At 68.7% G+C, this 57,671-nt stretch carries 46 protein-coding genes and 2 tRNA genes (1 of these 48 cut by a window edge); 28 read left to right on the forward strand and 20 right to left on the reverse strand.

Annotated features, from left to right (window positions below; all coding sequences use genetic code 11):
* Window positions 1-75 precede the first annotated feature (75 nt).
* Window positions 76-315, forward strand: a complete 240-nt coding sequence (locus tag BSZ37_RS11010; RefSeq protein WP_095510602.1) for a hypothetical protein — start codon at window positions 76-78, stop codon at window positions 313-315.
* Window positions 316-318: 3 nt separating this feature from the next.
* Here BSZ37_RS11010 and BSZ37_RS11015 read toward each other — a convergent pair whose 3' ends face one another.
* On the reverse strand, window positions 319-639 hold the full coding sequence (locus BSZ37_RS11015) for a hypothetical protein (RefSeq protein ID WP_095510603.1): 321 nt from the start codon (window positions 637-639) through the stop codon (window positions 319-321).
* 78 nt (window positions 640-717) lie between these two features.
* Window positions 718-2,043 (reverse strand): cytochrome P450, encoded by a 1,326-nt coding sequence (locus tag BSZ37_RS11020; protein WP_095510604.1) that lies wholly within the window; start codon window positions 2,041-2,043, stop codon window positions 718-720.
* Window positions 2,044-2,366: 323 nt separating this feature from the next.
* Between BSZ37_RS11020 and BSZ37_RS11025 the strand changes: the two genes are divergently transcribed.
* The 4 genes from BSZ37_RS11025 (at window position 2,367) to BSZ37_RS11040 (ending at window position 6,084) form a co-directional block, all read left to right on the forward strand.
* Window positions 2,367-4,013, forward strand: coding sequence for a tail fiber domain-containing protein (locus BSZ37_RS11025; RefSeq protein WP_095510605.1), 1,647 nt, complete (start codon window positions 2,367-2,369; stop codon window positions 4,011-4,013).
* A 34-nt stretch (window positions 4,014-4,047) separates the two neighbouring features.
* Window positions 4,048-4,839 (forward strand): T9SS type A sorting domain-containing protein, encoded by a 792-nt coding sequence (locus tag BSZ37_RS11030; protein WP_179299579.1) that lies wholly within the window; start codon window positions 4,048-4,050, stop codon window positions 4,837-4,839.
* 289 nt (window positions 4,840-5,128) lie between these two features.
* Entirely contained in the window at window positions 5,129-5,656 is a 528-nt protein-coding gene (locus BSZ37_RS11035) for a ComEA family DNA-binding protein (RefSeq protein WP_179299580.1), read from the forward strand.
* Window positions 5,656-6,084 carry a hypothetical protein gene (locus BSZ37_RS11040; RefSeq protein WP_095510608.1) on the forward strand — a complete coding sequence of 143 codons (429 nt, stop codon included), beginning with the start codon at window positions 5,656-5,658 and terminating at the stop codon, window positions 6,082-6,084. Before BSZ37_RS11035 ends, BSZ37_RS11040 begins: the two co-directional genes overlap by 1 nt.
* A gap of 95 nt (window positions 6,085-6,179) precedes the next feature.
* On the opposite strand, the gene lon is transcribed toward BSZ37_RS11040, so the two are convergent.
* Entirely contained in the window at window positions 6,180-8,741 is a 2,562-nt protein-coding gene (gene lon / locus BSZ37_RS11045; protein WP_095512366.1) for an endopeptidase La, read from the reverse strand.
* 127 nt (window positions 8,742-8,868) lie between these two features.
* Here lon and BSZ37_RS11050 point away from each other — a divergent pair, with 127 nt between their 5' ends.
* The gene (locus BSZ37_RS11050; protein ID WP_179299581.1) at window positions 8,869-9,780 is read left to right on the forward strand and encodes a M90 family metallopeptidase; all 912 of its coding nucleotides are present in this window, start codon (window positions 8,869-8,871) and stop codon (window positions 9,778-9,780) included.
* A gap of 40 nt (window positions 9,781-9,820) precedes the next feature.
* Here the strand turns inward: BSZ37_RS11050 and BSZ37_RS11055 are convergent, their stop codons facing one another.
* The 3 genes from BSZ37_RS11055 to BSZ37_RS11065 form a co-directional block, all read right to left on the reverse strand.
* Entirely contained in the window at window positions 9,821-11,287 is a 1,467-nt protein-coding gene (locus BSZ37_RS11055) for a hybrid sensor histidine kinase/response regulator (protein WP_095510609.1), read from the reverse strand.
* A gap of 131 nt (window positions 11,288-11,418) precedes the next feature.
* Window positions 11,419-12,285: an esterase/lipase family protein gene (locus tag BSZ37_RS11060; protein WP_095510610.1), complete on the reverse strand. Its 867-nt coding sequence runs from the start codon at window positions 12,283-12,285 to the stop codon at window positions 11,419-11,421.
* A gap of 31 nt (window positions 12,286-12,316) precedes the next feature.
* Window positions 12,317-12,946 (reverse strand): diacylglycerol/polyprenol kinase family protein, encoded by a 630-nt coding sequence (locus BSZ37_RS11065; protein ID WP_095510611.1) that lies wholly within the window; start codon window positions 12,944-12,946, stop codon window positions 12,317-12,319.
* Window positions 12,947-13,003: 57 nt separating this feature from the next.
* Between BSZ37_RS11065 and BSZ37_RS11070 the strand changes: the two genes are divergently transcribed.
* Window positions 13,004-13,867 carry a dienelactone hydrolase family protein gene (locus BSZ37_RS11070; protein WP_095510612.1) on the forward strand — a complete coding sequence of 288 codons (864 nt, stop codon included), beginning with the start codon at window positions 13,004-13,006 and terminating at the stop codon, window positions 13,865-13,867.
* 10 nt (window positions 13,868-13,877) lie between these two features.
* On the opposite strand, the gene thiE is transcribed toward BSZ37_RS11070, so the two are convergent.
* Entirely contained in the window at window positions 13,878-14,534 is a 657-nt protein-coding gene (gene thiE / locus BSZ37_RS11075; RefSeq protein WP_095510613.1) for a thiamine phosphate synthase, read from the reverse strand.
* 101 nt (window positions 14,535-14,635) lie between these two features.
* On the opposite strand from thiE, the gene BSZ37_RS11080 reads away from it, so the two are divergent.
* The 6 genes from BSZ37_RS11080 (at window position 14,636) to BSZ37_RS11105 (ending at window position 24,914) form a co-directional block, all read left to right on the forward strand.
* Window positions 14,636-15,028, forward strand: a complete 393-nt coding sequence (locus tag BSZ37_RS11080; RefSeq protein WP_095510614.1) for a response regulator transcription factor — start codon at window positions 14,636-14,638, stop codon at window positions 15,026-15,028.
* 95 nt (window positions 15,029-15,123) lie between these two features.
* Window positions 15,124-20,043 (forward strand): PAS domain-containing protein, encoded by a 4,920-nt coding sequence (locus tag BSZ37_RS11085; RefSeq protein ID WP_095510615.1) that lies wholly within the window; start codon window positions 15,124-15,126, stop codon window positions 20,041-20,043.
* Window positions 20,044-20,165: 122 nt separating this feature from the next.
* Complete coding sequence (locus tag BSZ37_RS11090) at window positions 20,166-20,846, forward strand: response regulator transcription factor (protein ID WP_095510616.1); 681 nt, start codon at window positions 20,166-20,168, stop codon at window positions 20,844-20,846.
* A gap of 188 nt (window positions 20,847-21,034) precedes the next feature.
* Window positions 21,035-21,814 (forward strand): L,D-transpeptidase family protein, encoded by a 780-nt coding sequence (locus BSZ37_RS11095; protein ID WP_095510617.1) that lies wholly within the window; start codon window positions 21,035-21,037, stop codon window positions 21,812-21,814.
* 340 nt (window positions 21,815-22,154) lie between these two features.
* Window positions 22,155-23,297 (forward strand): tyrosine-type recombinase/integrase, encoded by a 1,143-nt coding sequence (locus BSZ37_RS11100; protein WP_095510618.1) that lies wholly within the window; start codon window positions 22,155-22,157, stop codon window positions 23,295-23,297.
* A 126-nt stretch (window positions 23,298-23,423) separates the two neighbouring features.
* A complete protein-coding gene (locus BSZ37_RS11105; RefSeq protein ID WP_179299582.1) occupies window positions 23,424-24,914 on the forward strand; it encodes an ATP-dependent nuclease in 1,491 nt (496 codons plus the stop codon).
* Between the two features lie 294 nt (window positions 24,915-25,208).
* Here the strand turns inward: BSZ37_RS11105 and BSZ37_RS21525 are convergent, their stop codons facing one another.
* Together BSZ37_RS21525 and BSZ37_RS11110 are read right to left on the reverse strand one after the other, a co-directional pair.
* Window positions 25,209-25,547 carry a hypothetical protein gene (locus tag BSZ37_RS21525; RefSeq protein ID WP_143537627.1) on the reverse strand — a complete coding sequence of 113 codons (339 nt, stop codon included), beginning with the start codon at window positions 25,545-25,547 and terminating at the stop codon, window positions 25,209-25,211.
* A 302-nt stretch (window positions 25,548-25,849) separates the two neighbouring features.
* The gene (locus tag BSZ37_RS11110; protein ID WP_095510620.1) at window positions 25,850-26,470 is read right to left on the reverse strand and encodes a hypothetical protein; all 621 of its coding nucleotides are present in this window, start codon (window positions 26,468-26,470) and stop codon (window positions 25,850-25,852) included.
* A gap of 239 nt (window positions 26,471-26,709) precedes the next feature.
* Here BSZ37_RS11110 and BSZ37_RS11115 point away from each other — a divergent pair, with 239 nt between their 5' ends.
* Together BSZ37_RS11115 and BSZ37_RS11120 are read left to right on the forward strand one after the other, a co-directional pair.
* Window positions 26,710-27,090, forward strand: coding sequence for a hypothetical protein (locus BSZ37_RS11115; RefSeq protein WP_143537628.1), 381 nt, complete (start codon window positions 26,710-26,712; stop codon window positions 27,088-27,090).
* 119 nt (window positions 27,091-27,209) lie between these two features.
* Window positions 27,210-28,910 (forward strand): hypothetical protein, encoded by a 1,701-nt coding sequence (locus BSZ37_RS11120; RefSeq protein WP_095510622.1) that lies wholly within the window; start codon window positions 27,210-27,212, stop codon window positions 28,908-28,910.
* 287 nt (window positions 28,911-29,197) lie between these two features.
* Here BSZ37_RS11120 and BSZ37_RS11125 read toward each other — a convergent pair whose 3' ends face one another.
* On the reverse strand, window positions 29,198-30,991 hold the full coding sequence (locus tag BSZ37_RS11125; RefSeq protein WP_095512368.1) for an NACHT domain-containing protein: 1,794 nt from the start codon (window positions 30,989-30,991) through the stop codon (window positions 29,198-29,200).
* 956 nt (window positions 30,992-31,947) lie between these two features.
* Here BSZ37_RS11125 and BSZ37_RS11130 point away from each other — a divergent pair.
* The 5 genes from BSZ37_RS11130 to BSZ37_RS11145 all read left to right on the forward strand — a co-directional run bounded on the left by BSZ37_RS11130 (window position 31,948) and on the right by BSZ37_RS11145 (window position 35,704).
* Complete coding sequence (locus BSZ37_RS11130; RefSeq protein WP_095510623.1) at window positions 31,948-33,120, forward strand: type I restriction endonuclease; 1,173 nt, start codon at window positions 31,948-31,950, stop codon at window positions 33,118-33,120.
* Between the two features lie 7 nt (window positions 33,121-33,127).
* Window positions 33,128-33,628: a type I restriction-modification system subunit M N-terminal domain-containing protein gene (locus BSZ37_RS11135; RefSeq protein WP_095510624.1), complete on the forward strand. Its 501-nt coding sequence runs from the start codon at window positions 33,128-33,130 to the stop codon at window positions 33,626-33,628.
* A 186-nt stretch (window positions 33,629-33,814) separates the two neighbouring features.
* Window positions 33,815-35,173, forward strand: coding sequence for an SIR2 family protein (locus tag BSZ37_RS21530; RefSeq protein ID WP_143537629.1), 1,359 nt, complete (start codon window positions 33,815-33,817; stop codon window positions 35,171-35,173).
* 282 nt (window positions 35,174-35,455) lie between these two features.
* Window positions 35,456-35,528 (forward strand) — tRNA-Phe (locus BSZ37_RS11140).
* 102 nt (window positions 35,529-35,630) lie between these two features.
* Window positions 35,631-35,704, forward strand: a tRNA-Asp gene (locus tag BSZ37_RS11145).
* A gap of 119 nt (window positions 35,705-35,823) precedes the next feature.
* Here BSZ37_RS11145 and BSZ37_RS11150 read toward each other — a convergent pair.
* A complete protein-coding gene (locus BSZ37_RS11150; protein ID WP_095512369.1) occupies window positions 35,824-36,690 on the reverse strand; it encodes an NAD(+)/NADH kinase in 867 nt (288 codons plus the stop codon).
* Between the two features lie 91 nt (window positions 36,691-36,781).
* Between BSZ37_RS11150 and BSZ37_RS11155 the strand changes: the two genes are divergently transcribed.
* The 5 genes from BSZ37_RS11155 to BSZ37_RS11175 all read left to right on the forward strand — a co-directional run bounded on the left by BSZ37_RS11155 (window position 36,782) and on the right by BSZ37_RS11175 (window position 42,232).
* Window positions 36,782-37,996 carry an NAD(P)/FAD-dependent oxidoreductase gene (locus tag BSZ37_RS11155; RefSeq protein ID WP_179299584.1) on the forward strand — a complete coding sequence of 405 codons (1,215 nt, stop codon included), beginning with the start codon at window positions 36,782-36,784 and terminating at the stop codon, window positions 37,994-37,996.
* Window positions 37,997-38,006: 10 nt separating this feature from the next.
* Window positions 38,007-39,404: a 4Fe-4S binding protein gene (locus BSZ37_RS11160; RefSeq protein WP_218830474.1), complete on the forward strand. Its 1,398-nt coding sequence runs from the start codon at window positions 38,007-38,009 to the stop codon at window positions 39,402-39,404.
* A gap of 96 nt (window positions 39,405-39,500) precedes the next feature.
* A complete protein-coding gene (locus tag BSZ37_RS11165) occupies window positions 39,501-39,977 on the forward strand; it encodes a c-type cytochrome (RefSeq protein ID WP_095510626.1) in 477 nt (158 codons plus the stop codon).
* Between the two features lie 172 nt (window positions 39,978-40,149).
* Complete coding sequence (locus BSZ37_RS11170) at window positions 40,150-41,844, forward strand: hypothetical protein (RefSeq protein ID WP_179299585.1); 1,695 nt, start codon at window positions 40,150-40,152, stop codon at window positions 41,842-41,844.
* 160 nt (window positions 41,845-42,004) lie between these two features.
* On the forward strand, window positions 42,005-42,232 hold the full coding sequence (locus BSZ37_RS11175; protein WP_095510628.1) for a hypothetical protein: 228 nt from the start codon (window positions 42,005-42,007) through the stop codon (window positions 42,230-42,232).
* Here BSZ37_RS11175 and BSZ37_RS11180 read toward each other — a convergent pair whose 3' ends face one another.
* Together BSZ37_RS11180 and BSZ37_RS21535 are read right to left on the reverse strand one after the other, a co-directional pair.
* A complete protein-coding gene (locus BSZ37_RS11180) occupies window positions 42,233-43,009 on the reverse strand; it encodes a hypothetical protein (RefSeq protein WP_095510629.1) in 777 nt (258 codons plus the stop codon).
* A 6-nt stretch (window positions 43,010-43,015) separates the two neighbouring features.
* Window positions 43,016-43,828, reverse strand: coding sequence for a hypothetical protein (locus BSZ37_RS21535; RefSeq protein WP_143537630.1), 813 nt, complete (start codon window positions 43,826-43,828; stop codon window positions 43,016-43,018).
* Between the two features lie 761 nt (window positions 43,829-44,589).
* Between BSZ37_RS21535 and BSZ37_RS11190 the strand changes: the two genes are divergently transcribed.
* Complete coding sequence (locus tag BSZ37_RS11190; protein WP_095510631.1) at window positions 44,590-46,161, forward strand: YifB family Mg chelatase-like AAA ATPase; 1,572 nt, start codon at window positions 44,590-44,592, stop codon at window positions 46,159-46,161.
* A 28-nt stretch (window positions 46,162-46,189) separates the two neighbouring features.
* Here the strand turns inward: BSZ37_RS11190 and BSZ37_RS11195 are convergent, their stop codons facing one another.
* Genes BSZ37_RS11195 through BSZ37_RS11215 form a run of 5 tightly spaced genes read right to left on the reverse strand, consistent with a single transcriptional unit; the run spans window position 46,190 to window position 53,989 of the window.
* Window positions 46,190-46,603 (reverse strand): ExbD/TolR family protein, encoded by a 414-nt coding sequence (locus tag BSZ37_RS11195; RefSeq protein ID WP_095510632.1) that lies wholly within the window; start codon window positions 46,601-46,603, stop codon window positions 46,190-46,192.
* Between the two features lie 2 nt (window positions 46,604-46,605).
* Window positions 46,606-47,328 carry a MotA/TolQ/ExbB proton channel family protein gene (locus BSZ37_RS11200; protein ID WP_218830475.1) on the reverse strand — a complete coding sequence of 241 codons (723 nt, stop codon included), beginning with the start codon at window positions 47,326-47,328 and terminating at the stop codon, window positions 46,606-46,608.
* A gap of 30 nt (window positions 47,329-47,358) precedes the next feature.
* A complete protein-coding gene (locus BSZ37_RS11205) occupies window positions 47,359-49,587 on the reverse strand; it encodes an SPOR domain-containing protein (RefSeq protein ID WP_095510633.1) in 2,229 nt (742 codons plus the stop codon).
* 37 nt (window positions 49,588-49,624) lie between these two features.
* Window positions 49,625-51,211, reverse strand: coding sequence for a hypothetical protein (locus tag BSZ37_RS11210; protein ID WP_095510634.1), 1,587 nt, complete (start codon window positions 51,209-51,211; stop codon window positions 49,625-49,627).
* Between the two features lie 3 nt (window positions 51,212-51,214).
* On the reverse strand, window positions 51,215-53,989 hold the full coding sequence (locus BSZ37_RS11215) for a tetratricopeptide repeat protein (RefSeq protein ID WP_095510635.1): 2,775 nt from the start codon (window positions 53,987-53,989) through the stop codon (window positions 51,215-51,217).
* A gap of 137 nt (window positions 53,990-54,126) precedes the next feature.
* Here BSZ37_RS11215 and BSZ37_RS11220 point away from each other — a divergent pair, with 137 nt between their 5' ends.
* Both BSZ37_RS11220 and BSZ37_RS11225 read left to right on the forward strand, forming a co-directional pair.
* Window positions 54,127-54,789, forward strand: a complete 663-nt coding sequence (locus tag BSZ37_RS11220; RefSeq protein ID WP_095510636.1) for a hypothetical protein — start codon at window positions 54,127-54,129, stop codon at window positions 54,787-54,789.
* A 98-nt stretch (window positions 54,790-54,887) separates the two neighbouring features.
* A complete protein-coding gene (locus BSZ37_RS11225; protein WP_095510637.1) occupies window positions 54,888-55,811 on the forward strand; it encodes a PfkB family carbohydrate kinase in 924 nt (307 codons plus the stop codon).
* A 1-nt stretch (window position 55,812) separates the two neighbouring features.
* Here BSZ37_RS11225 and BSZ37_RS11230 read toward each other — a convergent pair whose 3' ends face one another.
* Window positions 55,813-57,612, reverse strand: a complete 1,800-nt coding sequence (locus BSZ37_RS11230) for a hypothetical protein (RefSeq protein WP_095510638.1) — start codon at window positions 57,610-57,612, stop codon at window positions 55,813-55,815.
* Window positions 57,613-57,616: 4 nt separating this feature from the next.
* A protein-coding gene (locus BSZ37_RS11235; RefSeq protein ID WP_143537631.1) for a hypothetical protein crosses the window boundary here: on the reverse strand, window positions 57,617-57,671 show its 3' end. 719 nt of this gene lie beyond the right edge of the window; the window shows 55 of its 774 coding nt (coding positions 720-774); its start codon lies off the right edge, out of view; its stop codon occupies window positions 57,617-57,619.

A 57,671-nucleotide genomic window follows, 5' to 3' on the forward strand; every position in this document is an offset into this window, starting at 1 on the left:
CGTGGCGAAGGCACCGACGCCCCAAAAGACGGCCGGCAACCCCCCGTCGCCTCCGGCTGACGGCCCGGAAGAGGTGTGAGCGAGTCGTGGCCCGACCGGTTCGAAAAGGCCGGCCTGCTGGAGCGGGCCGGCCTCCTCGGCGGTGGCGCGGTCCGCCTCCTGGCCAACGCGATCGACAAAGGGCTCGACCGGGCCGCCGCGATCGCCGTCGACGCCAAGCAGGCCTTCGACCGCGAGCTCGACCCCAACATGACGGACGCCCGCGTACTCGAAGAGTGGGACGACCGGGCCGACAATCCGGCCGACGACGCGTAGACGCTACGCGGCCAGCGCCTGTGCGGCCTGGACGCCCGCGAACCTCGGGTGCGCCACGCGCTGCACCATCAGCTGGCCGTCGGCGGCCGACGTGAGCTCCACGTCGAGGAGCCCGTGTGCCGACATCTCGATGACGACGGCGTGCCCGAGGCGGGACGTGTCGTCGCCGGCCTCGCCCGCCTCAGGGCGGAGCCACTGGGCCGCGAGCCGGTTGATCTCGACCCACGAGAGCTGACCGAACGGCGCGCGCGACGACGCCGACAGGATCTCGATGACGAAGTCGGTCGCGTAGGAGAGCGTGTCGGCGAGCGGGGGACGGGACATCGGCGTCGGGGGCGCGTGGCGTACCGGAACGTCGCCTAGGGGGTGTGACAACCCTGTGACGCGGCATCCCAAAGGGCTCTATCGCGCCTCGGGCACCAGGGGCAGCGACCCGGCGGGTCGGAGTGTGACCGAGGCGTGGGCGTCCGGCGCGGGGCCGGCCATCCGGAGCCGCCAACGCTGTGCGATCGTGGCCATCACCAGCACGCCCTCCGCCCAGGCGAACTGCTCGCCGATGCACCCGCGCCGACCGACGCTGAAGGGGAGGTACGCGAACTTGTGCCGCTTCACGCGGGCCTCGGCCTCGAACCGCTCGGGACGGAAGACGTCGGGCGCTTCCCAGAAACGCGGGTCGCGGTGGATGCCGGCGGGTGCGAACAGGATCATCGTCCGCGCGGGAATCGGGTGGTCGCCGAGCGTCATGTCGCGCGCGGCTTCCCGACCGACGACCCAGGCCGGCGGGTACAGCCGCATCGACTCCGCGAACACCTGGCGGGTGTATGACAGCCGGTCGAGCGCGTCGAACGACGGCGGCCCGCCCAGGGCGTCCACCTCGGCGTGGAGCTGGGCTTCGACCTCGGGGTGCTGGGCGATGAGGAGCCACGTCCACGCGAGCGCGGCAGCCGTCGTCTCGTGACCCGCGAGGAGGAGCGTCATGGCCTCGTCGCGGACCTCCTCGTCGGTCATCCCCTCGCCGGTGTCCTCGTTGCGCGCCTCGAGGAGCATCGCCAACAGGTCGTCGTGCGACTCGTGAGGCGCGGCCCGGCGTTCGTCGATCAGTCCGTAGACGACGGCGTCGAGCGACTGTCGGGCCCGGTCGGCGGTGCGGTTCGCCTGCGTCGGGAGCCACATCAGCTTGTCGGAGAACGGGTACTGTGTGCGGTCAAAGGCGACCATCGACTCGCGGACCGCTTCGCTCACGCGGTCGGCGTCCGAGAGGACGTCGGCCCCGAAGAGCGTCCGCCCGGCGATCGCAAGGGCGAGGCGGGTCATGGCTGCGGCGCCGTCGACCGGCTCGCCCTCGGCCCAGCGGTCGGCCTCGGCGCGGGCGAGGTTCACCATCGTCTGGCCGTAGAGGCGGAGGCGGCCGTGGTGGAAGGCCGGCAGCATGAGCTTCCGCTGGCGGGTGTGCACGGGCGGCTCGCTCGTGAGGAGCCCGTGCCCGAGGATCCGCGCCGCCAACCGCAGCCCGCGCGCCTTCGTGACGTCGGCGTTCCGGTCGACGAGCACCTCGCGGACAAGGTCGGGGTGGCGGACGAGGACGAGCCCGGGGAGGCCAGGCGCCGAGACCTCGACGAGGTCGCCGCCGACGGCGTTGAGGCGGGCGATCCCCGCGCGCATGTCCCGGAGGAACGTGAGCGTCAGGTCGAACGGGAAGCGGGCGGGGAAGCGGCGGACGTCGGTCATGGCGCCGATACCTGTGGTGGCACGTCGGAGATACGTCAGGTCGCGGGCCCACAGCGGGAAGGAGACGGGGGGAGCCCGGGGTGGCGTGGAGATCCGTTTCTTGGGCGGTCGGCCTCGGGGTTCGGCGCGCCATGACGTCGCCTCGACGCGACCGGCGCGTCGAGGGTCGGGGAGCACTCGGCAAAGAGGTTCAGGGGATGCCGTTCCCTCCGAAACTCCGCGAGCGGTCTCCCTGCGGACACACCCAGCGAGGGGAGGTGGGGAAGTCCCGTAGTGTGTAGGTTCCGCGGTTCCATCCCAGTCGGCCCAACTCCCTCCCACACATGACCCTCCGTCGTTCTCGGCTGCTCCCAGCCCTGCTCCTGGCGTTCCTCGCCATCCCCGCCTCGGCGCTCGCGTCGGACGACGTCCCCGCGCCGACCACCGTCACCGAGGACCGCCTCGTGTGGGACCTCCAGGTCGACGCCGTCGAGACGGCCATCGAACTCCGCGGTCCCGAGGGCGTCGTCGCCCGCCGCGTGTTCCAGGCCGGCGAGGTGCCGGCCTTCACCGCCGCCGACATCGCCGCCCTCGACCTCCCCGACGGCGAGTACCGCTACGACGTGCTCATCGTGACGACCGAGGCGGACGCTGATGACCCCGAAGCGCGCGTGGGCCTTACGCAGTCCGGTCCGTTCGCCATCCGGAGCGGCCGGTTCGTCGCCGTCATCGGGCCCGTCATCACGGGTAACCAGACGATCAGGGACTCGCTCTGCGTCGGGTTCGACTGCGCGGACTCGGAGTCGTACGGCTTCGAAACCCTTATGCTCAAGGAGAACAACACGCGCATCCGGTTCTTCGACACGAGTGCGCAAGGCGGCTTCTCGTCGCGGGACTGGTGGCTCGTCGCCAACAGCAGCCAGAACGGGGGGGCGAGCTACTTCGCGATCCAAGACGCCGGTGACGATGGGTCCATCGCGAACGACATCCTCCGCGTGGCGGGCGGGGCCCCGGCCCGGTCGCTGTGGATCGACGAGCAGGGGGATCTGGCCCTCGGGACGGAGAGTGGCGCTGCGACCACCGAGATCCACGTGGCGGACGGCGACACGCCGACGCTCCGGCTGGAGCAGGACGGGTCGAGCGGGTTCGCGACGCGGACCTGGGACCTCGCCGGGAACGAGACGAACTTCTTCGTCCGCGACGTCAACAATGGCAGCGCGCTCCCCCTCCGCATCCTCGCCGGGTCCCCGGGCAACCAGGTCCTGGTCGGTCCGAGCGGCGTCGAGGTGAACAAGCAGACCAACTCGGGCAGCCCGAAGGCCGGGTACGGCTTCTTTGCCAATGGGGTCGCCGGGGCCGATCGGATGCTCGTCGGGTTCGACGACGTCACAACGGCCGCCCTGAACACGGACCTCGAGGTCGAGGGCCTCGCCCGCTTCCGCGCCAACACCCGGACCGACGGGACCGCCCTCTTCTTCGGCGGCGCCGACTTCCGCTCTGGCATCATCGGCCGGGGGACGCTCGCCTTCCAGGCCGACTACTCCACGACGACGCCGTACGTCTTTCAGATCCGCAACACCGCTACGGCAACCAACCTATTTCGCCTTGACAACGGGGGGAACCTGACGATCTCGGGGGCGCTGTTCCAGGCGTCCGACGTGGACCGGAAGGACGCCGTCGTCGCCGTCGATGCAGAGGCCGTGCTTGAGGGCGTCGTCGGCCTCCCGCTCTCGACGTGGCAGTACACCGGGTCCGACGTGACGCACCTCGGCCCGATGGCCCAGGACTTCTACAGAGCGTTCGGCCTCGGGCAGGGTGAGACGACGATTTCAATGGTCGACGCCGACGGCGTCGCTCTGGCCGCGATCCAGGCGCTCCACACGCGGAATGAGGCGGCGCAGGCTCGCATTGCTCAGCTCGAGGCCGCCAACGCCGCGCTGGCTGAGCGCCTGGCCCGCATCGAGGCGCTCCTCGGGCCCACCCATGAGTAAGCGCGTCTCACCACCCCTCCAGCCTACCCGACCCATGACTGTTCTACTTCGCACGGCCGCTACCCTCGGGCTCGCTCTCGGATTCGCCGCGGCTCCGTTCGCCCAGGTTCACGTCGCCCCCGACGACGCCGACGAGCCGGGGCGGGTGATCGTCGATGAGCCGTCGTCGCTGGGCTTCCAAGTCGTCGATGACCAAGACCCGCTCTCCATCCAGGCGGCTCGTGCACCCGCGCGGCGCACCGAGGCGGCCCACGCTGAGCCGACTTGGGAGACAGACGCTGAGGCGGTGCCTGGGGCGGTGTTCGTGCCCGCGGCCCGTGTGGACGTCGGGCCGCTCGAAGACGGGCGTGACCGGGCTCTTGTGAGGGGGGCACCTGCGGTCGCCGTCACCGGCGAACTCGCCGACGGTCGGCTGGCGACGTTCGTCCCGAGCCGAGAGGTAGCGATCGTCTACACGGGCCCGCTTAGGGACGGCCGACCGGACGGCGTCCGGGGGACGCCGGTCGTGTCAGACGACGCGCCGGCCGTCGTGCCGTTCGGCCGTGCCAGGGTCGAGACGGCCAGTCCGGCCCGCTTCGTGGTCCTGCCGAACCCCGCCTCGACGGAGGCGTGGGTGGAGTTGGTCCCCGCAGCACCGTCTCGGGCCACCATCACGGTGTTCGACGTTCGCGGCCGTGAGGTTCTGACGGCCTTCGATGGGCCGGTCGCGCCGGGCTCGCCCTCGCGGGTCCGCCTAGACCTGTCCCCGCTCTCGGCCGGCGCGTACGTGGTCACCGTCGAGATCGACGGGGCGCGGGTGAGCGAGACCATCCAGGTCGTCCGCTAGCCTGCGCGCGTAGGGGCCGGCAGGGCGCCCTGGGCCTCCGGGCCCAGGGCGCCTTTTTTGACGACGGGCGTGAAATTGCACGGCCACTGGTGTACGTTGCCTCCGCGCGCAGAGGCGCGCAGTCGTCACCCTTGATGAGAGCCCTGGCTGGAGGAGGCCAGGGCTCTCGTCTTTTGTCGGGTCTGGTGGTCGTGGTCCTGCCGCTCGGGTCACGGGCATGCGCTCGGTGACGTGCGTCGGACCCTCCGATGGGCGTCCGGGTATCACGACACGTCACCCCCCAGATCCCATGAGTCGCATCTTCCTTCTCGCCGCGTTCGCGCTCATCGTCTCCGCGTGCGAGCCCGCCGACGAGTCGGCTGAGGCCCCTCCCGTCGACTCCGGCGAGATCGTCGCCTCCGAGGACACGACGGCCACGGCGGACATCCTCGACCCGGATGGCGCCGCGCCGTTCAACCTCAACACGGCCACCGCCGAGCAGTTCGCCACGATTCCAGGCGTCGGCGAGCGGATGATCCACGAGTTCGAGGAGTACCGGCCGTACACCAGCATCGAGCAGTTCCGCCAGGAGATCGGCAAGTACGTCGATGAGGACGTCGTGGCGGGCTACGAGGAGTATGTCTTCGTGCCAGTGAACCCGAACGAGGCCTCTGTCGCCACGATGATGCAGCTTCCAGGCGTCACGTCGGAGGCCGAGGCTCAGCAGCTCGTGGATGGCCGGCCGTACGCATCGGAGGACGCGTTCCTGACGGCGTACGAGTCGATCGCCGGCGAGCCCGACGCGGCCTCGGCGAGCGTCTACGTCGAGTACGAGTAGTGGCCGCCGAGCCTTGGCTCCGGCGGTTCTTGCTGGCGATGGCCGTGACGACCTACGTCGCGGCGGCCGTCGAGCTGGCCCTCGTGGAGCACTACGAGGGGTGGCAGCAGATCCTGCCGTTCGTGACGATCGGCTTGGGCGTGGCGGCCGCGGCCTGGGCGTGGGCGTCGCCGAGGCGCTCCTCGATCCGGTCGGCCCGGTGGGCCGGCGTGCTCGCCACGGTGACCGCCCTGGCCGGCGTGTACTTCCACGTCGAGGGCAACCTCGGCTTCGCCCGGGAGGTCCGTCCGGACTCCCGCGGGGTCGAGCTCACGTGGGACGCGCTCAGTGGGGTCAACCCGCTCCTCGCGCCGGGCATGATCGCGCTGGCCGGTCTGCTGGCCGCCGCGGCGACGTACCGGCACCCCGCGCTGGCCGGTGGGCGCTGACCGCAGCTCCCCCCGCCTCGGCGCCGAGGCGGGGGGCCAAGACGGACCGGAGCGGATGGGCTACGGTGCTCGATCTGCGGGTGCCGTCGGCGACCTCACCTCGCCCGGTTCATGACGGGCTCACCCGGCGGCGTCGGCTCGGGGTCGCCGTCCGAGACGACGACGGGCGAGCCGTTCGAGGGCGGGCCGGCGAGCTGTTTCTCCCGGTCCGAGATCGTGAACAGCTCCGCGGGGTCCTCGACCGCCTCGTTCTCGAGCAGGAGGTCGAGAGCCTCCGGGATGCGCTTGACGTAGGTCACGTCGAGCCCCTCCACGGCCTCGTCCTTGATCTCGTCGACGTCCGTCTTGTTCTTCTCCGGGAGGACGACGCAGGAGATGCCCGCGCGGCGGGCGGCGAGCACCTTCTCCTTGATCCCGCCGACCGGCAGCACGAGCCCGCGAAGGGTGATCTCGCCCGTCATCGCCACGTCGTGCCGCACGCGGCGGCGCGTGTAGATCGACGTCAGCGCGGCCGTCATGGCCACGCCCGCGCTCGGGCCGTCCTTCGGGATGGCGCCGGCCGGGACGTGGACGTGGAGGTCCCAGTAGCGGAACGCGTCGGCCGGGATGCCGAGGTCGTCGGCGTTGGCGCGGACCCACGACTGGGCCGCCTGCGCGCTCTCGCGCATCACGTCGCCCAGCTTGCCCGTCAGCGTCATCTTGCCGGTCCCGCGGCTGACCGAGGCCTCGATAAACAGGATGTCGCCGCCGACGGGCGTCCACGCCAGGCCGGTCGCGACGCCCGGCACCTCCGTCCGCTCGGCCACGTCGTTGAAGTACTTCCGCCCGCCGAGGATGTCCGGGACGTCGTCGGCCGTGATGTCGCCGCGGTCGGCCTCGTCGAGGGCCACCGTCTTGGCAACGCTCCGGACCACCGACCCGATCGTCCGCTCGAGCTGGCGGACGCCGGACTCGCGCGTGTAGCCCTCCACGAGAAGCAGGAGCGCGTCGTCGGTGATCGAGAACTGGTCCTCCTTGAGGCCGTTGCGCTCGCTCTGGCGCGGCACGAGGTACCGCTTGGCGATCGCCAGTTTTTCGGACGGCGTGTAGCCGTTGATCTCGATCGTCTCCATCCGGTCGCGGAGCGGCGGCGGGATCGTCTCGAGGTAGTTGGCGGTCGCGATGAAGAGGACCTTCGAGAGGTCGTAGTCGAGCTCGAGGTAGTGGTCGTTGAACGAGTCGTTCTGCTCGGGGTCGAGAACTTCGAGGAGGGCGGAGGCCGGGTCGCCCCGGAAGTCGGTCCCCAGCTTGTCGACCTCGTCGAGCATAAAGACCGGGTTGCTCGTGCCCGTCCGCTTGAGGCCCTGGATGATCCGGCCCGGGAGCGCGCCGATGTACGTCCGCCGGTGGCCGCGGATCTCGGCCTCGTCGCGGACGCCGCCGAGGCTGATCCGGTGGAACTCGCGCCCGAGCGCCCGCGCGATGCTCTTGCCCAGCGACGTCTTGCCGACGCCCGGCGGGCCGTAGAAGAGCAGGATCGGCGCCTTCATGTCGCCCTTCAGCTTGAGCACGGCGAGGTACTCCAGGATCCGTTTCTTGACGTCGTCGAGGCCGTAGTGGTCCTCGTTGAGGACGTCCTCGGCGCGGGCGATGTCGAGCTTGTCCTCGGACGTGTGGCCCCACGGGAGGTCGAGGATCGTCTCGGCGTAGTTCCGGACGACGCCGTACTCGGGGCTCGCGGGGTTCGTCCGCGCCAGCTTCGTCAGTTCCTTTTCGAGCGCCTCGATGACCTCCTCGGGGAGCTCGCCGCGCTTTTCGTCGAGCTTGTCGCGGAGCTCGTCGGCGTCGCGCGAGGAGCCTTCGGTCTCGCCGAGCTCGTCCTGGATGGCCTTGAGCTGTTGGCGGAGGAAGAACTCCCGCTGCTGCTGGTCGACGTCGGTCTTGACCTTCGACCGGATCTCCTCCGAGATCTCCAGCACGCGGACCTCCTGCTCGAGGTAGTCGAGCACGAGCTGCGAGCGGTCGAGGAGGGGCCGCGTCTCCAAGAGGTCCTGCTTTTTCTCGACGTCGATCTGGAGGTTCGACGCGATAAAGTGGACGAGGAACGACGGGCTCTCGATGTTCTGGATCGCGTAAGCCGCCTCGGAGGGCAGGTTCGGCGAGAGGTTGACGATCTGGACCGCCAACTCCTTGATGCTCCGCACGCGGGCGTCGAGCTCGACCGGGTCGACCTCCTCGGGGTCGTCCTCGTCGACGGCGCGGACGCGGGCCGTGAGGTAGGGGTCGAGCTGCTCGTACTCCTCGACTTCGATCCGCCGCTTGCCCTGGATGACGATCGAGACCGACCCGTCGGGCATCTTGATCAGCTTGAGGATCGTGGCCGCCGCGCCGACGCGGTACAGGTCGTCGGGCCCGGGGGTCTCGACCTCGGCGCGCTTCTGGGCGACCACGCCCACCAGCCGGTCGCCGGCGTAGGCGTCCTTGACCAGCTGGAGGCTCGCGTCGCGCCCGACCGTGATGGGCAGGACCACGCCCGGGTACAGCACCGTGTTGCGGAGCGTGAGGATCGGGAGCGTCTCCGGGATCGATGACGTGTGCATCTCACGCTCCTCGTCGGGCGTGAGGAGCGGGATCGTCTGCTCGGGGTCGTCCTGCACGAGGTGGAGAGTCGGTCGCATTCGGAGGCGGGGTCGGGCGGGTGGCACGCCGAGGCGGCGTGCGTCGGTCCGCCGGAGCATCGGCGGGGGAGGGCGGAGGGTAAACTCACGGGCCGCCCATCGTGTCCCCCGTTCGCCGAATCGTCTCGTGCGCGTCGCTCGCCCGTCCGACCTCCTGGTGCCCGCCCTCGGCGGGGCCCTCTTCGCCCTGATCGCCGGGCTCGTCGGGGCGCGCGCGGCCGGCCTCGGCGTCGGGCTGGCCGTCGGCCTCGGCGTATGGGCGGGGGTTCTCGGGTGGGCGCTGCGTCGTCCGCTCCGGCGGCTCCGCGTCGCGCGGCGCGCGCTCCCGCAGGCCTCCCGTGACTGGATCGCCGACCACGTCCGCCTCTACGGCACGCTCGACGACAGGGGTCGCCGGCGGTTCGAGCGCGACGTGGCGTTCGCCCTCGACGGGCTCACGTTCGAGGGCGCGGGCGGGGCCAAGGCGACCGACGAACTCCGGCTGATGGTCGCCGCCGGCGCCGCGCTCCTCCTCCACGGCCGCCCGGATTGGGAGCTCCCGACCGAGCGGACCGTCCTCCTCGTGCCCGACACGTTCGACGAGGCCTACGGCGACGAGGAGCCCGGCGTCTACGACGGGATGGTCCACCACCAGGGGCCGATCGTCCTCTCGACGCGGGCCGTCCAAGATGGCTGGGCGTACGAGGATGGCCACAACGTCGTCCTCCACGAGCTGGCCCACGTGTTCGACTTCGAGGGCTGGGAGGCCGACGGCGTCCCGAGCTTTCTCGACCCGCGCTCGGCCGAGGCGTGGACGACGCTGATGCGCCGCGAGATGCGCCGGGCGGAGCGGGGCCAGGGCGTCCTCCGGGCGTACGCTGCCAGCGCGCCGGCCGAGCTGTTCGCCGTCGCCACGGAGCAGTTCTTCGAGCGGCCCGCGCGCTTGCGGAACCATCACTCCGAGCTGTTCGACGCGCTCGTCGCGTTCTACAACCTCACGCCGCCCGACGAGCCGGAGCTCGGCGCGGGCGAGAGCCTCATGTCTCGTCGCTGGTCGTGACGCGACGACCCCGCCCGGCTCGGGGCCGAGGCGGGCCGGCTCACGCGCCGGGCGCCATCGCCCGCACGGCCGCGTCGAGCACGTCGATCTGGAACGGCTTCTTGACGACGGCCGCCACGTCGTCCCCGTCGGCCTCGGCGTCCGTGTCGCCGGTCAGGAGGAGGACCGGCAGCCCCGGGTGCCGCTGGCGGATGGCGGCCGCCAGCTCTCGCCCGCTCATGTCGGGCATCGAGAGGTCCGTGACGACGGCGTCGACGGCCGTCCCGTCGGCGAGGGCCGCCAGCGCGGCGGGGCCGCCGTTGACCTCGGTGACGTCGTGGCCGCGCAGGCGGAGGAGCTTCGACGTGACCGTCCGGACCATCGGCTCGTCGTCGACGACGAGGAGCCGGATGCCGGGGGCGGCGGTGGCGGGGGCCGCCGCTGGCCGTGCGGTCTCGGGGGCGGGCGTGCCCGTCGAGAACGGGAAGACGAGGCGGAAGAGCGTTCCCCGGCCCGGCTCGCTCTCGATCTCGATCCGCCCGTTGTGCTCCTGGACGATCCCCTGGCTCATCGTGAGCCCCATGCCCGAGCCGCCCGAGCCCTTCGTCGTGAAGAGTGGCTCGAACACGCGCCGCTTCACGCTCTCGGTCATCCCCACGCCCGTGTCGCCGATCTCGATGATGGCGGCACGGTCGCGGCGGGAGGTCGTGAGCGTGAGCGTCCCGCCGGCCGGCATCGCCTGGACCGCGTTGAGGACGAGGTTGACGAGGACCTCCCGGAGCTCCGTCGGCGTGCCGAGGATGGCCGGCACCGGGCGGAGCTCGGTCTCGACCCGGATCGCGATGCCCTGCCGACGGGGCTCGTTGTGCCAGTACGGCCGGGTGAGGGTCAGGACCTCCTGGACGATGGCGTGCAGCGCGACCGGCACGGCCCGCTCCTGCTTCTCGTTGCGGATGTACTGCTGGATCTTGCGGACGAGCGCGGCGCCGTCGCCGGCGGCCTGTTCGAGGGCCTTCAGGTGGCCGTGCGTCTCGCCGTCGGCCCCGAGGCGGAGGAGGTCGGAGCGCAGCAGCTCCGCGTGCCCGATGACCGCTGTGAGGAGGTTGTTGAAGTCGTGGGCCACCCCCATCGTCATCCGGCCGAGCATCTCCATCCGCCGCCGCCGCGTCTGCTCGGCCGCCCAACTCGCCGGCTCCCGCATGACCTCGCCGTGGATCGAGACGGGGTACCGGCCGGGCTCGGACTGGGGCAGGCGGACGGGGTGGAAGTGGAGGAGGACGGGTAACGGCCCGTCTCCCAGGCCGCCCTCGACGAGGAACACCTCGTTCGTGACCGCCCCGCCGCGCGAGGCCTCGACCGTGTGCTCCTGGGCGAACCGCGCGTCCTCGATCGGGAGCCGGCCCCACAGCCCGTCGTCGCCGAAGATGTCGCGCCACGCTTCGTTGCAGTCGAGCCGCCGCCCGGCGGCGTCGGTCAGCGCCGTCAGGAGCTCGGGGGCGACGTAGGGGAGGCTCGGCGTGGGCTCCATGCCGGAAGGTAGAGCGTGGATGGGCGGACAGGGCAGAGGGGGAATTCTGGCAGCCCCCTGTGTTCTGGCCTACGAGGCCGGCTGGGTGTCGCCGCCTCGGTGCCGAGGCGGACCCGGCCGAAGATCCGCCCTCACAGTCCGCGTTCGCGGAGGGCGTCGCAGTGGGCCTCGAAAAAGGCGAGCGAGTCGTAGGCCGGCGAGGCCGTCCAGCGGAGGCCGATCTGGCGGGCGTGGTCGGCGTCGAGCGTGCCGAGGCGCTCCCCCCACCAGCCCGAGTCCGTCGGGACGATGCCGTCGTTGATCCCGGCGAGCCCGTGGAGGATGCGGTTGGGGACGACGAGCGGCGGGTACATGGGCACGTCCGTGCCCTTGCCCGCGCGGCCGGCGTACGAGGCGCACCACGCGTCCGGGACCGTCTCGTCCGGGGGGAAGCGGTCGACCACGACGTCGGGCGCCAACTCGGCCAGGGCCGCCTCGGCGTGCGGCGGGGCCGACTCATAGGCGGCCCGGCCCACGAACTCCATCACCCCGATGGCCCACGCCCGGAGCCGCTCCGGCCGGTCGAGCACGAACGGCGCCAGCGCCGAGCCGCGGTGGGGCGTCGAGACCGTCACGAGGCTCGCGAATCGTCCGGCCCAGCGCTCGTCGCGGGCGAGGGCGCGCGCGTCGAGGCCGCCCGTCGAGAACCCGACGAGGTTGAGCCGGTCGGCACCGGTCTCGTCGAGCACGCGCTCGAGCCGGTCCGCCCACGAGACGGCGCGGACGTCGACGGTGTCGTAGGGGTTGACGTGCGGCGCGTAGGCCCAGACGCCGCGGGCCCGGAGGTGCATGGCCTCGGCGTGGAGCACGCCGCCCTGCATCAGGTTGGCGAGTGCGCCGAAGCCGTGGAGCAGGACCACGGGGTAGCGCGTCGGGCGGAGCGGCGGCTGGGGCATCGGCTCCAACTCGACGGCCCGTCGCGCGACGGCCTCGGCGCGGCGGGTCAGCCCGGAGAGCATCGGGGCGGGGCGAGGAGGCGGGGGGGCGTCATCAAAGGACCGCCCACATGGCGAGGCCCGAGAGCACGGGGACGCGGAAGTTGTCGTTGACCGGGATCGGGAGCGCCTCCAGCGCGGCGCCGACGACGGCGCCGACGCCACACCCGACGACCGTCAGCCCGACCGACGGCCACGTGGTCACGGCGAGCCCCGTCAGGAACGCGGCCACGACGTACGCCGCGGTGCCCTCGACCGACTTCGGCGAGCCCGGCCACTTCGTCCGCCCGAACCGCCGACCGAGCACGGCCGCGGCCCCGTCGCCCACCATCAGCATCGCGAGCGCGGCGGCTCCGACGCCCGGCGGGAACAGCCAGACACAGGCGGCGGCCGAGAGGCACATCCACACGGCCCCATTGAACACGATCGGCCCCCCGAACTCGGGCAGCTCCTCGGGCCGCATCATCCATCCGAACACGCGGTCGACGAGGAGGTCGTGGACCGCCGCGACCCGCTGGCGGGCCACGTCGAGCGCGACGGCGAGCACGGCGAGCGTGGTCAGCACGACCCGGGCGAGCGTCGTCGGCAAGACGAGGATCGCGAAGGGGAGCACGAGCGCGCCGAGGTGGATCGCCTTGCGCTGGAGCTCGACGCGGTAGGGGAGGACGGGGACGTGGTCGCTCACGCGCGGAACATACGCGGGGACGGCCGCCGTTCCCGCGGCTCACCCGCCCGCCCGCCGATGCGCGCCCTCGTCATGCTCCCGCTCCTCCTCGCCCTCGCCGCCTGCGGCTCTGACGGCGACTACGCCGACGACATGCGCCACCAGCACGACGGCGACACGCCCGACGCGACCGGCATGACCGACGGCGCCGACGCGGAGGGCGTCGTCACCGAGACCGTCCCGTACGCGACCGTCGGCGGGGAGACCGTCACGGGGTACCTCGCCCGCCCGGAGGGCGCCGAGGCCGGCCTCCCCGGCGTCATCGTGATCCAGGAGTGGTGGGGCCTCAACGAGAACATCGAGGCGATGGCGCGGCGGCTCGCGGCCCAGGGCTACGCCGCGCTCGCGGTCGACCTCTACGGCGGGCAGGTCGCCACGACGCCCGACTCGGCGATGGCGTTCATGCGCGAGGCGATGAGCCGAGAGGACGCGCTGACCGACAACGTCCGCCAGGCCTACGCCTTCCTCGCCGACAGCCTCGGCGCCCCGCGTGTCGGGTCGATCGGCTGGTGCTTCGGCGGGATGTGGTCGCTGCGGACGGCGCTCGCGCTCCCAGACCAACTCGATGCGGCCGTGATCTACTACGGCCGGCCCGTCACCGAGGCGGACCGACTCGCGGCGCTCTCGATGCCCGTCCTCGCCCTGTTCGGCGGCGCCGACGACTCGATCCCGGCCGACACCGTCGCGGCGTTCGACCGGGCGCTCGCCGAGGCCGGCGTGGCCCACACCGTCCACACGTACCCGGGGGCGGCGCACGCCTTCGCCAACCCGTCCGGCCAGGCCTACGACGCGGAGGCCGCCGAGGACGCGTGGGCGCGCACGACGGCCTTCCTCGCCGAGCACCTGACGCCCCCCGCCTCGGGCGGCGACGCCGCGGAGTAACCCGCTCGGCTCAGGTCCGATCGCTCAGCCAGCGGTCGATCTCGGCGCGGAAGGTGGCCGCGGCTTCGGCGGGGTCGTCCGCGCACGTCACGGCCGAGAGGACGGCGACGCCCCACGCGCCGGCGTCGAGACACGGCCCCACGCGCTCCGGCGTGATCCCGGCGATCGCGACGACGGGGATCGAGACGGCCTCGCAGGCCGCGCGCAACCCGTCGAGTCCCTTGACCGACGCCGGGTTCGCCTTCGAGGCCGTCGGGAAGACCGGGCCGAACCCGACGTAGTCGGCCCCCTCCGCCTCGGCGGCGGCGGCGCCCTGGGCGGTCGTGGCCGTCGCGCCGACGAGGAACGGCTCCCCGAGGCGGTCGGCGACGGCCCGGGCGTAGCGGACCGGGAGGTCGGTCTGGCCGAGGTGGACGCCCGTGGCGCCGGCCGCCAGCGCGAGGTCGAGGTGATCGTCGACGAGGCACGGGACGCCGGCGCTGTGGCACCGCTCGACCGTTGGGAGAAGTCCCGAGAGGAGGTCCCGGGGCCCGCCCGATTTCTGCCGGAACTGGATCGTGTCGGCGCCGCCCTCGATGGCCGCGCCCGCGACCGCCGCGTGCGAGAAGCGCGTCTGGAGGGCGGTATCGGTGAGGACGTGGAGGCGCCCGAGCGGCGGCGTCGGCATGGGGCGGGGAGGGGAGGGGAAGATCGCGTGCCCAGGCGGCGTCGGCGCGCCGGACGGCCCCGAGTCTCCGTAGGTTCCGGCTGCCCCCCGCGCCCCTCCCCATGGCCGACACGCCCACGCGAGCGCTCGTCGTCGACGACGAGACCGACGTCCAGTTTCTCTTCACCCAGAAGTTCCGCCGCGAGGTTCGGAAGGGGTTGCTGGAGTTCGTGTTCGCCACGAGCGGAGAGGAGGCGCTCGAGAAGCTCCGAACGGGCGAGGCGGCCGACGTCGTCGTCGTCCTGTCCGACATCAACATGCCGGGGATGAGCGGGCTCGACCTGCTGGCCGAGATCACGCGCGAGTTCCCCGACGTCGAGGTCTACATGGTCACGGCCTACGACGACAACCAGCTCGAGTCGACGGCGCTTCAGGGCGGCGCCCGTGGCTACCTCACCAAGCCCATCGACTTCGGCACGTTGAAGGGCGAGGTGTTCGGGATCGAGGCCGCGTAGGCGGGTCGGGGGACGCTTGGATCGAGGCCCCGGCCCGTGCGACGATCGGGTCCGCGCGGTGTCGAACCACGCGCGGTCGCTCCCGTTTACGCCCCATGGCTGACGACACCAGTTCGGATCTCGCCCCCCCGTTAGCGTCAGGGGAGGCGGACGGCGGCTTCCCCGTCGTCGGGATCGGCGCGTCTGCGGGTGGACTGAGGGCCTACCAGACGTTCTTCTCCGCGCTCCCGCCGGAGCCTGGGATGGCGTTCGTCCTCATCCAGCACCTCTCGCCCGACCACGAGAGCGCGCTCGCGGAGCTGGTCCAGACGCAGACCCGGATGTCGGTGGCCCAGGTCGGGGACCACCCGGCCGTCGAGGCGAACCGGGTCTACGTGATCCCGCCCGGCAAGCACCTCGTGATCGAAGGCGGGAGCCTGGCGCTCAAGGAGCCCGGCCCGGGCCGCGGGAAACCGTCGACGATCGACCACTTTTTCCGGTCCCTCGCCGAGGACATGGGCGAGCGAGCCGTCTGCATCGTGCTGTCCGGCACGGGCAGCGACGGGGCGCTCGGGCTCAAGGCCGTCAAGGAGCGGGCGGGCCTGACGATGGCCCAGGACCCCGACGACGCCGACTACGACGGGATGCCCCGCAGCGCCGTCGCGACGGGCCTCGTCGACGTGGTCGGGTCGGCCGCCGAGTTGGCCCAGATGCTGGTCCGCGTTCGCCATTCCGCGAGGGAGATCGTGATCCCGGCCCAGGACGACGACGAGACGACCGCGCTCCAGTCCGTCCTCACGCTCCTCCGCCAGCGGACCGGCCACGACTTCTCGGACTACAAGCCGTCGACGATCCGTCGACGCCTCGCGCGGCGGCTCCAGGTCAACGGGATCCCGGCGCTGTCGGAGTACCTCGCGTTCCTGCGGACGCACCCGGCGGAGGTCCAGGCGCTCCTCCGCGACTTCCTCATCTCCGTCACCCAGTTCTTCCGGGACCCCGACGCGTTCGACGTCCTCGAGCGGGAGGTCGTGCCGAAGCTGTTCGAGGGGAAGGGCCGCGGCGACACGGTCCGGGTGTGGGTGGCCGGCTGCGCCACGGGCGAGGAGGCCTACTCGGTGGCGATGCTGCTCTGCGAGCACCGCGACCGGCTCGGCGTCCAGCCCGAGATCCAGGTGTTCGCCACCGACATCGACGACGACGCCCTCGCGTCGGCGCGCGAGGGGCTCTACCCGGAGGCGGCCATCGGCGACCTGACGCGCGAGCGCCTCCTGGCGTTCTTCGACGAGGAGCCGAACGGGATCCGCGTCAAGGGCGGTCTCCGCGACATGGTCTTGTTCGCCCGCCACAACCTCATCTCGGACCCGCCGTTCTCGAGGCTCGACCTCGTCTCGTGCCGGAACGTCCTGATCTACCTCAACCGGTCGATCCAGCGGCGGGTGTTTACGGCGTTTCACTACGCCCTCGCGCCGGACGGGTACCTCTTCATCGGCGGATCGGAGGGGGCCGACGTGTTGTCGAAGGGGTTCGCGGAGCTCGACAAGAGCGCCCGCGTGTTCCGCCGGCGCGACGCGAACCTCGGCGGCGACCGGTTCGAGCTGTTCTCGGGCACCCGGACCAAGACGCCTCGCCCGCCTCGCCCATCGGTGCCGGCCGACGCGGAGTCCGGGCTCGTCGATCGGTACGCGTCGTGGACGCTCCAGGCCTACGCCCCCCCCCGCGTCCTCGTCGACGAGCACCACGAGATCACGCACGTCTTCGGCGGGGCGGGGGAGTACCTCCGCGACCGCGAGGGTCCGGTGAGCAACAACGTCGTCGAGAAGGTGCTCCGGGCGTTCCGCGTCGACCTCCGGTCGGCCCTGTTCCGGGCGTTCTCGAAGGGGGAGGCGACCGACACGGGGTTTCACGGCGTGTCTGTGGGCGGGACCGAGCGCGTGGTCCGGCTCCACGTGGGGATGGCTGGGGGGGAGGCCGAGGCCGACGGGCTGGCGGAGGTCGTGTTCGTCGAACTCGACCCGGCCTCGGTCGAGGGCCTCCGGGTGGGGGTGATCGACCGGGGGGACGGCGAGCAGCTCCACGACGATCCTGCCGTGGTCCGGATGGAGGAGGAGCTTCGCAGGACGCGCGAGCGGCTCCAGGCCATCGTCGAGGAACAAGAGACCTCGAACGAGGAGCTCAAGGCGTCGAACGAGGAGCTCCAGTCGATGAACGAAGAGCTCCAGTCGACGACGGAGGAGCTGGAGACGTCGCGCGAGGAGCTCCAGTCGATGAACGAGGAGCTCCACACGGTGAACCAGGAGCTCAAGACGAAGGTCGAGGAGCTCACGCGGGCCAACGCCGACCTCCACAACCTCATCGCCTCGACGGCGATCGCGACGCTGTTCCTCGACCGGGAGCTCCGCGTGTCCCGCTACACGCCGGTCGCGGCCGACCTGTTCAACCTCATCCCGGGCGACGTCGGGCGCCCGTTCGACCACGTCACGCACCGGCTCGACCACGACGGGCTGACGACGCTCGCGCAGCGCGTCCTCGACACGCTCCACGTCGAGGAGCAGGAAGTCGAGGACGACAGCGGCCGGTGGTACGTCCTCCGGGCGACGCCGTACCGGACGGCCGACGACCGGATCGAGGGCGTCGTGATGACCGTCTTCGACGTGACCCTCCAGAAGCGGGCGCAGGCGGAGGCGCTCCGGCGGGCGCGGCAGCAGGAGGCCCTCGCCGAGCTCGGCCAGCTCGCGCTCCGGACGGGATCGCTCGCCGACGTGTTCGACCGGGCCGTCGCCCTGGCCGTCGACGCGCTCGACGCCGACTTCGCCAAGGTGCTCCGCCACGACCCCGAGGCCGGGGTGCTCCACCTCGTGTCCGGCGTCGGGTGGGCCGAGGGCATCGTGGGCCACGCGACCGTGCCCGACGACGAGGGCTCTCAGGCCGGCTACACCCTGGTCGCCGACCGGCCGGTGGTCGTCCCCGACCTCGCGAAGGAGTCGCGGTTCTCGGCACCGACCCTCTTGAGCGACCACGACGTCCGGAGCGGGATCAGCGTGACGATCCCCGGGCCCGGCGCCCGCCCGTTCGGCGTCTTCGGCGTCCACGCCCGGGAGGTCCGGCAGTACTCCGAGGCCGACACCCAGTTCATCGACGCCCTCGCGAGCGTGGTCGGTGCGGCCATCCGGCGGGACCGGGACGAGGCGACGATCCGCCACCAGCTCGGCGAGATCGAGGCCATCTACGCGACGGCGCCGGTCGGCCTGGGCGTCCTCGACGCCGACCTCCGGTACCGACGCATCAACGAGCGCCTCGCGGCCATCAACGGGACGTCCGTCGAGGACCACCTCGGCAAGCGGCCGGGCGAGGTGGTCCCCTCGGTCGCCCCGGACCTGGAGCCGAAGCTGCGCCGCGTGATCGAGACCGGGGAGGCGCTCGAGGAGTTCGAAATCCGGGGGACGACGCCGGGCTCCCAGGAGGAACGGATCTGGCTCACGACCTACGTCCCCCGCTTCGGCAGCGACGGAGAGGTCCTCGGCGTCAGCGCGATGGTCCGTGACGTGACCGAGCGGCGGCGGCAGGAGACCGATCTCGCCGAGGCGAACCGGCTCCTCGAACTGGCCATGTCCGGAGGCGGGCTCGGCGGGTACACCCTCGAGTTCGGCGACGGCGAGCCCATCGTTCACTTCGACGAGCAGGCCCAGGCGCTCCTCGAGACCCCGCCGACTGCGACCCGCCGAGCCATCAACGAACGCGTCCATCCGGACGACCTCGCCGAGGCTCGGGCGAAGGTCGACCGGGCGTGCGATCCCGACGGAGATAGCGACACGTTCTCCATCGAGTTCCGCTACCCCCGCCCCGACGGGCGGACGGTCTGGCTCGCGGCGCGGGGCGTCTGCCTGTTCTCCGACGGCGCCCCCCGGCGCGTCGTGGGCCTCCTCTTCGACATCACGGACCTGAAGGAGGCCGAGGCCCGGGCCCGCCGCCAGCTGGCCCAGGTCGACGCCTACTTCGACGCCGTCCCCCTCGGCGTGGCCGTCTACGACGCGGACGGCCGGTACCTCCGTGCCAACCGGCAGTTGGCCGCCCTCGTCGGGCGCGAGCCGGAGGCGCTCCTCGGCCACCGCCCCGGCGACCTGTTCCCGGGGCACCGGGACATCAACGAGCCGTTCCTCCAGCGCGTCCTCCAAACGGGCGTCCCGATCCGCGACGTCGAGATGGCGCTCCCGGCCCCGTCGGATCCCGACGGCCCGCTCCGCGACTGGCTCGTCAACTTCGTCCCGCTCACAGAGGACGGCGAGGTCATGGGGGCGATGGTGGTGATCCAGGACGTGACGGCGCTGAAGCGGGCCCAGGCCGGGCTCGAGCGGCTCACGACGGAGCTCGAGGCGCGCGTGGTGATGCGGACGGCCGAGGTCCGTCGCCTGGTCGGCGACCTCACCGAGGCCGAGCGCCGCGAGCGGGGCCGCGTGGCGCAGGTGCTCCACGACGACCTCCAGCAGCTCCTCTACGCCACCCAGTTCAAGCTGCAGGCCATGCGGCGGGGCGCCGAGGCCGAGCTCCTCGAGATCATCGAGGACGCCGACGGGCTCGTCGCCCGTGCGGTCCAGGTCACGCGGACGCTGACCGTCGACCTCCGCCCGCCGGTCCTCCGGGGGGAGGGCCTCGACCGGACGTTCGAGTGGCTGGCCCACCGGATGGGCGAGGCGTACGGCCTCGACGTGGCCGTCAAACGGGAGGGCCCGGTCCAGGCGGGCAAGACCGTTCAGGTGCTCCTCTTTCAGATCGTCCGGGAGCTCCTGTTCAACGTGGTCAAACATGCCGGGACGTCGGAGGCCACGATCCGCGTGGGCCCGGCCGACGGGGGCCGCGTCCGGGTCGTCGTGTCCGACGACGGCGTGGGGTTCGAGGCCGACGGGGAGGCGGAGGAGGCGACGGGCGTCGGCCTCGTCGGCGTCCGCGAGCGGATCCGGCTGGTGGGCGGCTCCGTCGACGTCCGGTCGGCGCCCGACAGCGGGACGGTCATCGAGATCGTCTGCCCGACCGAGCTCTGATTCGTCCCCTGAGGGCGCGGCCGGAGAGCAGCGTCAGGAATCCCCTGGCGGGGGAACCGGACAGGGTGGCCGGGTATACTCCGATACGGCGCACAGCGAACGCACACCGAGCCCAACGTACCATGGCCCACCGCATTTTCCTGGTCGAAGATCACCCCGTCATGCGTGAGGGCTACGTCAGTCTTCTGAACGCCGAGCCGGACCTCCACGTCTGCGCCGAGGCGTCGTCGGCGGAGGAAGGGTTCGAGTTGGCCGTCGACCTCGAGTTCGACATCGCCATCGTCGACCTCTCGCTCCCGGGGGTCAACGGCGTCGAGTTCATCAAGCGGCTCCGCTCGCTCGACCCCGACGTGAAGGTCCTGGTGGTCTCGGCCCACGACGAGGCGCTCTACGCGGAGCGGGCGCTCCGGGCCGGGGCCCGGGGCTACCTCATGAAGCACGAGTCGGCCCGCCAGTTCGTGACGGCCGTCCGGACGGTCCTCGACGGCGAGCTCTACCTCAGCGACTCGCTCCAGACGCGGTTCCTCCAGGACCGCTTTGGCCACGCGACCGAGTCGACGCCGGCCATCGAGCGGCTGACCGACCGCGAGCTCGAGGTGTTCGAGCACTTCGGCCGCGGCCAGAGCACCCGCGAGGTGGCCGAGGCGCTGGGGCTCAGCCTCAAGACCATCGAGTCCCACCGGGCCAACATCAAGAACAAGTTGGGGATCGACCGGGCGGCCGAGTTCATGCAGCGGGCCGTCGTGTGGGTCGAGTCGCCGATGCGCGCCCGGCAGCAGAAGGAGAAGGCCGAGGCATCCTAGACCGCGCTGCCGGAGTCCGTGTCGACGGCGGGACCCGACCAGCCCCCGCCGTCCGGCGTCCGCCCGAGATTGAAGGGTATCGGAGACGGGAGGCGGACGCCGAACGCCGGAGTGTACGCCGCGACGAGGGGACGGCCTATGGGGGAAGGGAGGAGGTGACACTAGCTTCATGAGACCTCCTCCACGCCATGCCCACTCCCTTCGTCGTCGCCCTCCTGATCGCCATGCTCGTGCCGGACACGCCGTCGGGACCGATCCCGGAGAGCGCCCGGCAACTCCTCCTCGTGACCACGGCGGACTGGTCGGCGACAGGCGGGACGTTGCAGCGCTACGCGCGTGAGCCCGCCGGCGAGTGGGCGCCGGTCGGCGAGACGGTGTCGGTCGTCGTCGGGCGGAGCGGACTGGGGTGGGGGCTCGGCCTCCACGGCGGGCCGTTGCCGGAGGGGCCGACGAAAGCAGAGGGCGACGGTCGCGCGCCCGCGGGCGTGTTCCGCCTCTCCGCCGCCTTCGGCTACGCCGCGACGGCGCCGACCGGCCTCCCGTACGTCCCGACGCCGGGCCTCCACTGCGTCGACGACCGGGCCTCGGCCTCGTACAACCTCGTCCGCGACGTGCCTCCCAGCCGCGACTGGGACAGCCACGAGACCATGCGTCGCCGAGACGGGCTGTATCGGATCGGCGCCATCGTCGCGCACAACGGGCCGGGCGTCGACGCCCGCCTGCTCCCCGAGGGGGCTCGCCTCGGGGACGCCGCGCCCGTCCCCGGCGGCGGCTCCTGCATCTTCCTCCATGTCTGGGGTGGCCCAGGCACCACGACCGCCGGCTGCACGGCGATGGCGGACGCCCGCCTCGCCGAGGTTCTCGCCTGGCTCGACGCCGAGGCGGACCCGGTGCTCGTCCAACTGCCCGAGGCGGAGGTCGCCGTGCTCCGAGAGGCATGGGGGCTGCCAGGGCTGGAGGGGGAGTAGGGCGTTCGGACAGGGAACCGACAGAACGCTGGGGGTTCGGACTCCGGAAAGACGAGCTCCCGATCTCCCATCTCCCGCGAGCGGAGCGAGCCCGCCCCTCTTCACCGAGTCTCGGTTTCGGAGGCCGATGGACGGCCCCGTATATTCGTCGCCCCGGCCAGTCTCTGGCCAGGAACTGGTCGAGTAGCTCAGTTGGTAGAGCAACGGACTGAAAATGAGTCCGACTCGGCAAAACCGTGGATTCCAGCGCGTATGGGGTGGTCCATCGCCGGTCGTCAACCGCTACTGCTGACGGATTGCTGATGGGCGTGGGGCTCGGGTCGGCCATCCCAAGACCGCCGTGAGCAGCCTCGTCAAGTCGAAGTCCGGCCAGTACTACCTCCAGTTCTACCGGGACGACCGCCGTCCGAAGCGGCGACAGGTCCCGCTGAAGACGTCGTCGAAACGGACGGCCACGCGGGTCCGATCGCACGTCGACGAACTGTTTCTGAGGGGGGAGTTCGACCCGTGGGAGACGACGGACTTCGTGGCTGCGACGGAACCCGACGGGAACGTGGTCGGCTACGACGCCGCGGTCGTCCTTTTCCTCGCCTCTAGGGGGGGGAGGTCGGAGCGGACGGTCGAGTCCTACCGGAACACCCTCCGGTCGTTGGGTCGGTCGCTCCCCAAGGGCGCTAGAGCGCACGAGGTGACGCGGGACGACGTGCTACGGTGGGTCCGGTCGGGGAGGGGGAACGTGACGACCCAGCACTCGATGGCCCGCCACGCCTCGGTGTTCTTTCGCTGGGCAGCAGAGGAAGGTGGGATCACCGACAACACGGGGCGCCCCGTCGAGAATCCGACGCGGAACCTCCGGCTGCCCCCGATGCCGAGGAAGAGCCCGAAGTGGATCCGCCCCGAGGAGGTCCGGCTGATCTTGGAGGCTCTGCCCACGACCGGGCAGGCCACGACCGACGGGACGCACTGGCTGTACCCGATCATCCGGTCGAACGTGGTCCTCGGGCTAAGGGCGTCCGAGGTGTGCCGGCTTGTGTGGCGAGAGGTCGACCTAGAGTTGGGCGAGTTGGCCGTGTTCACGACGAAGGGGCACTCGGAGCGCGTCGTCCCGGTGTCCTCGGTGGTCCGACAGGAACTCGGGCGGATCCGCTCGTGGTCGCGCTCGGAGTGTGGTCGTGAGCCGGGCGGCGACGAGCACGTGTTCCGGACGTCGCCCGAGGCGGGGCGGCTCTGCCCCCGGTACCTCTCCCGCCAGTTCAAGAGGTACGTCCGAGCGGCTCTCCCTGAGCACCGAGCCCGCGTGGTCAACTTCCATTCGACCCGTCACTCGGCAGCGTCGTATCTCGCGCAGGCGGGGAAGACGGCGGAACTGATCCGGGAGTACATGGGCCACGCGTCGGTCGCTACGACGTACAAGTACGTCCACCTGGAGAGGGAGGCGGTCCACAAGGAGAGCGTGGGGGTGTTCGACCGATTAGCGTTGTGATCACTCGTCCCATTTCCGCTGGCTCGGGCGATGTCCTGCTGCGCCCCCGACTATGGGGCAGAAGCCACACAGCACGTGTTTGCCGGGAGGGTCTACATTTGTTCATGACCCTGTGTATGGCCGATGATGAACGCGCTCTACGTCCACAACCCCGGGAGGAACGTCCATCACACGAGGTTCCTCGACTTGGGCAAGGTTTCGGTCCTCTGCGGGAGGAACAACAGCGGGAAGACTACCCTGCTAGAGTCCGTCCGCGACATCGGTATGAACGGGAGCGCCGCCCTCGGATCACCGGCCATTCGACTAGAAGGTGAGTTCGCCGAGGCGCTCTGGCGACAGGTCGAGAACGAGTGTAAGGTCAACAACTGGTCATTCTCGAGTGCGAAGGACCAGATCGAGCGTGCGTGGGGCGGCGATCTCCTTGATCTCGAGAAACAACGGGAAGTGGTCGAGCGGATCGGCGCCTTCCGGGGCTACTCGAACTTGCAGAAGGCGGTAGAGAACGCCGTAGCGACCGCGTTGAAGAAGTTGCCCAAGCGGGTCTTAGTGCCGGCCAAGCGGCTACGATTACAACAAGCGGCGTTCAAGTCGGAGCCTTCAGGAGAACTGAACCCCAGGGGCGAGAACCTGCTGAACTACCTGTTTTGGTCAAAGAACCAAGTGCAGGGATCTCGTCCCTACTCGTACTACGGGGAATTGAGGGGGCATTTCTCGACGGTCACAGAGGGGTTCGATTTCGACGTGACGTTGAGTGGAGGCTCACTGACTTTGAAGATCCTCCCACCCTTCGGGGGTAAGTGGGATGCAGCGGAGTCGTTCGGGCTCGGTCTCCACGACGTCCTACTCATCCTCGCCGTCGCGTTGGCTGAGGACGCGGGGCTCCTGCTCGTAGAGGAGCCCGAGAACCACGTCCACCCGGCCATGCAGCGACGCCTGTTGCAGGTCCTCAAGCGGGAGACGACGAATCAATACCTTCTCTCGACCCACTCCAACGTCTTCCTGGACAACGCGTTCGTTGACAAGGTCTACTTCACAGAGTTCGTCGATGGCGAGGTCCGGTTGAGCGACGTGACAAGCAAGGCGTCGCTCCTCGATGACCTGGGTTATGAGGTGACCGATAACCTGACCGCGGACGTCGTGGTGCTCGTGGAGGGACCCACCGATGTGCCGGTGCTGGAGACGCTGGCGCTCAGGAGGGAGGATCTGCGGTTGAAGCAGATCAAGTTCTGGCCGCTCGGCGGAGACATCATGGACCAGTTGGACCTCAGTGTCCTGACCGATTCCAACAAGGTCGTCGCGATCGTGGATGACGACCCGGGGAGCCGTCGTGTCCGAGATCGCTTCTTGGCGAAGTGCGCGGAGTTGGAGGTTCGCTGCCATCGCTTAGGGCGCTACGCTATAGAGAACTACTTCACCGTGGACGCGCTGCGATCGGTATACGGCGGGCAGCTCCCGGAGGATGTAACGAGAATCACCCCGAGAACTAAGTTAGAGAAGCAGATCGGCTTCAACGTGAAGAGGCGCAATCGGGATATCGCCGAGGCCATGTCGTATGAGGACGTAGCTGGAACCGACCTCGGCGATTTCTTCGACCTGTTGGCGGAGGTCGCCAGATGACTGCAAGCCGCCGCCGCCGGACCCCGACCATCGACCCCACGACTCGTCCCGCTTTTGGAACAGCCACTCGACTCCTCCTGTGATCCAGTAGAAAAGGCAGGCGTCAGTAGTGACCACATACACGTTATTCAGCCTATTCGATCGATAGGTTAAATACATCTATTTATCGTAATCTATTTGATAAATAATGTTGTGTATATAATGTATAGGTTTTTGTTAGGTGGCGCGCCTGCTAGATGCGGGTGGCAGGCGCGCCCTGGTTGGTGGCCGAAGGGGCCACCATGGTTTAATCGTCTAAACGTGTTTTCCGGAGTTTAGATACGACTCCCGATCTAGTAGTTCGGGATTCTTGTCTGTGACGATTTTGTAGATTGATTGAGCTGCATCTTCAATCTCGCCATCAAATACTAGATCCCATGGGACATCTCTTTCCACTTCGTGGATCATTTCGCGATACGCCTCTTCTACTGTGTGCAGATAGTCCCCATTGTGTCCAGGGTCGAATTGCCCTATCTGGGTGAACGTCCAGGATAGACATCTGCAAAAGTCAATAAACTCTTTCAGATCTCCGATTCCAGCCCAGCAGGAGTGCTGTATGGGACTGAGTTCTGCGGCGTTTAATTCTTGTGTCATGACGAATTGCGTGGTTTTGAGCCACGGCAAAAGAGAAAAAAATGGACCTTGATTGTAATCATTGGGTCCGTGGTAGCGTCTCGAAAGACTCGGATGCCACCTGGCAGACATGGTATATGTTCCTGAGTACGCATGAAGTTACTTCAAAATAATTTTATAATTATATTATATATTGATACATTATATCAGCATATCGTCGTATTTGTGATGCGGCTCGATCCTCGACGCTTCATCACGAGAGGAACGAGCCGCGTCCGAAGCTCAGGTTCTGGCCGGAATGTTCGGGATATGGACTCTCTCGCCTACGAGTTCGGGTGGAACGGGTCGAACCCGAACAGTTCGAACGCCTTCTGTCGTCTCCAGTCGAGCGCGGCTTCTAGCGTCGGTACCGTGCGGGACGTGTGTCTGTCGCCGTCGCACTGGATGGCGACGTAGAACCGGCCAGAAGAGGTCTCGTATATGTTGTGGCGACCGGACTTCGACCTACGATTCGGAGACGCGTATCGCTCCAGGGCGGTGATCTTCACGTGCTCGGGTATAGAAACGGGAATGAGGTCCCAAAGCCTCGGGTTCTTGGGGTCGCCGTCAGCGTGGTGAACTTGGTAAGAGCCCGATAACCCGGTCACGGACTCTAGGACGAGCCTGTGTAGATAAGGGCGCTCCTTCCGGGGGGCGTTCGAGAGTGTGACCCTCGGGTATCTCGTCGACCTGTCCCATTTCAGCGGGCGTTCCGCCAGTCGGTAGACGCCGAGGTCGTCCCGGCTCACCCTGTAAACCTCGGGGAACCCCGTGTCGTCTAGCCTCACGGCGTAGATCCCAACCCAGTCCACTACCCACCACGCGTCGTCGTAATGGGCGAGTTCGGGCGGTCTAGGCTGGGCGTATAGGTCGATCCCGTTATGGGAAGTCGTGTAGTGTTGCATATTGCAAAAAAGTTTTGGTACATACACAATTGGTCAAAACTCGTGCCAGAATGAACAGTTTTGTCGGTCTTCACAGGCTGCATATAATAACGAAGTGAAAGTGAAGGTGGGTCCGTTCGAGCGTTGTGGCACGAGGTTTGGCATGCTAGGGATGTCTCGGAATTTAAAATTATCGGATTCGGGCTGGCGGCTATTGTTGCTCCGAGATGTCGGTGCCGGATCGTAGAAAGAGAATACAGATGGAAAGAGAGTTCATTAAAGAGATGGTCGAGCTAGACGGCGTCGTCTTCGTCATGTTCGACTCCGGGTCCGTGGCGGTCCACGAGGAGTGGAGCCGGAACAAGGGGACGGAAGTGACGGGCTGGGAGACCACGACGGCCACCGGGCTCGACGGGGACGACCACGAGGTCGTCCGGGTCTCGGTGGGGGTCCAGATCAAGACGTTCCTCTTCGACGAGGTCGTCGCGGGGCTCCTCTACGGGGAGTGCCCGCGGGGTCACGCCGTGTACCGGACCGTGTCGGACGAGGGGTACCCCCACGACCTCGGGTACCACAAGTGCGAGCGGGTCCGCGCCGACGGGACGCCGGAGTGGGGGAGGCTCAACCCCTACCCCTTCTAGGTGGAGTCGGCGTCAAGGGGGGGGCTCGGGCACGTCCTGAGCCCCCTTCTCTCGGTACGCTGGCACGAGCCCGACCTCAAGCAGAGTTTTAATCATTTGACTAAATAAAACATAGCGATATGAATAGCGAAAACAATATGCACAACATGGGAGATGGCCCCCATGTCGAAAATGCCTCAGTCCTCCGCCCGTTCTCCGGAGGCTCCACGCCCGGGTTCTCGGTCCTCTACGACGAGGTCCGGGTCTCCGAGTCCCCGGCGGTCTCCCGGGTCTTCGAGGTCCTGGACCGCGAGGGCGCCGTAGGGAGGCAGCGGCGGGACCAGATCCGGGTCATCGTCGGTCAACTCGTGTACAACCTGGAGCACGCGCTGGCGACGGAGCGGGGTCTACAGAAACCGGCGCCCGTGTGGGTGGCCCTGAACCTCCAGAGCACGCAGGGTCGGGACCGGTACCGGCGGGAGCACTTCTCCTACGCACGGATCCGACGGATTCTGGACGGTCTAAAGCGCCTCGGGTGGATCGACGTGTATGCCGGTCGCCCTGGCTGGGCGAACGATGGGCTTGGGAAGGCGACCCACCTCCGAGCCACGATGGAGCTCGCATCGATCCTGGAACGGTCCGACTCAGCTGAGGTGGACGGCACGCGGTCGGCGTCGTTCGCCGGTTGCTCGGGTTCCAGGTCCTTCCTCCTACCGAAAGTCGAAGTCGTCGTCCTCCGGGACAAGCCGGAGCGTCCGAGGCGCTCGGGCAAGAAATCAGTCGAGGTCCAGTACGTGGACAACGACGCCACAAGGGCCATGAGGCGTCACCTGAACGACCTGAACGCGAGGTTGGACCACAGCCACGTGACCCTCTCGGTCCCCCTCGGGCTCGTCCACGTGTCCGGGTCGACCGTGAGCGTCCTCCCGAGACGGAACACGTCCCACTCGATCAGCTGTCGTGGGTCCAACCCCTCACTTGATCTGGTGAATGTGTCTGATTTATGCCATATGAACCTATCTAAGATATCCCATTACACAGACTGTGGTCACGTATCCCTTCTTCATTATATGCATAGCAACTCGACTGATAGAGACGGGATCCGATTCGTCCCCGCCTATATCAAGAAGAAGCCTGAGGCCAAATACGAGAGGCTCAAGCGGTACCTCCGGTTCGACTCCATGCACTGCGACGTGTCCAGCGGGACGGTCACGTGGACGCTCCCGTACGCCTACAAGCAGGTCTTCCGCTCGTTCTCTCGCGGGTCGTGGGAGAAGGGGGGACGGTTCTTTGCCCCGTTCCAGGAGCTGTCCAAGACGCTCAGAGAGCACCTGACGATCGACGGGGAGCCCACGGTCGAGGTCGACTACCCGTCGCTCCATTTCAACCTCCTCTACCACGGGCTAGGTTTGGAGATGACGGAGGAGGTGGGTCGAGACGCGTACGACGTCGGGCTTGATGTGCCCCGGACGACGCTGAAGATCGTCGCCAACTCGATGCTCAACGCCCCGAACTACCAGAGCCTCTACCGGATGCTCAAGGCCAAGGACGCGGACCCCAAGGAGGTGCTCGACCTCAACGGCCACTCGGCGAAGGACGTCGTCCACGCGCTCAAGCGGCTCCACGAGCCCATCGCGGGCTATTTCCACAGCGACATCGGGATCGATCTCCAGTTCGTGGACAGCCGAATCGCGGAGCGCGTGCTGAGTCGGATGACGGTCCTCCCGGTCCACGACTCGTTCGTCGCTCCACGGAGCCGGGTGCAGGAGCTGCGGCGGGTGATGGCGGACGCGTACGAGGTGGTGGTCGGTCGCCGCATCGCGCTCGGAAAACCAGAATAGGCGACGCTCGGAGGCTCCCCCTGGTTCAGAGGGTTCCAGGGGGACTCGCCCAACACGCACCTGTGCTAGTGTTCGCCCGTATTGGAACTAGTCTCCGGTCGGTTACGACGTGGGAGGAAGTCTTGTGCCACCCAGGAAGGGGAACCGGTGGGACCAAGCATTTTGGCAGCGTCGACTGCCGCCGGTGACCACTCACATGACGCCGTCCTATGAGGCGCAACGCGCTCTGCCGAGCGAGGAGGATGTCGAGGCGTATGGAGGGTTCTGCCCGAACTGCACCGGACGGTCTACCCATCTTTGAGTCTCTTGAACTGAATGCCAGGTATGCCACTAAGATATTTGTGGACATGATATGAGGTCAGATAAATTGGCTCATTTGCATCTATGTCTTCATTGGTAATGTTTTTATACGATCTATGTATATACCATCCTGTGCCTCCTTGTACCTCAATTAGTATTGAGATTCTTATTAGCATGCAAATTGAATCGAATATTCCAGGTATAGAAGTAAGTTCTTCAATTGAAGATTCGGAATATCCGTCTATTGGAGAATTTGGCGAACTGAATTTAGTTGACATATAGCCTATGAGTTTCAGGACTGCATACCCTAGATCATAAGATGGTATCAAGTTGGGTTTTTCAAGTTTAAGTCTGGATATGAACGAAGAAAAGCTGTTTAGGTTGAAGCTTCTAATTACTTCGTCGTTTGCTAACGTGACCGCCAACCAGAGGGCAGGGTCCGCAGAAATAGCTACCGCTATAGCGGCAGGGTGAGGGTAATTCTCGATATAGTTGTAAAATGATTTTGTGAGCGGCATACGCACGATGTGGTTTGCTGCAAGAAATTCTTGTAGAGATAGGTGGGAAAACTCATAGTGATCAGAGACCTTGGTAATTATTCCCGTATGGGATTCAATCTCACGCGCGACGGCGCCTGCTTCTCCCATCGGTAGCTTAAATCGCGGCGCTAGAGATTGGTACGCGATTTCGAGTGCCTCCGTAGTAAAGCTCTTGCTCTTAAATTGAACTGTTATCCAATATGAAAGATGTGATAGAAACTCTAGTTTCCTGTCGTTATCGAGTCCGGCATATTGGGATATTCGTATAATGCCGCGCTGCTCAGACCACTCAGTAAGCAACAACCGAACTAGAGTCCTGTACACCGAAGAGGGCTGGTCCGGTAGGGCTTCAGATAGTTGATATATGTAAACAAGAGTGCAGAGTAGCAGCGGGCGGTTCGCGACGTCGTGGTATGGGGTGGATCCGAGCTCCTTGACGAACGAGGTTGCGTCACCTAGCCAGAGGGATGATATCTCTACAATCTGATCGTCTGTGAGGGGCTGAATTTCTGTAACTCTGTATCCCTGTATAAATCTGACAAAGTCGGCGGATCTGCAAGTCGCGATAACTTTAATATTGTAATCATAACTTATGATCTGCAGCTCGTCAATCAGCTTGTTGCGAGCTGATGCAGGCATTTCATCGATTCCATCTAGGATGAGACAGCATCTAATTTCATTTATCAATGAATATACAAAATCATCAAGCTTGCCTTCTTGTATAGTATATCTGGCATCGTCCCCGTTGATTTCGATTTTGTACGGTATTTTAAGTGTATCAGATATTGCTACATATAGAAATGAATAGTTTTCAATCTCTCTGAGTCTGATTACTATTGGCATATATTCATAAACCCCTGAATCAGATTCGCTAACTAATAATCTCTGTACAATACGCTTAAGAGTAGTTGTTTTTCCTGATCCTGGGTCGCCTAATAGTACATATGAATTGTCATCCTTGATTAGGTCGTCCTCGTGCATCGTGATTCCTCTGTTACCCCTGACACTAAATCTGCGGGGCATATCGGTGATTTTAAGTCTTATAGTGTTGGAGTTTACTAGGCGAGGTGTGCTGAGTCCCAGAAATTGAATATCCTCACTCCATCTGAAACTAGATATTAAATGTCTCGACACAAGATTTTCGAAGTCAATTTCACTTGTATTAGACCCTCTCTGTTTGAGTCGTTTTTTTACAATTTCAGATACAGCCGACTTTAGTACCTCTATGGCTATCGTTTCCATGACGGGGTGGTTGTAGGGGTACTAGGCTGCCTTGCCGAAGATTGTGGGGCATGATGAGCTGCTTCGGAAAGCTGCTGGCCGACTGAGAGTTTCGGAGCCCGCCTCGTCAACCAGGGATGGGGCGTTCACAACAGCTCTGCCGTCAGTGCACCAAGTGGACACCATCTAGTCGGAGATCAACCGGGAGCTTTCCGCATTGGAGCGTAGGCATGATATCACAGCTGTCGACTGGTTCTCGGCTTATCTGTTCGTACCCAATGAATGGGGAAGAGGGACCCACGTGGGTTATAGCCTTGAACACGGATCCCGAATCCGGGAGACGCAGACCGGTCGGTGAGCTCACGCGAACGGGAACCAAATCAGCAGGGCGATGCCCGTAGGACCGAACGAGGTCCGATCCCACGGGCGCCGGCACCGGTCTGGCGCCGAGAACTACGCCTATTGGCACCCGACCAGGACAATCAGCCTGTTTACTTCGTCAACGATCTGGAGGTCGGGTGCGCCCCGCCGAGCTGAGTCGCGCCCGTCTTCGTCGGGGAGGTCGAACTCCGAGCGGACCCGGATGCCGTCGCACTCCTTCTCCATACCCTCGGCGAAGCGGATGGCAACGAATCGCCCGTCCTCCTTCGAATGTCGCTCAATCTCGGCGGGCGCGTCGGGACGGATGAAGACCGGTTCCGGCGATCCGGACTTGAAATCCGACGCGAGGGGAGCCTCCCGGATGACCGCGTCGCACGACGAACTGGCGGACGGTTCGGGCGCGAGAGCATCCAGTTCGAGGCTGGCGGCGCCGCTCAGGGCTCGCCCCCGACCTCGTGGAAGAGGGCTTCAAGTTCGGAGATCTCGTCGGTCTCGCCGGGGTGGTGGGAGTGGCCGATATTGAGATGGCGTCCGCTGGGGTGAGGCGGTCCCTGCGCCGGTATCTCGTACGTCCTGATACACTGACTCTGCCCTCGTTGCTCACCGTCTCCGACGACTTCCTGACCCTCCTCCGGCGCGTCGCCGGGGACCCGAACCTCGCGACGTTCAACGAGGACCAGACCAAGCAGGGGATCGTCCTGGAGACGTTCCGCCGTCTGGGGTGGGACCCGTCGGACGTCGACGAGGTCTACCCGGAGTACGGCTCGGGCGACCTCAAGCGGGTCGACTACGCGCTCCGGATCGGCGGGAAGAACCGGGTGTTCGTCGAGGTCAAGCGGTGCAACGTGGACCTCGAGGCGCACCAGGAGCAGCTCCTCTACTACGCGTACCAACAGGGCGTCCCGCTGGCCGTCCTGACTAACGGCGTCGTCTGGTGGTTCTACCTCGCCCAGTGGGAGGCGACCTGGGAGCAGCGGAAGTTCTACTCGATCGACCTCCAGCAGCGGGACACCGACGAGGCGGCGGCTCGGTTCGTCGACTTCCTCTCGAAGGGGAACGTCGAGACGGGGCGGGCGCAGCGGAACGCGCAGGAGGTCCTGACGAGCCAGAAGCGGCAGAAGGAAGTCCGGCGGACGCTCCCCGAGGCGTGGGCGGACCTCCTGGCCGGACCGGACCCGACGGTCGTCGAGGTGGTCAAGGACCGGGTCGAGCAGCTCTGCGGGTACACCCCGACCGACGAGGAGGTCGCCGCGTACCTCCGTGCCCGCGACGGCGCGGGACCCCCTCGCCGTCCCGATACGAAGCCTCTATACGAGACAACTCGGGAAGAGACCACTCGGGGTACTGGGGAGGCGGGCAGCCCTGACGATCGGGGCGCGGGCGGTCCCGCGGGTCCTCGGACCCTCCTCTCTCTACGGGAGGGCGCGGACCTCGGTAACACGAAGCCGCGCTTCCTCGTGATCGGTGGGGACCGCCTGGACGCGGCGAGTTGGTCGGCGGCGTCGGTCGCGTTCGTCCGTTGGTTCGTCGAGCGGGGTCACCTGAGACGCGAGGACCTGCCCGTCCCCACGTACTCGAAGCGCGGCAAGTGCTTCGTCAGCGACCATCCCGGTCACGCCGACCCCGACAAGCACGGCGCGTGGACGGAGGTCGACGGGTTCTACGTGGACACCAAATACAACGCGATGGGGCACGTGATGAACATGATCGCCCTGACCGATCACGTCGGTCGCGACGACCTCGACGTCCGCGTCGCTCTTCAGACCTAGACAGACCGTGGCCCCCAACTTCCAAGACAAGGCGTCCTTCATCTGGCAAGTCGCCGACGACCTCCTCCGGGGCACGTTCAAGCGCTCTGAGTACGGCGACGTGACACTCCCGTTCGTCGTCCTCCGCCGCCTCGACTGCGTGCTGGAGGAGCGCAAGGAGAACATCCTCGCGACGTACGAGGGGTTCAAGGACCAGCTCACCGAGGACCAGCTCGACGGCGTCCTTCTGAAGACGAGCGGGGTCGACCTCACCGAACGCGACCGAGTCCGCGTCGAGGAGATCGTACGCGACGCGCGGGAGTCCGAGGAGGTCCAGGCGGTCATGACCGGGAACAACACGCGGTCTGGCCAGAGGCACGTGGTCGACCGGGTCGTGGACGAGCGGGTGTACGAGGAGGTCACCCACGGGGTCGACCTGTTCAAGAAGCTCTCGGACCCGAGGGCGAACCGGATCCTGAAAGCGCGGCTCTTCGACGAGTTGATCCGTCAGTTCTCCCAAGCGGCATAGTATGCGCGATTCGTGGAACAGGAAACACTTCAGCGTGCCGCAAGAAGCAGAGCGTCGTCAGACTTGGCAATTGAGAAAAAGCAAGCAATGATCCAATGGTGTGTTTGCGATTGGCAGTACAATCTTTTGTTATAAAAAGAATGAATTATTGTATGAACTCGTATATACTTTGCCACAAGTTATTATATGGAATCATCTAAAAACTTTGTATTTGTTCTAGGGTCTGGAACATCTATTCCTTCTGGAGTGTCGGGAGTGGCCGATATAACTAGAGTTTTGCAAAGCTCGATCGTGGACAATGAATTGTTATATAATAGTATTGTGTCAGAAATTAAATTTGATATAGAAATATCTTGCAACGATAATAAATCTTGTGTGGAGATAGGGCAGAATATGATTCTATCTATTTTAGATAAGATAAATGAATATGAGAGATACGTAAGCAATAGAAGGATAGAAATACTACATGATAGATTGGGTCGTCGTGAGGTCAACGAGGTGGGTGGATTTTTGGGATCAGAACTCAAGTTGATTGATATGATTTTAGAGTACGAAGCTTGTGGGGACAGGATAGAGTTTCGATACTCTGCGAATTACGAAGATGTTCTATACGTACTACAGCAGATGGAGAGGGTCGAAAGGGGGGAATTGTATGACCCGTCATCAATTATGTACTCTCAATATCTCGCAGAAAACCATGACATGATATCATCTGAAAATGATAGTATAAGTGATTTACTGAATACTGTATTAGTTGCAAGATATATAATATATGCCGTCATAAAACAGGAACTTGAGAAAATACCTGATAATATAGAGGGTCTTGATTTGATATGTGATGTTTATAAAGCCGAATGGTTGAATCGTATGGCTATTGTCACATTCAATCACGATATGTTGATTGAAGCTTTACTGGATAGAAATCAAATTCCATATACAACAGGCTTTCTGCCTGGCGATGTGGGTGAGGACTATTTCAGCCCGGATCTATTGTTTCCCGAGCCGAGTCGCAATGTGGCTGTGTTAGGTGATGATGTAGTTCGGGTAATAAAAGTACATGGATCTGTAAACTGGAGAGTTGGGTATATAGGAGAAGATTACAATAAAATGAAACGTCTTATATCATTGACTGACGATGAGATAAGAGGCGGGCCACGATTGTCAGCAAATCATCTGGGGTATGCATTCATTTCTCAAATGCCGTACTTGCTTACTGGTGGCGGGAAGGAGGGAATGTATAATTACAAGACGTACGGACATCTGCAGCATGCATTCCAGAATTGGTTAGATATATCAGATATTGTATTTGTTGCTGGTTTTGGATGGAATGACAAGGGTGCCTCTGACATGATATCAAGATGGATGGAATTTGCGGGAAATAAATGCTTGTTCTCACATACTGACCCGCGCAAAGCGCTATTTGACTCTAAGTGGGGCAGAAACCTGCTCGCGGCTGATGTGGACAGGTCGGGTGGTTTGAGATACATAGAAAAATTCATGAGGGACATTGCCGTCGATGACATTGAGAGTCTGGTAGGGGTATAGCTTTGCGCCGCCAGGTGCGCGCCACAGGATGGGGCGGCGTCCGGCGAGCGGTGGTCGAGGGCGGACTTGAACCGCCGACACATGGCCAGTCCACAACGGGTGTGCCCTCACGGGCTCTTCGCGTAAACGGGGGTGCGGTTGCTGGGACCGTGCCTAAATTGGGGACCACGCGCTGCTGGCAGGGCTCCTGCTGACGTAGTGCTGATCCTTCCCATTCTGGCCTGAGTCACCGACGCTTCGACGCGTCGGAATCCCCGATTCTGGTCGTTTGGGCCAGGAGCTGGTCGAGTAGCTCAGTTGGTAGAGCAACGGACTGAAAATCCGTGTGTCGGCGGTTCAAGTCCGCCCTCGACCACCCGCTCTTTCAGACACCGCGCCCAGCGGTTGAAGATCCAGCGGAGCGCGCCCCAGCGCTCGACGGCCCCCGAGGCCGTCGCTAGATTGGGCGCACCGACTCGGCCCGGTAGTTCAGTTGGTTAGAACGCCGGCCTGTCACGCCGGAGGTCGCGAGTTCAAGTCTCGTCCGGGTCGCACGAACGCCCCCGCTTCTCATCGAGAGGCGGGGGCGTTCTGGTTTTGACACGCGGGATCGGGGATGCGGGGTCGAGGGGTCCGGCCCTCATTCCACTTGCCTCGAGCACGCATCCTTCCTAAAACACGCCGCCCTGGCCCCACGAGAGCTTGTCGCGGATCGTCTGGAAGTAGTCCCGGTCCGGGAGCGTCACGAGGCGCACGACGTGCTCGGCCCGCCGGATCCGGACCGTCACGCCGCCGTCGAGGAGCGTCGACACGCCGTCGCAGGCGAAGGCGAAGGGGTGGTCCCGCGTCTCGACGCGGAGGACCAACTCCGAGAAGCAGGGGAGGACGATGGGCCGCGCCGTGAGCGTGTGCGGCGCGATCGGCGCCACGACCAGCGTGTCCGTGCCCGGCGCCAGGATCGGGCCGCCGACCGAGAGCGCGTAGGCCGTGGAGCCCGTCGGCGTGGCGACGACGAGGCCGTCGGCCCAGTACGTGTTGAGGTAGTCGTCGCCGACGTGGGCCTCGACCTGGATCATGCTCGTCGTCCCCGACTTGTCGACGACGACGTCGTTGAGCGCCCAGTCCGGGACGTCGCCGAGGCCGGCCCCCTCGACTTCGACGGCCAGCGTCATCCGTTCCTCGACGCCGGTGCGGCCGGCCTCGGCCGCCTCGACGACCTCGCGGACCTCCCCGACCTCCGCTTTCGTCAGGAACCCGAGCCGGCCGATGTTGACGCCGAGGATGGGCGTCCCGTCGACGCGGTGGGCGGTGCGGAGGAGGGTGCCGTCGCCGCCGAACGAGAGGACGAGGTCGACCCCGTCGGCCGGCGTATCGGTGACGGGGCCTCCCGGGTCGGTGCCGCCGCGCTGGGCGAGGCCGTCGGCGAGCGGTCGGTCGAGACGGTAGGGGAGGCCCTCGGCGTCGAGCCACGCCACGAGGTCGGCGAGCGGCTGCCAGAGGGCGTCTTTCGTGGGGTTGCCGGTAATGCCGTACGTCATGGGCGCGTCGGGGGGAGGGCGCGTACGTCGCGGGCCGGGCTACGTTCTGACGATCTCCCTCCTCTCCTCTCGGTCCTCCGGTCGCCCGCTCATGCACGTCGTCATCGTCGGGAACGGGATCGCGGGGGTGACGGCCGCCCGGCACGTCCGCAAGGCCGACGCCGAGGCCCACGTCACGCTCGTCTCCGACGAGACCGCGACGCCGTTCGCGCGGACGGCGCTGATGTACGTCTACATGGGCGTGCTCACCCGCTCGCACACGGCGCTCTACGAGGAGCGGTTCTGGGCCGAGAACCGGATCGACCGCGTGGTCGACCGCGCGCTCGCGCTCGACCCCGATCGCCAGCGGCTCGCGCTCCGCAACGGCGGCGACCTCGCGTACGACCGTCTTCTCATTGCGACGGGCTCCGTCCCGTTCCTTCCTGACTGGCCCGGGGCGGGTCTCGACGGCGTACAGGGCCTCTACCATCTCCAGGACCTCAACCGGATGGAAGCGGCGACGGTGGAGGTCGAGCGCGCCGCCGTCGTCGGCGGCGGGCTGATCGGCGTGGAGCTGGCCGAGATGCTTCGCACCCGCGGCGTCGACGTGACGTTTCTCGTTCGGGAGGAGCGGTACCTGCCGCGCGTGTTCTCGGAGGCGGAGAGCGCGCTCGTCGCCGACGCGATCCGGGCGCACGGCGTGGACCTCCGCCTCGGCGCCGAGGTGGACCGGGTCGAAGGCCAGGGGAGGGCGGAAGCGGTAGTCACAGCCGACGCCGAGCGGATTCCAGCCGGCTTCGTCGGCGTCGGGACGGGCGTCCGGCCGAACGTCGGGTGGCTCGGGGACGCCGTCGAGGCGGACCGGGGCGTGCTCGTGGACGCGGCGCTGCGGACGTCGGCAGCGAACGTCTGGGCGGCGGGCGACTGCGCCCAGCTCCGCGAGCCGCCGGTGGGCGCGAGGGCCGTCGAGCCGATCTGGTATACGGCCCGGCTCCAGGGCGCGACGGCGGGACTCGGGATGGCGGGGCGCCCGCTCGCCTACGCGCCCGGCGTCTTTTTCAACTCGGCCAAGTTCTTCGACCTCGAGTGGCAGGTCTATGGCGCGACGTCCACCGACGGCGACGACTGGGAGTGGACCGACGGCCGACGGGGCCTCCGGATCCGGCACGCCGACGGCGCCGTCCGCGGCGTGAGCGCGCTCGGCGTTCGGCTTCGTCAGGCCGTCTGCACGCAGTGGGTCGAGGAGGAATGGGCCCTCGACCGCGCCCTCACCGACCTCGACGCCGCCCGCTTCGACCCCGAGTTCGCCCCCGCCCTCACCCTCTGACCCCACTCCCGTGCCCGACCTCCCGCTCTACAACGCCCGCGCCGACGCCGACCTCGCGCTGTTCTCGAACCCGGCGTTCCGCCCGACCGGCGTCCAGAAGCTCGGGCTCGCACTCGTCGGCCTCGGGTTGGCGGCGTTCGTGGTCGCCCTGGCGAGCCCGTTCGGCGCGGCGCACCCCGTGCCGTTCGCGCTCGCGGCGTTCGGGGGGCTCGGCCTCGGCGGCGTCGTGTATGGGCTCGGTGGGCTGGCGGCGCCGGCGGGCGTGCGGAACGAGGGGACGATGGTCTCCTCGAACGAGGCGCGCGGCGCCGTCGGCTGGGCGATCGGGCTGGCGCTAACGGCGCTGTACGTCGTCCTGTACTTCTGGCCGGCCGGGCTGGCGGGGCTCCTGCCGCTCGCCGACCCGCTGTCGCGGTTGATGCGCGACCAGCCGGCGACGCTCGGCAACGGCGGGCAGTGGTTTCTCTACACGACGCTCTACACCCTCGCCGTCGCCGTGATGGGCGTGCGCGCGCTGGTTCGGTACCGCCACAGCCGATATCACGTGATCCGGACGCTGAGCGTGATGTTCTTCCAGACCGTCCTCGCGTTCGCGCTGCCCTTCTTCCTCGTGACGCTCCAGCAGCCCGAGCTGTACGTCCACTACACGTGGCCGCTGGACTACGACCTGTTCTTCCCGTGGAGGGTGGCCGAGCTGCGGGCTGAGGGCCAACTCGGCGTGGCGATGCTGGTGTGGGGCGTCGTGATGATCGCCGTCGCCACGCCGGTGCTGACGTACTTCTTCGGGAAGCGGTGGTACTGCTCGTGGGTGTGCGGCTGCGGCGGCCTCGCCGAGACCGCCGGCGACCCGTACCGCCACCTGTCCGACAAGAGCCTCGGCGCGTGGAAGCTCGAGCGCTGGCTGGTCCACGGCGTGCTGGCGACGATCACGGCGGCGACGCTCTTGCTGTGGGTCGCCGCCGTCGCCGAGGTGGGCTGGCTCGACGCTGTCGCGGAGACGGTCTCGTGGCTCTACGGCCTGCTCATCGGGTCGATCTTCGCGGGCGTCGTGGGCGTCGGGTTCTACCCGCTCCTCGGGAGCCGCGTGTGGTGCCGGTTCGGATGTCCGATGGCGGCGATCCTCGGGCTCCAGCAGCGGTTCTTCTCGCGCTTCCGCATCACGACGAACGGCGGCCAGTGCATCTCGTGCGGCCAGTGCTCGGCCTACTGCGAGATGGGGATCGACGTAAAGTGGTACGCACAGCGCGGGCAGAACGTGGTCCGCGCGTCGTGCGTCGGCTGCGGGGTCTGCGCGACGGTGTGCCCGCGCGGCGTGCTCCGCCTCGAGAACGGACCGGACGTAGGAGGCGCCAGCCGGGCGGGTCGGCCGGTGAACAACCTGATCGAGGACCTCGACATTTTGGCCTGAGGCCTAAGGGGCAGGACGTCGAGAGGGCCCACCTCGGTGGGCTTGTGCGCCGGCCCGAAACGTCCGAGGTTGCGCCATCCTCACCCGCCCTTCACGATGCGCCTCCTCGTTCCGCTCGTCGGCTTCGCCCTCCTCGTCCTCGCGGCCTACGCCCCTGGCCCCACACCCGCCGCCCCCGAGGCGGCCCCGGCCGACTCGTCGCAGTGGGAGAACCTCCAGGTCCTCCCGGACTCGATCTCGCGCGACGCCCTCATCGGGATGATGCGGGGGTTCACCGAAGCCCTCGGGGTCCGCTGCGACCACTGCCACGCGCGAGGGGGGGAGGGGCCGCCCGACTTTCCGTCGGACGCGAATCCTCATAAGGAGGTCGCCCGCGAGATGATGCGGATGACGTGGCAACTCAACCGCGAGGCGCTGCCGGCCATCGAGGGGCTCCACGAGGCCGAAGGGGCGCGCGTGACGTGCTACACGTGTCATCGCGGCGCCGCCCGCCCGGCCACCGCTCCGCCCGCGGAAGCGGAGCCCGCCGAGCACGACCATGGGGAGGGATCTTCGCCCGGCGACTCAAACTGAGACTGTCCCGGGCTGGGAATGGAGTCGGCCCTGGTCAAAGAAATCCCCCCATCAGGGAGGGGGTATTCGGTCGGTTCACGGTAGGTTCGCGAGGCGCTCCTCTCTTGCGCGCGCGGCCACGGCCGCTTGTGCGCCTCGACGGCGTGCAGCATTCTTCCCCATCCCCGAGCTCATGCGCATCCTCCTATTCAGCCTCGCGCTGGTCTTCGCGGCAACGGCCGCACACGCCCAGAACAACACGGCGTCGACCACGCAAGGCAGCAACAACACCGCGACCATCGACCAGACCGGCGCTGGCGACGACGCCACCGTCGTGCAGGGCGGTGACTCCAACACCGCCGACGTCGACCAGACGGCCACGGGCGCCGTCGCGAACGTCGATCAGGCGGGCACCGTCAGCCAGGCCACCATCGAGCAGATCGGCACGGTCGGGCTGTCGGCGACCATCAACCAGAGCGGCGCCAACAACACGGCGACGCAGACCCAGTCCGGCTCGGACAACGACGCGCTGATCGACCAGAGCGGCGACGACAACACGGCGACCCAGGCGCAGACCGGCACGTCGGTCAACACGGCGACGATCTACCAGAGCGGAAATAACAACACGGCGACCCAGTCGCAGGACCCCTCGACGGGCTTTACCCCGCCGGTCCTCTTCGACGCCTCGGCCGACCAGTCTGGCTCGGGCAACACGGTCACGCAGACCATGACGCAGGACGTCTTCAGCCCGCTCGTCGGGGTGAATGACGTGACGCTGATGGCCGTCCAGAGCGGCGACGACAACACGGCGACGCAGGTCTCCGAGCACTCCGGCTGCTGCGGTGCCGCTGGCCAGGCCACCGTGGTGATGTCCGTTGACCAGTCGGGCGACCGCAACATGTCGACCCAGACCAGCGCGTTCGGCACGTGGGCGGGCTCTGCGGACCGCGACGCCAGCGTCGTCCAGATGGGCGACTACAACGTGGCCGAGCAGATCCTCGAGGACAACGGCGCCAAGACCGCCTCGATCGACCAGAGCGGCGCCTTCAACACGGCGTTCCAGGGCCTCGACGCCAACAACGGCAGCACTTCCGTGGTCAACCAGACCTCGACGCTGACGCAGTCCGGTGACGCGAACGACGCGACGCAGCTCGTGCTCTCCATCGACAACGCCGTGCCCACCATCGTTCAGTCGGTCTCCGGCGACCAGTCGGGCGATGGCAACACGCTCTACCAGGAGGTCAACGTCCCGTTCGGCAGCCCCTTCGGCAACGTCTCGCACACGGCGACGGCGACCCAGAGCGGTGACGACAACGACGGCCAGCAGCTCATCGGCCTTGTCGGCTCGTCCGCCCCGGCGACCGCGTCGCAGTCCCTCGACCAGTCGGGCAACGGCAACACGTCGTTCCAGCTCCAGCAGTCCGTCAACTACGGCGGCGGCTTCAGCTTCTCCGACGCGAGCGTGACCCAGACGGGCGACGACAACACGGCCAGCCAGACGCAGGACGACCTCGGCGACCTCGAGGCGACCATCACGCAGGCCGGCACGCTCAACCAGGCCACCCAGTACCAGGACGGCGAGAGCTTCGAGGGCGACCTCGACGCGACCATCACGCAGTCCGGCACGGGCAACATCGCGACCCAGACTCAGACGGTCGACGACCGGCCGAGCGTGGCCGTCTTCGCGATCCATTCGGCCGACCTCCTGCAGGACGGCGACATGAACGTCTCGACGCAGACGCAGTCCGGCCTCGGTGGGCACGTCAGCACGGCCGAGCAGATCGGCAACATGAACACGTTCACGCTCACGCAGTCCGGCACGGTCGGCCACACCGACACGCTGAGCCAGATCGGCGACAACAACACGTCGACGGTGACGCAGAACTAAGGGTGGTCCGTTCGCCTTCTGGAGGCCCGCGGGAGTCACGCGCTCCCGCGGGCTTTTTTTGTGTCCCACCCCGTCGGCGTCGGCGTCGAGGCGGACGCGATCGGCCTCGAACCCCGAGCCGTGGGCGGGCGTTGGGCCCCCCCATCCGATCCTCCCCTCGATGTCCACCCGCCCCAACCCGCGCCCGATCACGGCGACCCGCGCGCTCGTCTTGTTCGTCGTCTACACGGTCGTGTTCGCGCTCGGCGGCGGGCTCTCGGCCGGCATCATGGCGCTCGTGTTCGAGGCGCTGAGCCCCCAGGGAAGTGACCCGACGGTCTACGCCATCACGTTCGGCGTGACGGGGTTCATCGCATACAGGTTGGCACAGCGCGTGGCGGAGGGGTAGCTACCGCACGATCGCCCACGTCCCGTCGACCTGCGTGAGGGTCAGGCCAAACGCGAGGGGCCGGCCTCCAGATCGGGCTTGGAGGGGGGGGAGGCTCCCCGGACCGCGAACCTCGATCAGCCGGCCATCCGCGTATTCTTCCAGGGACAGGGTGTCGAGGTCGAGCGGGGCGACGCGCCAGTCGTCGGCGGTCATGGCCGAGGAGAGGAGACCTGCGTGGTCGTCGGCGAGCTCGTCCGGGGGAACGCCGAGGGCGATCCCGAGCTCGGCGTGCTTCCGGCGGTGAAGCGCGACGACGGCCTCCGCGTCCCGCCCGACCAGCCCCTCATGGACGGCCTCGACCACACGGAGGATCTGTCGCCGCTCCCCCTCTGATAGCGAGCCCGTTGGCGCGGACTCCCAAGCCCACCCGGTCGGCACGTCGTCGGCCCAGAACGCGGCTTCGAAGACGATCGGCCGCCCTGGTTCGAGCGGTCGGTCGGCGGGATCCCACTCGAGGTCGGCGAGGACGCCCTCGGGGCCGGGCAGGCGTCCGTGCTCGCCGTGGATGAGCCGGAGGGCGAACGCCGGCTCGCCTGCCCGACCCGCGGACGCGGCGGGCGGGAGCAGGCGGGCGGTGATGACGTTGTGGCCAGAGACCAGCCACGGGTTCAGCTTGACCTGGGTCGTCCGCCGCCCCGGAGCGAGCACGCGGATCACGCTGACCCCGTTGACCGACACGTCGAGGCGGACCGCCTCGCTGATCGACTCGACGACGTAGAGCGGGGGGATGGACATGGATGGCTATCCGAATGGGAGCTCGTACTCGAGCGACTTCCCGAGGGGGCCGCCATCGAAGAGCGTGATCGATTCCTTGTAGGAGATGTACCCCGCCGCGATTTTTACGGAGACCGAACCCTTGACGCCGTCCCAGTTGAATCCGAACTCGAGGCTGGGCGGCTCCGCGCCGGAGGCCTCGGCGTCGAGCGAGATCCCGGTTCCCCCCTCGACCGTGACCTCGAGGGCCTTCTCGTGGGCCAGAAACAGCTCGGCCCCGACGGCGCCCTTGATGTACCCGGAGGCCTCCGCCGACGCGCTGTGCTCGTCGGGTGACGACCGGCCCCACGACCCGGTCACGCTGACCCCACCCTGGAACTTGAGGTACACGCTCGCGCGGACGTATTTCTTGATGTATCCCGGGAGGGCGGCCAGGGGCCCGAGGTGGATCTTCGTTTCGCCCCCCAATAGGGGGTCGAGTTCGACCGAGGCCGTGTACTCGTAGAACGCGCGGTGGTCGTCGTGCTCGGCCCACTTCGCCGAGACCGAGATCGTCCCATCGGGCGGGTCGAAGGAGACCTCAGCGGCCCCGACCGTCTGGCGGAGCCAGTCGACTGCTGCCTTCACCCCGTCCATGGCCTTTCCCCAGCCCTCCTCCGTCAACTCCACCGACAGCTCGTTCGTCGGGTACGCTTCGATCTGGTAGCGCTTGGTCCCGGCGCACGTCTCCATGACCGCCGTGTACGACTGCGGCGTCACGTAGCCGATCCAGCCGGGCTTGAGGGTCTGCCAGTGGAACGACCGGAACGTGGCGGCCGGGCCGGGATGGGTCGACGACACCATCCCCGCGACCGTCCAGCGAGGGTGGGGCCCGCACCCGCCTTCGACTTCGGCTGATAGATTGATCGTCTCGCCGAACTCTGGAGGGACCACCTCGAGCAGGCCTCCGGCCGACGCGGCCCGCCCCTCGGAGTCGATGACCTCGGAGGAGATCAGGCGGCAGACGGGAGGGGACGGGGCGGGCTCCGAGGTCGAGGGGGCGGTCTCCGTAGGGCCCGCCGCGTCCGGAGCGTCCGCTGCGGCCGAGGCGGACGGAGGCGTGGACTCTGGAGCGTCGGTCTCGTCGGAGGCTCCGGGTGAGGTCGCGGTGTCTGGGTCACCGAGATAAGTGGCACCGGTCACGCCGAGGGGCAGCCGCCGCAATTCGAGACGGCGCCCCTGGAGCGCCCGGACGACCTGGGCGCGGACGCCGGCGTCGGAGAGAGACCGGACGGAGACGCCGGGCTCCAGGTCCCCGAGCGCGTGCCGGAAGACGCGGAGCGAGAGAGGGTCGTGACAGGCGGAGATGAGCCACCCCGCGAGGTCGGGACGGCAGGCCGCTCCTTCGTCTCCGACGCCCGATCGTGAGTTGCGTGTGAGCAGGTAGGGGCGTCCGTAAATCAGAAGGCGCATCTGGCGACGACGGGGGGCGCAGAGAGGGCGGAGTATAGAGCGGAGGATCGGATCGCCGTTGTGTGTTGGGGAGACGGGTGCACTGCGTCCGGCCGGCGAGTTAGATGGCGGACGCTGTTGGGTCTACAGAGCTTTCCCCCTCGCAACCCATGCCGCCCCTGTCCCGGCTGTCCCGCGTCTGGAGCAGCGCCGTCCTCGGCGTCGACGCGCTGCCCATCGAGATCGAGACCCACACCGAGCCCAACATCCCGCGGTGGACCGTCGTCGGGCTGCCCGACGGGGCCGTCCGCGAGAGCCGGGACCGGGTGTGGGCCGCGCTCAAGACGTCCGGGCTTCCGACGCCGCGCGGGGCCGTGACGGTCAACCTCGCCCCGGCCGATGTCAGGAAAGAAGGCTCGGCATACGACCTCCCGCTCGCGCTCGGCCTGCTGGCGGCGATCGGCGACGGGCTGATCTCTCAGGACGTGCTCGACGAGGTCGTCATCGTCGGGGAGCTCGGCCTCGACGGGGCGGTCCGACCGGTGCGGGGCGTTCTCCCGATGGCGGCCGGCGCCCGGGCCGACGGCCGGCGCGGCATGCTCGTCCCGCCCGAGAACGCGGCCGAGGCGGCCGTCGTCGAGGGCCTCGAGGTGTACCCCGTGGCCACGCTCCGCGAGGCGTTCGACTTCCTCGTCGAGGAGGACGGCCGGGGGACGCCGGAGGCACCGCGCCGCCTCACGACACCCGACGGACCCACGGGCGGACCCGACTTCGCCGACGTTCGTGGGCAGGGGCTCGTCAAGCGGGCCCTCGAGGTCGCCGCGGCCGGCGGCCACAACGCGCTGATGGTCGGCCCGCCGGGGTCGGGAAAGACCATGCTCGCGCGGCGGCTCCCGACGATCCTTCCGCCACTGACGCCGGCCGAAGCGCTGGAGACGACGAAGATCCTCAGCGTGGGTGGCCGGCTGAACGGGGCGGCCGGGCACGGGCTCGTGGCGGCGCGACCGTTCCGGTCGCCCCACCACACCATCTCAAACGCCGGCCTGGTCGGGGGCGGGTCGAACCCGATGCCCGGCGAGATCTCCCTCGCCCACAACGGCGTCCTGTTCCTCGACGAGCTCCCCGAGTTCGACCGCCCCGTGCTGGAGGTGCTCCGGCAGCCCCTTGAGGAGGGGGAGGTCACGATCGCTCGGGCACGGGCGACCGTCCGGTACCCGGCCCGGTTCATGCTCGTGGCCTCGATGAACCCATGCCCGTGCGGGCACGCGGGGGACCCCACGCGGGCGTGCGTCTGTGCCCCGGGCCAGGTCCAGCGCTACCTCGCCAAGGTCAGCGGCCCGCTGCTCGACCGGATCGACCTCCACGTTGAGGTCACGCCGGTCCCGTTCGAGGCGCTCAGCCGACGGGAAGATGCGGAGCCGAGTGCGGCCGTCCGCCGCCGGGTCGTGGCCGCGCGGGAGCGGCAGGCAGCCCGATTCGATGGCCTCCAGGGGCGGTACTGCAACGCCCAGTTGACCGCCCCTGAGGTCCGCCGGTGGTGCCGCCTCGACGCGGCGGGCCAGGGCCTGCTGAAGTCGGCGCTGACGCGGCTTGGCCTGAGCGCCCGCGCCCACGATCGGATCCTGAAGGTGGCCCGCACCGTCGCCGACCTCGCCGAGGCGGGCGACGTAGGGCCGGAGCACGTCGCCGAGGCCATCCAGTACCGATCGCTCGATCGCGCCGGGTGGGGCGTCGGGGGTTGACGCCATCCACCTCGGCGGCGAGGCGGACCTACTCGGCCGGCGCGATGGCGGCCTCGGTCGCGATCGAGACGCGCATGTCGAGGGCCGAGGCGGCCGAGGCCACGGCCGCCAGCCCGTCGATCGTCGCCTCGCGGTCGGCGTAGACGGCGAGGGCCGTCTTGCCCTCGCGGACGGCCGCGATGGCCAGCGTGAGGCTGTCGCGCGCGACCTGGCGGTCGTCGACGTAGAACAGACCGTCCTCGTCGATCGTCACGGCTACGTAGACCTGCTCCAGCGGAGCCGCCGCGGCCACGTCCGGCAGCTGAACGCGGAGCCCGTTCTGCGTCACGAACGACGACGTGAGCAGGAAGAAGATGAGGAGCAGCAGGACGATGTCCGTCAGCGAGGCGAGGCTGAACGCCGTGAGCGCCTTGCGGCCCGTCGAGAAGTCGAAGGTGGCCATCGCTAGCGGCGGCGGTCGGCCGGGGTCTGGAGGAAGTCGATAAAGTCGGACGAGACGCGCTCGAGCCCGTTGACGAGTCGCGCGATCCGCCCGATGAGGAGGTTGTACGCGAACAGCGCGACGAGGCCGACGGCGAGACCGGCGGCCGTCGTCACGAGCGCCTCCCAGATGCCGCCCGCGAGCAGGGACGGGTTGACGAGCCCCTCGTAGCGCTGGATCTGGCGGAACGCGCCGATCATCCCCGTGACCGTCCCGAGGAAGCCAAGCATCGGGGCGATGGCGGCGATCGAAGCGAGGAGGTCCATCCGCTTCTCGAGGTCGAACGTCTCGCGGCGGCCGGCTTCCTGCACGGCCTCCTTGATCTCGCCGATGGGCCGCCCGAGGCGCTCCAGGCCGCGCTGGAGGATCCGCGAGGCCGGCGTGTTCCGCTCGCGGCAGTACGCCATCGCCCCGTGGACGTCGCCGGCCTGGACGTAGTCCGAGACGTTGCGCGTGAGCGTGTCGGGGTCGCCCTTGGCGCGGCGGAGCGCCCGGATCCGCTCCCACACGACGGCCACCATCAGGACCGAGAGGAGCACGATGGGGATCATCGACCAGCCCCCGAGGAAGAGGAGCTCCAGCCCTCCGCGGAGCGACTCCATGAACGTGGGATCCGGGGGCGGGGCAGCGGCGGCCAGCGTGTCGGCCGCGAGCGAGTCGACCGGGGCGGTTTGGAGGGCGAGCATGGGCAGCCGCGGGGCGGCGGGCAGGGGGGACTAGAGAGTCTGGAGGTCGAGGAGCCAGGTGTCGCCGGGCGCCTGGGGAGGGATCCGGTCGCGGAGGCGGATCGCGTCGTCACGCGTGCCGAACTGGCCGACGGCGACGCGGAAGTTGCCGCTGCGCGAGACGAGGACGGCCGTCCGGTAGCCCGCGCGGCGGTACCGTTGGCGGAGCGCCTCGGCCTCCTCGCGCGACGACGTCGAGAGGACGACCAGCGTCCACGCCTCGGCGGCGGGGTCGATGGGCTGGTCGAGCGCCGTGAGCGCGCGGACGTCCGCGTCGCTGAGCCCGTTCAGGCGGGGCGGGAGAAGGGCGACGCCGGGGGCGGGCGACCGGCCGAGGCCGGTGCGGGGCGCCGGTGTGTCGTCGTCCCTCCGGCCTGGCCGCGACGCTGAGGCCGGCGCTCCGGTCGCGACGCCCGTCGCTGCGGGCCCGCCGTCAGTTGCGACCGGAGCGCCGTCACCAGTCGGAGGCGTTACGACGTTGGCCTCGCCGAACCTCGGGAGGCTGTCGGGGGCGGCGAGGGGCTCCGCGGGGAAGGGGGCCGGCGTCACGTCGGCGGCCGCGCTGGCCGTCATCGTCTCCCCCGGGTCGGAGAGTCCTCGGAGGCGGGGGGCGATGTCGGGCCAGAAGAGGGCGACGGCCGCGGCGATCAGCAGGAGCAGAAGCAGGAGAGCGACCCACAGGCCCCAGCGCCGCTTCGTGGGAGCCGGCTCTTCGGCTTCGTTGGAAAGGGCGGCGACCGGGGGCGCGACGGGAGGTCGGGTCGGGCCCGGCGTTGGGGAGGTCTCCGGTTCGTCCTCGAACGTCGGGAACGTGAGGTCGGGCGTCGCCGGGGGCTCCGCCTCGGGCGTGGGGGGAAGCGGGTCGGAGACGCGGGAAGGGGGGTCAGAGAGGTCCACCACGTCGAAGTCGGCGTCCTCGATGAGGGCGTCGAGCACATCGGCGTCGGAGAGCGAGACGTCGGGGTCGTCGAGCCCGCGGCTTCCGATGGCGGGGGCGGTCCAGGTCTCGTCGCCCCAGTCGGCGTCCGAGGCGGGCGCCGAGGCGGGCGCCGAGGCGGGCGACGCCGGGGGGGGCTCGCGGTCCGGCGGCGTCGGGGGGAAGACCTCGGCGGGCGTCGGGTCGCCGGGCTCGCCGAACGGAGCCGCGAGTGGCACGTCGTCCGTCGCGGCCTCGGCGGCGAACGCATCGGGCGTGCTCTCCTCCGACGACGACGGTTCGGGAGGCGTGGCGTCGTCGTCGGCGCCCACCTCGTCCGTGGTCATCGGATCGGTCACGGGGCCCGGCTCGTCCGGCGCGGCGGGCGGCTCGTCCGGCGTCGGCCCGTCTGCAGAGTCCGAAGGTTCGGGGGCGGCCGACATGGCGAGCGATGGGTCGTCTTCGACGTCCGACGGCGGAACGACCTCGATCACGGGCGGCGTCCATCCAGCGGGCAGGTCCGGCTCCGTGTCCGCCTCGAGCGGCGGACGGAACGGGTCGGTCGGCCCTTCCGACGAGAGATCCCGCAGGGGACCGTCGAGGTCCGACGGGCGAGCCGCCTCTGGCTCCTCAGGGGGCGCGGTGCGCCGCTCTGGCTCCGGTTCGGGAGCCGGCGGCTCGGGCGGCGGCGGCGTGGCGGAGGGACGGGGCGGCTCAGGCGTGCCGACGTCCGGGACGCTCGGCTCGGTCGCTCGAGACGCCGGCGAGGGAGGGGGCGACTCGGGTGCAGCGGGCGGTGGCCCCGGGCGGGCCGAATCGGCCGACGACCCGCCGCCGGGCACGTGGTGCGTCCGGATCGTCGGCTCGGACGAGGGCCGGGCCGGCACCGGCGCCAGCCCCTCGTACGTCCGGTTGACCGCGGCCAGCAGTTCGGCCTCGACGCCGAGGACGACGCCGCTGCTCGTCCGCCGCAAGAGGCCGACGCCCGGAAGGCGGACCTCGCCCGTGGCCGCGAGCAGGGCCTCGAGTTGGTCCATGGCGTTGGAGTACGACTGATCGGCGACGTCCGGCGAAATCGCCAGGAGCCGGGCGAACGGGAGCGCGAGCGAGTCGGCCCCCTTGGCCTCGGGGTCGAGGCCGATGGTCTCACCAGGCGGGAGCATCACGCGCGTCCCGTCGGCTCGCTCCTCGACGCGCGCGGCGACGTGCTTGCGCACGAGCGTGCCGAGGCCGGGCAGGGGGGCGGGCTGCCCCTCCAGCAGGCGCTCTCGGATGGCGGCGGCGACGGCGTCGAGAGGGGTCACGGGGTCGGGCGGCGGGTGCGTCGGGAAGGTAGGGCGGTCAACGTGCGAGGCGGAGGCCGGCCAGGACCGTGAACGGGGGCTCGGGGAAGTCCGGCCAGCGCTGGCGCTCGCCCAAGAACCGTTCGCCGCGGAGGACGACGGCCAGCGGCCCGTACACGTTGTAGCGGGCGTCCAGTGAGAGCCGGCCGTACGCCGGCGCCTCGTCCGAGTCGATCCGGTCGATCGGGCGGGCGCTCTCGGCGTGCGCCGCCAGCCCCACGCGCCCGCCAGGGAACGGGACCTGCACCCCGACGTGGCCGACGAGCGGAGCGAAGAACGGAATCTCGCCCTCGTCGGACCGCCCGTCGCGGATCTCGAGGCCCGCCGAGGCGGACACCCCCGAGGCGTGCGTCACGGCGAGGTCGGCGCCGAGCCCGAAGGCCTGGGCGTCGAGGTAGACCGGCTCGAACGCGGCGCCGAACTGCTCGAACGCGAGGTACGTCGGCGCGACCATGGCGTGACCGTAGACGCGGGCACGCAGCGGGCCGGGGCGCAGCTCGAGCCCGGCCCGCGCGTCGATCGGGACGATGTCGGGGACGACGAGCGGGTTCTCGGCGACGTACCGGTTCTCCTCCGTGAGGTCCATCAGAGACCGGACGCCCACGTGCGGGTCGTTGGTCGCGAACGCGACCGTCGTCGCCCCGAACGGCACTTGGAGGTCGAGAATGGGGCCGACGCTCTGCGCGTCGCCACCGCCTACCGAGGCCGAGGCGTCGTAGGCGAGCGCGCGCGCGCCGACCGAGAACCGGAAGCCCTCGCGCTCGACGAGCGTCAGCGCCAGCCCGGCGGCCCCATACTGAACGTCCGTGCCGACGGTGCCGGCGCCCGCGATGCCGCCGGCGGCGTCGACGGCGACCTTGTCCGCGAACAGCCCGAGGCGGCCGGAGGCGTCGAGCCGGCCCTCCGACGTCTCCTCCGAGTCGTCGGTCCGCGTCAGCCGCCCCTGCTCGAACCCGACCGTCAGCGCGAACGGCACCGCGCCGACGCCCTCGACGCCGGCCTCGGCCCCGGCGCCCTGCCGGAGCCGGCGCTCGCCGAAGCCGACGCCCGGGGTCGAGTACGCGTCGAGGAGCCCGTGGGCCGTGATGTGGACGCGCCCGGTCCCGAACGACCGCCCGCCCGCCTCGACGGCGACGCGGTCGAAGTCGACCCGCCCGACGGTCTCGCCAACCCCGTCGTAGTCGGCGTCGACGAAGAACTCGCCGGCGGCCCCGGAGCCGGACAGGTCGAGGCGGCCATAGCGGGCGACGTAGGCACCCGCCCCCGCCTCGGCGCGGAGACGGTAGATCTCCAGGTTCGTCGCGGGCGGCTCCGGCGGAGGCGCCAGCGCGAGCGCCGGCAGCGCGTCGAGGTCCGGGACGAACGGAAGCGCCACCGGCTCCCGCTCGGCCGGCACGACGTAGCGGCGGGGGAGGGGGCCGAACCCCGAAAGCGGCTGGCGCTCGACGACGGGGAGCGTCACGGCGACGGTCCCGCGGCTCTCGAACACGGCCGGCGTGAGGCTCGGGAGCTGCGAGCGGTCGTCGGGCTGGGCCCACGCGAGGGCGGGCAGGAGGAGGACCGCAGCGGAGAGGAGGGCACGCATGGGTTACGGGGCCTGGTCGCCGTCGACGGCGGGGGGCGCGGGGGCGAGGTTGGGGCGGTCACGGAGGGCGGCCTCGCCGGCGGCCGTGGACGGGTAGCGCGCGATGAGCTCGCGGAGGATGGCGTCAGCTTCGGGGGTCCGGCCGAGGTCCTGCAGCGCGAGCGCCTCGAGCGCGTAGGCATCGGCGACGCGCTCCGGGTCACTGGCCCCGCTCGCGCGGAGACGGGCGGCGGCGGACCGGGCGCCCTCAGCATCGCCGGTGGCGAGGAGGGACTGGGCGAGGCGGAGCGTGGCGTCTGCCGCGAAGGGCGAGTCGGGGTAGCGCGTGAGGAGGCGCCGGAACACCCGGGCGGCGGCGTCGGGCCGGGCCGTCGCGGCGTAGGCGCCGCCGAGCGCGAGGAGCGCTTCCTGCTCGAGATCGGCGGGAGGCGGACCGGCGAGGACCTCTTCCAAGAGCGCGACGGCGAGCGAGTCCTCGCCCGACGTCAGCGCGAGCTGGGCGCGGGCGTACCGGAGACGGGTTCGTTCCTCGACCCCTCGCAGGCGGCTGTCCACCTCGGCGAATGCCCGGTCGACCTCGTCCTCGCGGCCCTGCGCCGCGAGCGCGTCGGCCACGCCGCCAAAGGCGTCGACGGTGAGCGGGCTCGTCGGGTAGCGCTCGAACACGCGGCGGTAGGCGGCCTCCGCCAGCTGGTAGCGGCCCTGGTTCAACAGCACGTCGCCGATGCCGAGGAGGGCCGCCGCGCCGCGCTGCGGCCGCTCGTTCAGCACGCGTTCGTAGGCGCCGATGGCGAGGCTGTCCTGCCCGCGTGCCGCGTACAGCGCGCCCTGCTCGAGGAGCGCCAGCGCGTACCGCTCCGACTCTGGGTACTCGCGGAGGAGTCGGGTGTAGGTGCTCAGGGCCTCGTCCGTGCGGCCCTCGCGTCCCAGCACCTGGGCTGTCTGGAAGAGGGCGTAGTCGCCGCCCTGCCGGTCGGGCGTGGCGGCGGCCACGCGGCCGTAGACGAGGCGGGCGTCCTCGTACCGGCCGAGGACCGTGTAGAGGTCGCCGAGGCGGAGGAGGGCGTCGGCGTAGTAGGGGACGAGCTCGCCGGAGCGCGTGTACGCCGAGAGGAACCGCTCGAAGGCGTCGGCGGCCTCGGCCGTCTGGCCGCGCTGGTAGAGCGTCCACGCGATGACGTAGCGGGCGGCGTCGGCGCGGGCGTGGCCGGGGTAGCGCTCGAGGAGCTCGCGGAGGATCGACTCGGAGCGCGCGTAGTCGCGGGCCTGGAACGCGGCCTCGCCGGCCCAGAAGAGGGCCTCTCCGGCCCGGGGGCCCGTCGGGTCGGCCCGGTTCACGGCGACGAGGGCCGCGACCGCCGGCTCGTACTGCCCGTTGAGGAAGAGCGCGTAGGCGTCCTGGAAGGCGACCTCGGCGCGTGTCTCGGCCGTGGCCGTGCCCAGGTCCTCGGCCTGGGCGAAGGCCTCGCGCGCGCGTCTTGTCTGGCCGGACGCGGCGTAGGCCTCGCCGAGCATCCGGGCGGCCTCGCCAGCGTACGGACCGCGCGGGCTCTGCCGGAGGAGTCGGTCGAAGGCCTGGGCCGCGGCGTCGTACTGACGGCGCTCGTAGCGGAGGAGACCGAGTTCCAACAGCGCGGGATCGGCGTACGCCCCGCCCGGACGGCGCTCGGCGGCCTGCGTCCATCGGGCCTCGGCGTCGCCGAGCTGGCCTAACCGCTTGAGGGCGATGCCTTCGTAATAGGCCGCTTCGTGCGCCACGGCACCGTCCTCCGCCGGGTTGGAGACGCCCGCGCGGGCGATCCGGAACCAGTCGACGGCCTGTGCCCACTCGCTTCGCGCGGAGGCGGCGCGCCCCTGAGCGAGCGCGGCGCGGCGCGCGTAGCGGCTGTCGGCCGGGACGGCGTCGAGCGACGTCGTCGCCCGCGGGTCGCCGAGGCGGAGCCACGTCTCGCCGGCTAGGAGCGCGCCGCGGGCGGCGTCCTCACCGGTCAGCGTCAGGCGGCGGCGGTCGGCCTCGGCGGCGCCCTCGGGGTAGCGGCCGGCGCGGAGGAGTGACTCGGCCAGCCCGAGCCCGGCTCGGTCATTCTCCGGAGACACCGGGTAGCGCTCCTGAAGTCGGCCGAACGCCGAGGCGGCTCGGCTCCAGTCCCCCTGGTCCACGCGGACCGTGCCGAGGGCGTAGAGGGCACGTGGGGCCGTCGGGGTGTCGGCGGTCGAGGCGCGCTCGAAGGCGGCCGCGGCGGCGTCGGGACGTGATTGGCGGCGGTGGACGAGCCCGAGGAGGTAGGCCGCCTCGGCACGCGAGGCCTCCGGGCCGGGCGCGTCGGCCGCCGCGGCGAGGGCGTCCTCCGCGCGGGCGTCGTCGCCGCGGTCGTAGTAATACCGGCCGAGGGCGAGCCGGGCGCGCGACGCGAACGGGTGGTTCGGATACCGCGCTTCGAACCGGGCGAAGAGGGCCGCCGCCGCTTCTGCGTCGTCCGTCGCCAGCGCGGACTCGGCGCGGTAGAACAGGGCCTCCGGCGCACGCGGGTGGCGCGGGTACGCGTCGAGGAACCGACCGAACGCGCGCTCCGCGGCTCCGAACTGGCCGCCGTCGTACAGGAGCTTCGCGGCCTCGAAGGCCTCCTCCGACCGGTCGGGGCGGGCGTCGGTGACGCCCGGGGTCTGCGCCACGGCGTCGGGGGCCGAGCCGGCGAGACCGGCGGCGAAGGCGAACCCGAGGGCCGCAACGAGGCGGAGGCGCGCCGGCGTGCGGCGCGCAGAGAGAGACCGGGGCATGTGGGGGGACGGCGTCCGGCGAATGGGGCAATCTACGGAGTCGGGCGGCCTTGTCCGAAAACGGAGAAACAAAGGGGGGGAGCCGGATCGTACCTGTCCCTCACCGGCATCCCTTCTTTCTTCCGCCCCTCGTTCCCATGGCCGACGACACCAAGACGACCGACCCCGACGCTCCGGCCGACGACGCCACCGAGCCCACGCCCGGCGTCCCCGACCCGACCCCCTCCGTCCCCGACGCCTCCGTCGAGCCGGTCGCCCAGGCCACGGCCCCCGCCGCCGACACGATCCCGCCCCCGCTCCCGGCCGACTACGAGATGCCGGACGACTACGCCGACGAGGACCCCATCGCGGTCGCCAAGGCGTGGGTCGAGGAACACCCCGGCCTCGCCATCCTCGGCGCCGCGGGGATCGGCCTCCTCGCCGGGCGCCTGGTGATGGCACTGCTCCCCGAGCCCGAGCCGCCCTCGCTAGCCGACCGTGTCGAGAAGCGCGCGCGCCAGATCGCCAAGGAGGCCAAGAAGCGCGGCGAGGTCTACTCGAAGGAGGCAAAGAAGAAGGGGAAGGTCTACTCCAAGGAGGCCTCGGCCTTCGCCAGCGACGCCGGCGACTCGCTCCAGGTCAGCCTCCACAAGGCCGCCGACGCGCTCAAGGAGGCCGCCGACAAGGCCGGCGACGCCGCCGAGGTGGGCTACGAGAAGTCGAAGGACCTCGCCGAGACGATCGCCGACGCGGCCAAGGTGGCCGTGACCGGCGTCCTCGCGTCCAAGCTCGACGACTGGGTCGGCAAGGTCCGGAGCTAACGGGCGCCGATTCCTGAAGGTCTTGACCGGGGCGTCCCCGCGCGGGGCGCCCCGGTCGTCGTGTTTGCGCGTACCCTTCGGCGCACTGCCCCAGACCCATGAGCATCCTCGTCGTCGGAACCGTCGCCTTCGACACCGTCGAGACGCCGTTCGGCCGCGCCGAGCGGATCCTTGGCGGCTCGGCGACCTACGCGAGCCTCGCCGCCCGCGTCGTCGACGCGCCCGTCCTGCTCAACGCCGTCGTCGGCCGCGACTTCCCCGACAGCCACGTCGAGGCGCTCTCGTCGCGGGGCGTCGACGTCGAGGGGCTCGTCCGCGACCCCGATGGCGAGACGTTCTTCTGGGCCGGCCGCTACCACTACGACCTCAACACGCGCGACACGCTCGCGACGCACCTCAACGTGCTCGCGACGTTCGAGCCGGACCTGCCCGCCAGCTACCGCACGCCCGGGATCGTCTGCCTCGGCAACCTCGACCCGACCGTCCAGTCTTCCGTCATCGACCAGACGGACGGCCGAGGCCTCGTTGTGGCCGACACGATGAACTTCTGGATTGAGAACACGCCGGACGCGCTCGCCGAGACGCTCCGCCGCGTCGACGTCCTCGTGATCAACGACGAGGAGGCTCGCCAGCTCTCGGGCCAACCGAATCTCGTCCGCGCCGCGCGAGCCGTGCGAGAGATGGGGCCGGGCACCGTCATCATCAAGAAAGGCGAGCACGGGGCTCTCCTCTTCTGCGGCGACGACGTGTTCTCGGCACCGGCCTACCCGCTCGAGGACGTCGTCGACCCGACGGGCGCGGGCGACACGTTCCTGGGCGGCTTCGCGGGCCACCTCGCCCGCCTCGGCAGCACCGACGCCGAGGCCATGCGCCAGGCCGTCGTCGTGGGCAGCGCGCTGGCGTCGTTCGTGGTCGAGGCCTTCGGGCCCGACCGGCTCCTCAGCGTGACCGCCGAGGAACTGGACGAGCGGATCGACGCGTTCCGGCGCCTCTCGGCCGTCCCGACCATCGTCGCGGCGTAGGCTACGCGCCGACCTGCTGCGAGTACCGCTGGAACAGGGCCGCCTGGGCCTCGAAGACCCACTGGTTCATGATGGTGTCCTCGGACACCTGGATCTGGCTGCCGATGCGCCGGGCGTCACCGCGGCCCCACTGGGCGATCTCTTCGAGCGTGAGGACGCCGGCGTCGTAGAGCAGCCGCTGGACGTCCTCGTCGATCGTCGTGATGACGGTGAGGTCCTCGGCGCCGTTGGGGGCCTCAGGCGCCGGCGCCGTGTCGGCGGCGGGCTCTGGGGTCTCGCTGGGCCCGGGTGCCGGGGCCGGCATCGCGATGGGCCCCGGGGCAGGAGTCGGCGCTACGATCTCAGGGGCGTCCGACGCCGCGTCAGGCATCGCGATCGGGTCCTTCGAGGTCTCGGGAGCGCCCGTGAGCGCATCGAGGTCGACCAGGCCGTCCGCCTCGGGCTCGGGCTCAGGCGTCTCCGTTGGGACCGGCGTGCTCGGCGGCGCGGGCGGGAACGTGATGAAGTCGTCCGGCGACGCCATCACGGGCGTGGCCACGTCGGGGGCGGAGGGGCGGGCGATCCACGCCGTGTCCTCCTCACGGTAGCTCTCGGGCTCCGGCGCCGGCACGGGCGCCTGGGGGGAGGCCTCGGCCTCGACGGCGGGGGGCTCCGGCGTCGACGGCGTCGGGGGGGCGGGCGACCACGTCTCGAAGACGTCGCCCGGGGCTGCGCTGTCGCCGCCGGCCGGCTCGTCGTAGAGCGGCGCCGTCGCGAAGGGGTCGTCCGGCTCGTCCTCGGCGGGCGCGGGCGCCTCGATGTCGATGAGCGTGGGCTCGTCGAACGGATCCGCTGACCTCTGCGGCTCGGCGCGCGGGGGCTCCTCGTTGGAAGAGTCGTCCCCGAACGTCGCGTCTTCGAACGTCGCGTCCTCGAACGTCGACTCGTCAAAGAAGGCGTCCTCGAACGTCGCGTCCTCGAACGTCGGCGGCTCCTCGGACGCGTGTCCGTCGAACGTCGTCTCCTCGAAGGAGGGCGCGTCGAAGGACGCGTCCTCGAACGCTGGGCCTTCGTCGGCGGCGGCCTCAACGGTCGCGGGCTCTGCGAACGAGAACTCCTCGGTGAACACGGGCACGTCGCTCGGGGTCTCGCCCTCCGCAGCGGGCTCGGGGTCGACGTCCGGCTCGGGCTCCGTGAAGGCCTCCGCGAAGGTGAACTCTTCGAACGGCGCGGCCTCTGCCTCGAAGAACTCCGTCTCCTCGGGCTGAGGAGCGGGGGCGTCCGGAGTGAACGCCAGGAAAGCTGTCTGAAATTCCTCGGGCGGCGTGGTCTCGGGCGGAGGGTCGGGGTGGGTATCCGGCTCGGCCTGAGGCTCCGGCTGCGCGAGGGGATCCGAAGCCGGGGGGAGGGCGGCGGGCGGGGGCGTGCCGGCCGTGATCCCGACGGTCTGCTGGATCGTCCCGATCTGGGTCCGGATCTGTTCGATCTCGTGGTCCCGCCGCTTCGACTCGTGGCGGAACTCGTTGCGGAGGCCCTCGACCTGATGCCGCTGGGTTTCCACCGAGCTGCGGACCGAGTCGAGCTTCTGCGCCAGGAGTTGGCGCTGCGTCTCGCCCTGCAGGCGGTGGTCGGACATCGCCTTCTCGATCTGCTGACCGAGGCTCTCGACCTCCTCCGCGACCGGCTTCGGTGCGGCGGCCGACGCGATGTTGGGGGGCGGCTTGGCCTCTTCCGTCCGCTTGGCGCGGATGAAATAGGCGCCGGTGAGGCCGACGATGGCGGAGCCGGCGACGATGGCCAGGGCGATGATGAGGTACAGCATCGGGCTACTCGGTGACGAGAGTCAGGGCGTGCGGACCGACGCCTACGCCCACGTCGAGG

Origin of the sequence: Rubrivirga marina (assembly GCF_002283365.1) — a bacterium.
GTDB lineage: Bacteria > Bacteroidota > Rhodothermia > Rhodothermales > Rubricoccaceae > Rubrivirga > Rubrivirga marina.

Bases quoted from the DNA above. Each gene is read 5' to 3' on its own strand.
- BSZ37_RS11015 (WP_095510603.1), bottom strand. From the start codon at position 639: ATGTCCCGTCCCCCGCTCGCCGACACGCTCTCCTACGCGACCGACTTC.
- BSZ37_RS11020 (WP_095510604.1), bottom strand. From the start codon at position 2,043: ATGACCGACGTCCGCCGCTTCCCCGCCCGCTTCCCGTTCGACCTGACG.
- BSZ37_RS11025 (WP_095510605.1), top strand. From the start codon at position 2,367: ATGACCCTCCGTCGTTCTCGGCTGCTCCCAGCCCTGCTCCTGGCGTTC.
- BSZ37_RS11030 (WP_179299579.1), top strand. From the start codon at position 4,048: ATGACTGTTCTACTTCGCACGGCCGCTACCCTCGGGCTCGCTCTCGGA.
- BSZ37_RS11035 (WP_179299580.1), top strand. From the start codon at position 5,129: ATGAGTCGCATCTTCCTTCTCGCCGCGTTCGCGCTCATCGTCTCCGCG.
- lon (WP_095512366.1), bottom strand. From the start codon at position 8,741: ATGCGACCGACTCTCCACCTCGTGCAGGACGACCCCGAGCAGACGATC.
- BSZ37_RS11055 (WP_095510609.1), bottom strand. From the start codon at position 11,287: ATGGAGCCCACGCCGAGCCTCCCCTACGTCGCCCCCGAGCTCCTGACG.
- BSZ37_RS11060 (WP_095510610.1), bottom strand. From the start codon at position 12,285: ATGCTCTCCGGGCTGACCCGCCGCGCCGAGGCCGTCGCGCGACGGGCC.
- BSZ37_RS11070 (WP_095510612.1), top strand. From the start codon at position 13,004: ATGCGCGCCCTCGTCATGCTCCCGCTCCTCCTCGCCCTCGCCGCCTGC.
- thiE (WP_095510613.1), bottom strand. From the start codon at position 14,534: ATGCCGACGCCGCCGCTCGGGCGCCTCCACGTCCTCACCGATACCGCC.
- BSZ37_RS11080 (WP_095510614.1), top strand. From the start codon at position 14,636: ATGGCCGACACGCCCACGCGAGCGCTCGTCGTCGACGACGAGACCGAC.
- BSZ37_RS11085 (WP_095510615.1), top strand. From the start codon at position 15,124: ATGGCTGACGACACCAGTTCGGATCTCGCCCCCCCGTTAGCGTCAGGG.
- BSZ37_RS11090 (WP_095510616.1), top strand. From the start codon at position 20,166: ATGGCCCACCGCATTTTCCTGGTCGAAGATCACCCCGTCATGCGTGAG.
- BSZ37_RS11095 (WP_095510617.1), top strand. From the start codon at position 21,035: ATGCCCACTCCCTTCGTCGTCGCCCTCCTGATCGCCATGCTCGTGCCG.
- BSZ37_RS11105 (WP_179299582.1), top strand. From the start codon at position 23,424: ATGAACGCGCTCTACGTCCACAACCCCGGGAGGAACGTCCATCACACG.
- BSZ37_RS21525 (WP_143537627.1), bottom strand. From the start codon at position 25,547: ATGACACAAGAATTAAACGCCGCAGAACTCAGTCCCATACAGCACTCC.
- BSZ37_RS11110 (WP_095510620.1), bottom strand. From the start codon at position 26,470: ATGCAACACTACACGACTTCCCATAACGGGATCGACCTATACGCCCAG.
- BSZ37_RS11115 (WP_143537628.1), top strand. From the start codon at position 26,710: ATGGAAAGAGAGTTCATTAAAGAGATGGTCGAGCTAGACGGCGTCGTC.
- BSZ37_RS11120 (WP_095510622.1), top strand. From the start codon at position 27,210: ATGAATAGCGAAAACAATATGCACAACATGGGAGATGGCCCCCATGTC.
- BSZ37_RS11125 (WP_095512368.1), bottom strand. From the start codon at position 30,991: ATGGAAACGATAGCCATAGAGGTACTAAAGTCGGCTGTATCTGAAATT.
- BSZ37_RS21530 (WP_143537629.1), top strand. From the start codon at position 33,815: ATGGAATCATCTAAAAACTTTGTATTTGTTCTAGGGTCTGGAACATCT.
- BSZ37_RS11150 (WP_095512369.1), bottom strand. From the start codon at position 36,690: ATGACGTACGGCATTACCGGCAACCCCACGAAAGACGCCCTCTGGCAG.
- BSZ37_RS11155 (WP_179299584.1), top strand. From the start codon at position 36,782: ATGCACGTCGTCATCGTCGGGAACGGGATCGCGGGGGTGACGGCCGCC.
- BSZ37_RS11165 (WP_095510626.1), top strand. From the start codon at position 39,501: ATGCGCCTCCTCGTTCCGCTCGTCGGCTTCGCCCTCCTCGTCCTCGCG.
- BSZ37_RS11170 (WP_179299585.1), top strand. From the start codon at position 40,150: ATGCGCATCCTCCTATTCAGCCTCGCGCTGGTCTTCGCGGCAACGGCC.
- BSZ37_RS11175 (WP_095510628.1), top strand. From the start codon at position 42,005: ATGTCCACCCGCCCCAACCCGCGCCCGATCACGGCGACCCGCGCGCTC.
- BSZ37_RS11180 (WP_095510629.1), bottom strand. From the start codon at position 43,009: ATGTCCATCCCCCCGCTCTACGTCGTCGAGTCGATCAGCGAGGCGGTC.
- BSZ37_RS11190 (WP_095510631.1), top strand. From the start codon at position 44,590: ATGCCGCCCCTGTCCCGGCTGTCCCGCGTCTGGAGCAGCGCCGTCCTC.
- BSZ37_RS11195 (WP_095510632.1), bottom strand. From the start codon at position 46,603: ATGGCCACCTTCGACTTCTCGACGGGCCGCAAGGCGCTCACGGCGTTC.
- BSZ37_RS11200 (WP_218830475.1), bottom strand. From the start codon at position 47,328: ATGCTCGCCCTCCAAACCGCCCCGGTCGACTCGCTCGCGGCCGACACG.
- BSZ37_RS11210 (WP_095510634.1), bottom strand. From the start codon at position 51,211: ATGCGTGCCCTCCTCTCCGCTGCGGTCCTCCTCCTGCCCGCCCTCGCG.
- BSZ37_RS11215 (WP_095510635.1), bottom strand. From the start codon at position 53,989: ATGCCCCGGTCTCTCTCTGCGCGCCGCACGCCGGCGCGCCTCCGCCTC.
- BSZ37_RS11220 (WP_095510636.1), top strand. From the start codon at position 54,127: ATGGCCGACGACACCAAGACGACCGACCCCGACGCTCCGGCCGACGAC.
- BSZ37_RS11225 (WP_095510637.1), top strand. From the start codon at position 54,888: ATGAGCATCCTCGTCGTCGGAACCGTCGCCTTCGACACCGTCGAGACG.
- BSZ37_RS11230 (WP_095510638.1), bottom strand. From the start codon at position 57,612: ATGCTGTACCTCATCATCGCCCTGGCCATCGTCGCCGGCTCCGCCATC.